At 40.8% G+C, this 57,671-nt stretch carries 57 protein-coding genes, 1 tRNA gene and 1 pseudogene (1 of these 59 running past the window's edge); 22 read left to right on the top strand and 37 right to left on the bottom strand.

What is annotated here, in order from left to right:
• Nucleotides 1-277 carry the 5' portion of an MATE family efflux transporter gene (locus B5D46_RS00995; RefSeq protein ID WP_078927826.1) on the bottom strand. It extends 1,061 nt beyond the left edge of the window, so 277 of the gene's 1,338 nt are visible here — the first part of the coding sequence; its start codon is at nt 275-277; its stop codon lies beyond the left edge, outside the window.
• A gap of 629 nt (nt 278-906) precedes the next feature.
• Between B5D46_RS00995 and B5D46_RS00990 the strand changes: the two genes are divergently transcribed.
• The 8 genes from B5D46_RS00990 to B5D46_RS00955 all read left to right on the top strand — a co-directional run bounded on the left by B5D46_RS00990 (nt 907) and on the right by B5D46_RS00955 (nt 9,049).
• The gene (locus B5D46_RS00990) at nt 907-1,515 is read left to right on the top strand and encodes a DUF3334 family protein (protein WP_078927825.1); all 609 of its coding nucleotides are present in this window, start codon (nt 907-909) and stop codon (nt 1,513-1,515) included.
• A gap of 33 nt (nt 1,516-1,548) precedes the next feature.
• Nucleotides 1,549-2,172 (top strand): ribosome biogenesis GTP-binding protein YihA/YsxC, encoded by a 624-nt coding sequence (gene yihA / locus B5D46_RS00985; protein ID WP_412556284.1) that lies wholly within the window; start codon nt 1,549-1,551, stop codon nt 2,170-2,172.
• Between the two features lie 8 nt (nt 2,173-2,180).
• Nucleotides 2,181-2,807, top strand: a complete 627-nt coding sequence (gmk, locus tag B5D46_RS00980; protein WP_231475259.1) for a guanylate kinase — start codon at nt 2,181-2,183, stop codon at nt 2,805-2,807.
• A gap of 401 nt (nt 2,808-3,208) precedes the next feature.
• Nucleotides 3,209-3,493 carry a DNA-directed RNA polymerase subunit omega gene (gene rpoZ, locus B5D46_RS00975; RefSeq protein ID WP_031491528.1) on the top strand — a complete coding sequence of 95 codons (285 nt, stop codon included), beginning with the start codon at nt 3,209-3,211 and terminating at the stop codon, nt 3,491-3,493.
• A 12-nt stretch (nt 3,494-3,505) separates the two neighbouring features.
• A complete protein-coding gene (spoT, locus tag B5D46_RS00970) occupies nt 3,506-5,674 on the top strand; it encodes a bifunctional GTP diphosphokinase/guanosine-3',5'-bis pyrophosphate 3'-pyrophosphohydrolase (protein WP_078927824.1) in 2,169 nt (722 codons plus the stop codon).
• A gap of 78 nt (nt 5,675-5,752) precedes the next feature.
• A complete protein-coding gene (locus tag B5D46_RS00965; RefSeq protein WP_078927823.1) occupies nt 5,753-6,718 on the top strand; it encodes an alpha/beta fold hydrolase in 966 nt (321 codons plus the stop codon).
• A gap of 10 nt (nt 6,719-6,728) precedes the next feature.
• Complete coding sequence (locus B5D46_RS00960) at nt 6,729-7,877, top strand: CobW family GTP-binding protein (protein ID WP_078927822.1); 1,149 nt, start codon at nt 6,729-6,731, stop codon at nt 7,875-7,877.
• A gap of 173 nt (nt 7,878-8,050) precedes the next feature.
• The gene (locus B5D46_RS00955; protein ID WP_078927821.1) at nt 8,051-9,049 is read left to right on the top strand and encodes a galactose ABC transporter substrate-binding protein; all 999 of its coding nucleotides are present in this window, start codon (nt 8,051-8,053) and stop codon (nt 9,047-9,049) included.
• A gap of 64 nt (nt 9,050-9,113) precedes the next feature.
• Here B5D46_RS00955 and B5D46_RS00950 read toward each other — a convergent pair whose 3' ends face one another.
• The 3 genes from B5D46_RS00950 to rpmB all read right to left on the bottom strand — a co-directional run bounded on the left by B5D46_RS00950 (nt 9,114) and on the right by rpmB (nt 10,844).
• Nucleotides 9,114-10,109: an OmpA family protein gene (locus B5D46_RS00950; protein WP_078927820.1), complete on the bottom strand. Its 996-nt coding sequence runs from the start codon at nt 10,107-10,109 to the stop codon at nt 9,114-9,116.
• A 316-nt stretch (nt 10,110-10,425) separates the two neighbouring features.
• Nucleotides 10,426-10,596, bottom strand: a complete 171-nt coding sequence (gene rpmG, locus B5D46_RS00945) for a 50S ribosomal protein L33 (RefSeq protein ID WP_021889297.1) — start codon at nt 10,594-10,596, stop codon at nt 10,426-10,428.
• An 11-nt stretch (nt 10,597-10,607) separates the two neighbouring features.
• Nucleotides 10,608-10,844 carry a 50S ribosomal protein L28 gene (rpmB, locus tag B5D46_RS00940; RefSeq protein ID WP_031491911.1) on the bottom strand — a complete coding sequence of 79 codons (237 nt, stop codon included), beginning with the start codon at nt 10,842-10,844 and terminating at the stop codon, nt 10,608-10,610.
• Between the two features lie 327 nt (nt 10,845-11,171).
• Between rpmB and coaBC the strand changes: the two genes are divergently transcribed.
• Both coaBC and dut read left to right on the top strand, forming a co-directional pair.
• Nucleotides 11,172-12,491: a bifunctional phosphopantothenoylcysteine decarboxylase/phosphopantothenate--cysteine ligase CoaBC gene (gene coaBC / locus B5D46_RS00935; RefSeq protein WP_078927819.1), complete on the top strand. Its 1,320-nt coding sequence runs from the start codon at nt 11,172-11,174 to the stop codon at nt 12,489-12,491.
• A complete protein-coding gene (gene dut, locus B5D46_RS00930; RefSeq protein ID WP_031491913.1) occupies nt 12,491-12,949 on the top strand; it encodes a dUTP diphosphatase in 459 nt (152 codons plus the stop codon). Before coaBC ends, dut begins: the two co-directional genes overlap by 1 nt.
• A 79-nt stretch (nt 12,950-13,028) precedes the next feature.
• On the opposite strand, the gene argH is transcribed toward dut, so the two are convergent.
• From argH to nudE, 4 genes are all read right to left on the bottom strand, one after another.
• The gene (gene argH, locus B5D46_RS00925) at nt 13,029-14,408 is read right to left on the bottom strand and encodes an argininosuccinate lyase (RefSeq protein WP_078927818.1); all 1,380 of its coding nucleotides are present in this window, start codon (nt 14,406-14,408) and stop codon (nt 13,029-13,031) included.
• A gap of 93 nt (nt 14,409-14,501) precedes the next feature.
• On the bottom strand, nt 14,502-15,731 hold the full coding sequence (locus B5D46_RS00920; RefSeq protein WP_078927817.1) for an argininosuccinate synthase: 1,230 nt from the start codon (nt 15,729-15,731) through the stop codon (nt 14,502-14,504).
• Between the two features lie 17 nt (nt 15,732-15,748).
• Entirely contained in the window at nt 15,749-16,657 is a 909-nt protein-coding gene (locus tag B5D46_RS00915; RefSeq protein ID WP_078927816.1) for an ornithine carbamoyltransferase, read from the bottom strand.
• Nucleotides 16,658-16,880: 223 nt separating this feature from the next.
• Nucleotides 16,881-17,447 carry an ADP compounds hydrolase NudE gene (gene nudE, locus B5D46_RS00910; protein ID WP_078927889.1) on the bottom strand — a complete coding sequence of 189 codons (567 nt, stop codon included), beginning with the start codon at nt 17,445-17,447 and terminating at the stop codon, nt 16,881-16,883.
• 124 nt (nt 17,448-17,571) lie between these two features.
• On the opposite strand from nudE, the gene hslR reads away from it, so the two are divergent.
• Nucleotides 17,572-17,970, top strand: coding sequence for a ribosome-associated heat shock protein Hsp15 (gene hslR / locus B5D46_RS00905; RefSeq protein WP_031491918.1), 399 nt, complete (start codon nt 17,572-17,574; stop codon nt 17,968-17,970).
• Between the two features lie 4 nt (nt 17,971-17,974).
• Entirely contained in the window at nt 17,975-18,847 is an 873-nt protein-coding gene (gene hslO, locus B5D46_RS00900; protein ID WP_159442981.1) for an Hsp33 family molecular chaperone HslO, read from the top strand.
• 86 nt (nt 18,848-18,933) lie between these two features.
• On the opposite strand, the gene B5D46_RS00895 is transcribed toward hslO, so the two are convergent.
• The 13 genes from B5D46_RS00895 to B5D46_RS00835 form a co-directional block, all read right to left on the bottom strand.
• The gene (locus tag B5D46_RS00895) at nt 18,934-20,427 is read right to left on the bottom strand and encodes an FGGY-family carbohydrate kinase (RefSeq protein ID WP_078927814.1); all 1,494 of its coding nucleotides are present in this window, start codon (nt 20,425-20,427) and stop codon (nt 18,934-18,936) included.
• Complete coding sequence (locus B5D46_RS00890) at nt 20,420-21,355, bottom strand: transketolase family protein (RefSeq protein WP_031491921.1); 936 nt, start codon at nt 21,353-21,355, stop codon at nt 20,420-20,422. Before B5D46_RS00890 ends, B5D46_RS00895 begins: the two co-directional genes overlap by 8 nt.
• A gap of 2 nt (nt 21,356-21,357) precedes the next feature.
• Nucleotides 21,358-22,182 (bottom strand): transketolase, encoded by an 825-nt coding sequence (locus tag B5D46_RS00885; RefSeq protein WP_078927888.1) that lies wholly within the window; start codon nt 22,180-22,182, stop codon nt 21,358-21,360.
• 4 nt (nt 22,183-22,186) lie between these two features.
• A complete protein-coding gene (locus B5D46_RS00880) occupies nt 22,187-23,590 on the bottom strand; it encodes an L-fucose/L-arabinose isomerase family protein (protein ID WP_031491923.1) in 1,404 nt (467 codons plus the stop codon).
• A gap of 28 nt (nt 23,591-23,618) precedes the next feature.
• Complete coding sequence (locus B5D46_RS00875; protein ID WP_078927813.1) at nt 23,619-24,104, bottom strand: PTS sugar transporter subunit IIA; 486 nt, start codon at nt 24,102-24,104, stop codon at nt 23,619-23,621.
• A gap of 17 nt (nt 24,105-24,121) precedes the next feature.
• A complete protein-coding gene (locus B5D46_RS00870; RefSeq protein ID WP_031491925.1) occupies nt 24,122-25,144 on the bottom strand; it encodes an ABC transporter permease in 1,023 nt (340 codons plus the stop codon).
• A 20-nt stretch (nt 25,145-25,164) separates the two neighbouring features.
• On the bottom strand, nt 25,165-26,700 hold the full coding sequence (locus tag B5D46_RS00865) for a sugar ABC transporter ATP-binding protein (protein WP_078927812.1): 1,536 nt from the start codon (nt 26,698-26,700) through the stop codon (nt 25,165-25,167).
• Between the two features lie 11 nt (nt 26,701-26,711).
• On the bottom strand, nt 26,712-27,353 hold the full coding sequence (locus B5D46_RS00860; RefSeq protein WP_031491928.1) for a DUF2291 family protein: 642 nt from the start codon (nt 27,351-27,353) through the stop codon (nt 26,712-26,714).
• 112 nt (nt 27,354-27,465) lie between these two features.
• Nucleotides 27,466-28,431: a D-ribose ABC transporter substrate-binding protein gene (locus B5D46_RS00855; RefSeq protein WP_078927811.1), complete on the bottom strand. Its 966-nt coding sequence runs from the start codon at nt 28,429-28,431 to the stop codon at nt 27,466-27,468.
• Nucleotides 28,432-28,686: 255 nt separating this feature from the next.
• Nucleotides 28,687-29,367: a 2'-5' RNA ligase family protein gene (locus tag B5D46_RS00850; RefSeq protein WP_078927810.1), complete on the bottom strand. Its 681-nt coding sequence runs from the start codon at nt 29,365-29,367 to the stop codon at nt 28,687-28,689.
• Between the two features lie 9 nt (nt 29,368-29,376).
• Nucleotides 29,377-30,621: a helix-turn-helix domain-containing protein gene (locus B5D46_RS00845; RefSeq protein ID WP_078927809.1), complete on the bottom strand. Its 1,245-nt coding sequence runs from the start codon at nt 30,619-30,621 to the stop codon at nt 29,377-29,379.
• Between the two features lie 8 nt (nt 30,622-30,629).
• Entirely contained in the window at nt 30,630-31,031 is a 402-nt protein-coding gene (gene rbsD, locus B5D46_RS00840) for a D-ribose pyranase (RefSeq protein ID WP_078927808.1), read from the bottom strand.
• A 9-nt stretch (nt 31,032-31,040) separates the two neighbouring features.
• On the bottom strand, nt 31,041-31,976 hold the full coding sequence (locus B5D46_RS00835; RefSeq protein WP_078927807.1) for a ribokinase: 936 nt from the start codon (nt 31,974-31,976) through the stop codon (nt 31,041-31,043).
• 375 nt (nt 31,977-32,351) lie between these two features.
• On the opposite strand from B5D46_RS00835, the gene ribB reads away from it, so the two are divergent.
• The 3 genes from ribB to B5D46_RS00820 all read left to right on the top strand — a co-directional run bounded on the left by ribB (nt 32,352) and on the right by B5D46_RS00820 (nt 34,493).
• Nucleotides 32,352-33,002, top strand: a complete 651-nt coding sequence (ribB, locus tag B5D46_RS00830) for a 3,4-dihydroxy-2-butanone-4-phosphate synthase (protein ID WP_078927806.1) — start codon at nt 32,352-32,354, stop codon at nt 33,000-33,002.
• 57 nt (nt 33,003-33,059) lie between these two features.
• Entirely contained in the window at nt 33,060-33,854 is a 795-nt protein-coding gene (locus tag B5D46_RS00825; protein ID WP_078927805.1) for an alpha/beta fold hydrolase, read from the top strand.
• Between the two features lie 96 nt (nt 33,855-33,950).
• Nucleotides 33,951-34,493 carry a hypothetical protein gene (locus B5D46_RS00820; RefSeq protein WP_078927804.1) on the top strand — a complete coding sequence of 181 codons (543 nt, stop codon included), beginning with the start codon at nt 33,951-33,953 and terminating at the stop codon, nt 34,491-34,493.
• 199 nt (nt 34,494-34,692) lie between these two features.
• Here the strand turns inward: B5D46_RS00820 and greB are convergent.
• A pseudogene (gene greB / locus B5D46_RS00815) lies at nt 34,693-35,166 on the bottom strand (transcription elongation factor GreB); the annotation flags it as partial.
• Between the two features lie 68 nt (nt 35,167-35,234).
• Complete coding sequence (pckA, locus tag B5D46_RS00810) at nt 35,235-36,842, bottom strand: phosphoenolpyruvate carboxykinase (ATP) (protein WP_078927802.1); 1,608 nt, start codon at nt 36,840-36,842, stop codon at nt 35,235-35,237.
• 391 nt (nt 36,843-37,233) lie between these two features.
• Here pckA and B5D46_RS00805 point away from each other — a divergent pair, with 391 nt between their 5' ends.
• Nucleotides 37,234-37,827, top strand: a complete 594-nt coding sequence (locus B5D46_RS00805; RefSeq protein ID WP_078927801.1) for a NifU family protein — start codon at nt 37,234-37,236, stop codon at nt 37,825-37,827.
• A 357-nt stretch (nt 37,828-38,184) separates the two neighbouring features.
• A complete protein-coding gene (locus tag B5D46_RS00800) occupies nt 38,185-38,382 on the top strand; it encodes a hypothetical protein (RefSeq protein WP_078927800.1) in 198 nt (65 codons plus the stop codon).
• Nucleotides 38,383-38,552: 170 nt separating this feature from the next.
• Here the strand turns inward: B5D46_RS00800 and gpsA are convergent, their stop codons facing one another.
• From gpsA to B5D46_RS00785, 3 genes are read right to left on the bottom strand one after another with little or no spacing between them, the layout of a single operon-like run.
• Nucleotides 38,553-39,557 (bottom strand): NAD(P)H-dependent glycerol-3-phosphate dehydrogenase, encoded by a 1,005-nt coding sequence (gene gpsA, locus B5D46_RS00795; RefSeq protein ID WP_078927799.1) that lies wholly within the window; start codon nt 39,555-39,557, stop codon nt 38,553-38,555.
• Between the two features lie 2 nt (nt 39,558-39,559).
• Nucleotides 39,560-40,057: a protein-export chaperone SecB gene (gene secB / locus B5D46_RS00790; RefSeq protein WP_031491945.1), complete on the bottom strand. Its 498-nt coding sequence runs from the start codon at nt 40,055-40,057 to the stop codon at nt 39,560-39,562.
• Between the two features lie 24 nt (nt 40,058-40,081).
• Nucleotides 40,082-40,546, bottom strand: a complete 465-nt coding sequence (locus tag B5D46_RS00785) for a rhodanese-like domain-containing protein (RefSeq protein WP_031491946.1) — start codon at nt 40,544-40,546, stop codon at nt 40,082-40,084.
• Nucleotides 40,547-40,909: 363 nt separating this feature from the next.
• Here B5D46_RS00785 and gpmM point away from each other — a divergent pair, with 363 nt between their 5' ends.
• Nucleotides 40,910-42,448, top strand: coding sequence for a 2,3-bisphosphoglycerate-independent phosphoglycerate mutase (gene gpmM, locus B5D46_RS00780; protein ID WP_031491947.1), 1,539 nt, complete (start codon nt 40,910-40,912; stop codon nt 42,446-42,448).
• 99 nt (nt 42,449-42,547) lie between these two features.
• Here the strand turns inward: gpmM and B5D46_RS00775 are convergent, their stop codons facing one another.
• The 3 genes from B5D46_RS00775 to rfaD form a co-directional block, all read right to left on the bottom strand.
• Nucleotides 42,548-43,654, bottom strand: coding sequence for a porin (locus B5D46_RS00775; RefSeq protein ID WP_078927798.1), 1,107 nt, complete (start codon nt 43,652-43,654; stop codon nt 42,548-42,550).
• 139 nt (nt 43,655-43,793) lie between these two features.
• Complete coding sequence (locus tag B5D46_RS00770) at nt 43,794-44,660, bottom strand: rhomboid family intramembrane serine protease (RefSeq protein ID WP_078927797.1); 867 nt, start codon at nt 44,658-44,660, stop codon at nt 43,794-43,796.
• Nucleotides 44,642-45,604 carry an ADP-glyceromanno-heptose 6-epimerase gene (gene rfaD / locus B5D46_RS00765; RefSeq protein ID WP_078927796.1) on the bottom strand — a complete coding sequence of 321 codons (963 nt, stop codon included), beginning with the start codon at nt 45,602-45,604 and terminating at the stop codon, nt 44,642-44,644. Before rfaD ends, B5D46_RS00770 begins: the two co-directional genes overlap by 19 nt.
• 288 nt (nt 45,605-45,892) lie before the next feature.
• On the opposite strand from rfaD, the gene waaF reads away from it, so the two are divergent.
• Together waaF and B5D46_RS00755 are read left to right on the top strand one after the other, a co-directional pair.
• Entirely contained in the window at nt 45,893-46,939 is a 1,047-nt protein-coding gene (waaF, locus tag B5D46_RS00760; RefSeq protein WP_078927795.1) for a lipopolysaccharide heptosyltransferase II, read from the top strand.
• A 46-nt stretch (nt 46,940-46,985) separates the two neighbouring features.
• A complete protein-coding gene (locus tag B5D46_RS00755) occupies nt 46,986-48,269 on the top strand; it encodes a 3-deoxy-D-manno-octulosonic acid transferase (RefSeq protein ID WP_078927794.1) in 1,284 nt (427 codons plus the stop codon).
• Here the strand turns inward: B5D46_RS00755 and B5D46_RS00750 are convergent.
• Nucleotides 48,266-48,808, bottom strand: coding sequence for an NAD(P)H-dependent oxidoreductase (locus B5D46_RS00750; RefSeq protein ID WP_051639100.1), 543 nt, complete (start codon nt 48,806-48,808; stop codon nt 48,266-48,268). The two genes, B5D46_RS00755 and B5D46_RS00750, sit on opposite strands and share 4 nt — an antisense overlap.
• A gap of 54 nt (nt 48,809-48,862) precedes the next feature.
• Nucleotides 48,863-49,597, bottom strand: a complete 735-nt coding sequence (locus tag B5D46_RS00745; RefSeq protein WP_078927792.1) for a 3-deoxy-D-manno-octulosonic acid kinase — start codon at nt 49,595-49,597, stop codon at nt 48,863-48,865.
• A 137-nt stretch (nt 49,598-49,734) separates the two neighbouring features.
• Between B5D46_RS00745 and B5D46_RS00740 the strand changes: the two genes are divergently transcribed.
• Both B5D46_RS00740 and coaD read left to right on the top strand, forming a co-directional pair.
• Entirely contained in the window at nt 49,735-50,790 is a 1,056-nt protein-coding gene (locus B5D46_RS00740; RefSeq protein WP_078927791.1) for a glycosyltransferase family 9 protein, read from the top strand.
• A 65-nt stretch (nt 50,791-50,855) separates the two neighbouring features.
• A complete protein-coding gene (gene coaD, locus B5D46_RS00735) occupies nt 50,856-51,335 on the top strand; it encodes a pantetheine-phosphate adenylyltransferase (protein WP_078927790.1) in 480 nt (159 codons plus the stop codon).
• A 3-nt stretch (nt 51,336-51,338) separates the two neighbouring features.
• Here the strand turns inward: coaD and mutM are convergent, their stop codons facing one another.
• The 6 genes from mutM to B5D46_RS00705 all read right to left on the bottom strand — a co-directional run bounded on the left by mutM (nt 51,339) and on the right by B5D46_RS00705 (nt 57,183).
• On the bottom strand, nt 51,339-52,157 hold the full coding sequence (mutM, locus tag B5D46_RS00730; RefSeq protein WP_078927789.1) for a bifunctional DNA-formamidopyrimidine glycosylase/DNA-(apurinic or apyrimidinic site) lyase: 819 nt from the start codon (nt 52,155-52,157) through the stop codon (nt 51,339-51,341).
• Nucleotides 52,158-52,361: 204 nt separating this feature from the next.
• A tRNA-Thr gene (locus B5D46_RS00725) sits at nt 52,362-52,437 on the bottom strand.
• A 111-nt stretch (nt 52,438-52,548) separates the two neighbouring features.
• Nucleotides 52,549-54,045, bottom strand: coding sequence for a tripartite tricarboxylate transporter permease (locus B5D46_RS00720; protein ID WP_078927788.1), 1,497 nt, complete (start codon nt 54,043-54,045; stop codon nt 52,549-52,551).
• A 6-nt stretch (nt 54,046-54,051) separates the two neighbouring features.
• Complete coding sequence (locus B5D46_RS00715; RefSeq protein WP_159442980.1) at nt 54,052-54,498, bottom strand: tripartite tricarboxylate transporter TctB family protein; 447 nt, start codon at nt 54,496-54,498, stop codon at nt 54,052-54,054.
• Nucleotides 54,499-54,555: 57 nt separating this feature from the next.
• Nucleotides 54,556-55,509: a Bug family tripartite tricarboxylate transporter substrate binding protein gene (locus B5D46_RS00710; RefSeq protein WP_078927786.1), complete on the bottom strand. Its 954-nt coding sequence runs from the start codon at nt 55,507-55,509 to the stop codon at nt 54,556-54,558.
• Nucleotides 55,510-55,551: 42 nt separating this feature from the next.
• Complete coding sequence (locus tag B5D46_RS00705; protein WP_078927785.1) at nt 55,552-57,183, bottom strand: Na/Pi cotransporter family protein; 1,632 nt, start codon at nt 57,181-57,183, stop codon at nt 55,552-55,554.
• Nucleotides 57,184-57,671: the final 488 nt, after the last annotated feature.

Here is a 57,671-nt window from a genome sequence, read left to right as displayed (position 1 = left end):
AAAAATAGGAGTTGGCCTTTTCTCTGTCACCTTTTCCAAGACAGATGCCAACAAGTGCATTGCCACCTGAACCAATCATAAGTCCTATAGCAGCAGCAATAGGAAACAGAGGATAAATAAGATTTACCGCTGCAAAAGGGACCTTGCCCACAAAATTCGAGACAAAGAAACCGTCCACCATTGTATAGATGGATGTAAATACCATCATGGCGACAGCGGGGAAAGTAAAGACAATAAGTTTATGAAAATCAAAGTTATCAGACAAATGTATTCGCATAGAAAGCTCACCTGAGCTCTCAAAAAGAACTTATTGCAGCCCGATTTTAACTGTGACGAAGAGACAGTTCCCCTGAGGAATCACGGGATTTCTCTTAAGGTTTAATGGTCAGGATATTTTATATGAGAAATATTTTGAGTTTATAGAGTGTTTTTTTCCACTTTATAATCAGGCTAAATGAGTTCTTTTTGAAAACTTCTTGTTTTAAAAAATATTTCTAACCTATTTATAAGGCTAGATTCCAAATTGGCTTTTATCAAAATTAATGCTTATGGAAGATGATCCTTTTCTCACCGGCAGAATTTTGAGCATGTGAAAGATCACAGAGCCAATTTTTTTGTTTGGAAAAAAAACACAACATCTCCTTGTATGTTTCCATTAATGACAAACGCGTTTTTTACGTCATGCCTTTCATATCAAGCGAGAGCAGAAGTATTAAAAGAACAGAAAGTTTGAACTATTTCTCATTATAAATTAATTTTTTTCTTAAAATATCACTTTGATTTTAAAGATAATTGCTTATTTAAAGATTAGATTAATCCTTTTTAATAGAAAATTAGTGATCCCTATACTATCTTTATTTGAAACGTCACCTAAACTTAAAAGCAGACACTTGTTATGGAGGGTGTATGGCTAAAAAACCAAAGATTATTGGCAGCAATGATATTATGTTATCTCTATGCCAGAGTGTTTCTTCTGTTTTAACTTCAGCAACTGGTAAAAAAACCGACTTTGTTCCGCTGATTCAGAAAATCTCTAAAACTGTTCTGACTCCAGATATCGGTACCTTCGTTATGTTTACCGGTTCCTTCTCAGGTATGGTGGTTATCAATTTCCCTAAAGAAACCGCAATGGAGCTATACAAAGCCTATCTGAGCAACATGGGTCTGCCTGAGTCTGAAATGGCTAAGAACTACACACAGGACGAGGTAAGTAATTCACTTGGTGAGTTAATGAACCAGATTATTGGTGATTTTACTCGTTGTGTTAGCGAAAGTTTGCACATTAGGATCGACCAATCACAACCAAAAATGTTAGTATTACCACGTGAAGTTCAGATTAATATTTCTGTTGATCTGGATAATCCTATTTACGGCAAGGTAACATTCAATACTGAAGCAGGAAATGTATTCTATGTTGAACTTGCTATGGATGATACTACATTTACTGCTATTCGTGATTTTGAGACCAAGAGTGTAGAGTCTCCTGATGACATTTTGGAGCAGTATAAAGTTTAACGATATTTAGATAATTATTTCATGACAGATACTATCAAAAAAGCTGTCTTAGATTTTAGAAAAACCAAATTTGTAACCAGCGCACCAGATATTTCGAAACTGCCGGAGGATCTGGGCGCTGAAATTGCTATTATTGGTAGATCTAATTCAGGCAAATCTTCATCAATTAACGCTATTTGCGATCAGAAAAATCTAGCCAAAACCAGTAGAACCCCAGGTCGTACCCGACTGATTAATCTTTTTACGGTTACAGACAAGAAGTATCTTGTAGATCTTCCTGGATACGGTTATGCTCAGGTTCCGGAAAACATGAAAAGACAGTGGCAGAAATCCATGACAGACTATCTTCAGCAGAGAAAGAGTCTTTGCGGCATTGTGGTTACCATGGATATTAGAACACCACTTCGAGATCATGACCGCATGATCATCGACTGGTCTATTGCATCTAATCTGCCAGCCCTTATACTGCTGACCAAGGCAGATAAGTTTGGTGTCAATAAACGCAAGGAAATGGTAGGTGAAGTCAGAACCGCTCTTTCAGAGTTTGGTGGCAACTTCAAGATTATCGCTTTCTCTGCACTTAAAAAGATTGGCATTGACGAAACCAGAGAAGTATTAAAGAACTGGTTCGATCTTGCACACACAGACAACGAATAAATAAAGACATTATGAAAAAAGGAACTCTCTACATCGTGTCAGCTCCATCAGGAGCAGGCAAATCATCATTAATTGACTCCATTTTAAAGAGATTCAATCTTGATGATTCATTAAGACTTTCTGTATCTCATACCACACGTCAGCCAAGACCTGGCGAGGTTGATCATGTAAGCTATCACTTCGTTTCAAATGAAGAGTTTGAGGCTCTGATTGCTCGAGGCGCCTTCTATGAGTATGCTCATGTGTTTGATCACTATTACGGAACCTCAAAGGAAATTGTTGAACAGTGGCTTAATGAAGGCAAGGATGTGCTTTTGGACATCGACTGGCAGGGAGCAAGACAGATTAGAGAACAGACTCCAGATGCCAAGGGAATCTTTATTATTCCGCCTTCACTTGAAGAACTGCATCGCAGACTTGTAAGCCGAGCAACCGATGCGCCTGAAGTTATCGAGAAGAGAATGAACAAGGCTATAGGCGAGATTTCTCATTACGATGAATACGACTATGTCATCATCAATGATGATTTTGAGGAAAGTGTTCTGAATATGAGGTCAATAATTCTGGCTAACAGAGCCAAACTCGATAAAAAGAAGGAAGAAATATCAAAACTTTTTGATTTGAACAAAAACTAATTTGCTTGAATTGGGATTTTTTAGTGTATAATTGAGCCTGCTTTGTCGCTGGTAAAAGCAGGTCTTGTCTTCTAAGCTCCAAAAATACTAAAGAAAAGAGCTCAATGTCACATTGGGATTGAGTATTTTTTGACTTAAAAAAGATATAGTTATACTGTTTTTTCTTCAGTTTAATTTTTTTGTCTTTACCAGAAACAAAATTATCACCCGCATAGTGCAATTGTGATAATAAAGGTCAATACACCGCATAAGGATGTCTAATATATTGTATTAGACTATTTATCGGTATAGAATTTTCATATGAAGTAAGTAAAAGGCTTTGTAAAGATAAGGACCTCGGTTTATCTTCATATAAAAATGAAAAGTAAAGACAGACTTTAATCGTTTTAAAGGTACAGATTATGGCAAGAGTTACCGTTGAAGATGCTGTAAAGAAAGTTGGTAATCGTTTTGATTTAATTCTTCTTGCAGCCCGCCGTGCACGTCAGATTGCTTCAGGAAGCAATCCACTTGTAGAGGAAGATAAGGATAAGCCAACCGTAATTGCTCTTCGTGAAATCGAAGAAGGCTTAATTACTAAAGAATTCTTAGACAAGCAGGATAGAAAAGACCACTTACGTGATTCTTCTGTTCACCCTGCTGATAACGAATTTGCTCCTATTGATGGCGTAGAGATGTTTAGCTAATAGGAGCTCTCTATGGGGGAAGATAAGTGCTTTATTCCTAAATGTGAAGGTACAACTCCATTAGACCAAGCTTTATCTTCTCCTAACTTTCCTTATTATGAGCATCTAAGAGCACAGCTCTGCTCATACCTTCCACAAAACCTCATAGATCAGATTGACCGATGTTTCTTCGTGGCTGATTTTGCCCATAAGGATCAGAAACGAGCATCAGGTGAACCTTATATTATTCATCCTATCGCTGTAGCGACAGTTATAGCCCAGCTGCATCTTGATGTAGAATCCATTGAGGCTGCCCTTCTGCATGACGTGGTTGAAGATACCATGGTTACAGAGCAGATGATTGAGGATGAATTCGGAGCAAATGTCAGAGCTTTAGTACAGGGCGTAACCAAACTGGATAAACTACGCTTTCAGGACTACAAAGAAGCTCAGATGGAAAACTTTAGAAAAATGATTCTGGCTATGACCAAAGATATCAGAGTTATTCTTCTAAAGCTTGCAGACAGAACCCATAATATGAGAACTCTTGGTGCGCTAAGACCAGACAAGCGCATCAGAATTGCAAAGGAAACTCTGGATGTCTTTGTTCCTATTGCAAACAGACTGGGTATATCCGAGATCCGCCAGGAACTCGAAGAGCTCTGCATGGCATCTATCTATCCTACAAGATACAGAGTATTAAAGGCTGCTGTTACCAGAGCAAGAAACAACCGTAAAGAGGTTGTTACCAGTATGCTTACTGCCATTAAAAACCGCCTTAAAGAATCAAATATCGAGGCAAGAGTTTTAGGCAGAGAAAAGAGACTGTACTCCATATACCGCAAAATGGTTCAGAAAGAACTTCAGTTCAGCGAAATTATGGATGTATACGGCTTTAGAATCATTCTGAAGGATGTTGATACCTGTTATCGTGTTCTAGGACAGATGCATAATCTGTTTAAACCACGTCCAAACGGCTTTAAGGATTATATTGCAATTCCTAAGCTCAACGGCTACCAGTCTCTTCACACCTCTCTAATCGGACCTCACGGTGTTCCTATTGAGGTTCAGATCCGTACAGAGTTTATGGATCAGATGGCTGCAAGAGGTGTTGCCGCACACTGGGCTTACAAAGAGAGTGGTTCAAAGGCTGTATCAACAGCATCTCAGAAGAATGCACAGGACTGGATTAAGAATCTGATTGATCTGCAGCAGAGTGCAGGTTCCTCACTGGAATTTGTGGAAGATGTAAAAACCGATTTATTCCCGGATTCAATCTTCGTTTTTACTCCGGACGGTACTATCTACAATCTGCCTAAGGGCGCTACCCCTGTAGACTTTGCCTATGCGCTGCACACCGATATCGGTCACCACTGTATCGGTGCAAGAGTAAATCACCACGTCTTCCCTCTATCAAGAAGCCTGCAGTCAGGTCAGTCAGTTGAGATTATTACCTCATCATCAGCCTGCCCTAATGCTATCTGGTTATCTACAGTTGTAACCTCAAGAGCTCGTTCATCCATCAGACAGTATCTGAAGGGACTGCGTTCTCAGGAATGTCAGCTCATCGGTCGCCGTCTGCTACAGAACGCTCTAAGACCTACAAGAATCGAGTCTCTATCCGAGGAACAGATCAAGAGTATTGTCGAGAACTTCAACGAGCCTAATATCGAAACACTGTTTACCGATATTGCCATGGGTAATATTCTTACCGTTGCTGTGGTTAAGTTCCTTGATCCAGACTCACACAAGCACCACGAGCTTCCGGTCAAGGGAACAGGCGGTATGCCATTTACCTATGCTCAGTGCTGTATGCCTATTCCAGGCGACAAGATTATCGCCCATATTGCTCAGGGTAGAGGTATTGTTATCCACAATATCAACTGTAAGAATTTAAGAGAGAACGAAAGAGGTCCAGGCAAGTCACTGAATGTAAGCTGGAATCTTCCGGTTACCGCCAATATGGACTTTAAGACCAGTCTCTTCATTGAACTTGAGAACAGACAGGGTATTCTCTCAGAGATTTCCAATGCTATTGATATTGCCGGCTCAAGAATCGAGAGTATCAATTCAGATCTCAAGGATGAAAAGACCTTCCTGATAAATCTTATTATTACTGTTAGAGACAGACTCCACCTGGCAGCTGTACTCAGAAGAGTAAAAGCAGTACCAAATGTGATCACTATCTATCGCAGACGATAGAATCATTTGATATCACTTGGAATTTCGCTATATTCTATTAATAAGCGGGAAATTATTTAGCGAAATCCGAGTCCTACCATGAAAAGAATCAAAGACGCCTTCATCAATACAGAAACTCTGAAAAAAGACAGAGAAATGCTGGAAAAGTTTTATCTGTCAAATGTCGAGAATCTTTCCTTTACAAATCCTGAAGGGTACGAATTAACTGCATCCAGACTTCTTGTAGACAATCCAGTTGAAAGTCTTGTGATTATTCCCGGACGAGGCGAAATTGCACACAAGTTCTGTGAACTTTTCTATTCATTATCAAAGCTTAAGGTCGCTGCTGTAGTTATCTTCGCAAGAGGACAGGGAAGCTCCACACGAGTTCTTCCTGACCGACAGAAGTATCATATCGAACACTTTGAAGATTATGCAAAGGATGTTACCTTTGTTCTGGATAAGCTAAATATCAGAGACTATAATCTTCTGGCATTCTCTCTTGGTGGTCTGATTTCCCTTGATATTCTGAAGAACCAGGAGAACAAGCCAAAAAGAGTATCTCTGATAGCTCCATACCTATGGCCTTATTTCAACCTTAAAAAGCCAAGTCTGTATTTCTTTATCTCACTGATGGATTTACTTCCATTTACCAGAACCATGTACACACCTCATGGTTCAGAGTACAAGAAGCTTGAGTTTGAAGGTAATCATCATTCACATGATCCCGAGAGATTCAATTACTACCACAACTATTTTGAAAAGCATCCGGTTTACACTATCGGAGGACCAACCTTCCATTTTGTAAAGGAAGCCATGAAGAAGCAGCTGGAGCTTTTCAAGGACAAATTTGAATTTACCATTCCGGTTTTCTGTCAGAGTGCTGGTGATGACAAGGTTGTTTCAACAAAGGAAACCCAGAGATTCTTTGAAAAACATGCAAATGACCCTGTTCCACCTAAATTTGAAGTAATTGAGAATGCTTATCACGATATTATTAACGAAAGTGACGAATTTAGGATAAAATCTCTAACCAAAGCATTAGATTTTTTATTCAAAAATTAGGAACTATTAAATGTCAGAAAATGCAGAGAATCCTGCAATCAATGACGAGAATAAAATTCCCGTTAATATCATTACAGGTTTTTTAGGAAGTGGTAAGACAACTTTATTAAATCACTGGGTAAATTCAGAAGAATTTAAGGACACCTTGGTCCTGATTAATGAATTCGGAGATGTTGGTCTTGATCATGAACTTGTAGAATCAGTTGATTCTTCAGTTGTTCTTCTGCAGTCAGGCTGTATCTGCTGCTCTCTTCAGGGCGCTCTGGTTGACTCTCTAGCAACTAACTTCATCAAAGCTCAGCGTGGTGAGATTCCTAACTTCAAGCGAGTAATCATCGAAACTACCGGACTTGCTGATCCATCCGGCGTTATCGGCACCTTAAACGGAGACGATTTCCTGTTAGATCACTACTATCATGACGGTACCATTACTGTACTTGACGGCATGTTTGTCCGTGATCAGCTAAAGAAGCAGTATGAGGCTGTAAAGCAGATTGCTCTTGCAGATATTGTTATCGTAAGTAAGACTGATCTGATTGAATCAGATGAGCTTGATGCAATTTACGAAATTACCGCCAAGATTAATCCTGCTGCAAAGGTGTTCCCTGCTGTTAAGGGTAATATCTCACCTAAGATCCTGTTTGACATCGGACCTTACAAGAATGCTGATCAGGCCTTTGATAAGAAAGTAACCTCATGGCTAAACTTCAAGTCACCAAACCTGGCCTCATCAATCAGACCAGCTACCGTTAATTCAACCATTGGTGTATCCAAGCCTAAGATTATCGCCCACTCAGATATTGATTCATTCTGCATGGAGTTTGATCAGCCAATCGAAGCTCTGGCTCTGCTTTCAGGAATCAGCACAGTACAGGAACAGTACGGTGACTCTATTCTTAGAATCAAGGGAATCATTGATCTTAAGGATCAGGAAAAACCAATTGTTATTCATGGTGTTCAGGGTAATCTATACCCTCTATCTGAGCTCCACAGCTGGCCTAATGGACAGAGACACTCTCAGCTGGTATTTATCTGCAGAGCAAGCGTTATGGAACAGATTAAGCATATGTTTAAGCAGATTATGGAGAATCCGGATTCAGCTGCAATTTCATACTATCAGCAGATGATCGATGGTATCGAAAGAGCAGATGATTATTAATCTGCATGCTCATTAATAGCAAAACTTATTTATTAGGCCTGATTTTTTCAGGCCTTTTCAATTAATTACCAACTCCTAGACCGATCCTTCAACCTAATCTGCCTTAACAAACTATACTTTTAAGGTACACACTCTCTTTTGTTGTTTCTCTGAATTAAACATAGGACAGTTCTATGAAGTTTAGATTATCTCATTTAGGTATGCTTGCCTTTCTGCTTGCAGGTTCTCCAGTAACGGTTAATGCTGATGAACAGAAAAGTCTGGATGTTTTTTACTATGCCCTTACTGACCAGTACATTGCTTCATTCAAAAACGATATAGATTCATTAGCCAGGAAAATGAATATTTCTCTGGAATCCTTTGATGCCAACAATGATTCAGGAACTCAGGAACTTCAGATTGCAAATACTCTGTCTAACAATAAAGCCAAGATTGTTAATCTGGTTCGTCCGGAAATAACAGAGTCAGTTATTGAAAACTGCAAAAAGAATAACCTAAGAGTTATTTTCTTTAACCGTCAGCCTGATATAAAGCTTCTGGATGGTTATTCAAAAGCCTGGTATGTTGAAGGAGATTCCATGCTTGCAGGACAGATGCAGGCTGAGATGATTATCAGTTATATAAAGGCTAATCCACAGATAGACAGAAATAAGGATGGCAGAATCTCAACGATTATACTGAACGGACCTGAGGATCATCAGGCTACATATCTTCGAACCTCAGCTGTTACAGTAAAACTGTTCTCAGAGTATAACAATATTGATATAACAAAGTTATGCGGAAACTTTGACAGTTTAAAAGCAAGAGGAGAACTGGAGAACTATGTCATAAATAATGGCATAGATAAAGTTGAACTTATCATCAGTAACAATGATGCTATGGCATTAGGAGCACTCTCTGTACTAAACAATGAAGGCTTCAATACCGGTAATAAGAAAAAGAACTATATACCTGTGTTCGGTATCGACGGAGTTGAACCTGCAATTCAGGCAATTAAAGAGGGTAAGCTTGAAGGAACGTTAGTAAATGATACAAAGGAACAGGCCAGAGCTATTCTTGAGCTTGCTGTAGCAGAAGAACAAGATAACCATGAATTAGGAAAGAAGCTTAATCTTAAGGTATGGGAAAACGGAACGGTGTACATACCTTATACAAAGGTTATCAATAAATAACAGACTCGAAAATAAAAAAAACCTCCCGCATGGGAGGTTCTTTCATCCTGAAGAGTAATTAGAATTACTGCTTCTGGATCTTGGTGGTGTCGCCAGTTACAACAACTTCAACACGACGATCAGCTGCTAAGCAGTCGATCAGAGCCTTACGACCCTGTACTGAGTTGCACTTGTCACCAGTTACAGGATTTGCCTTACCACGACCCTGTGAAGCCTTCAGGTTGGTAACGCCGTTGTTCTGTAACTCAGCTGCAACTGCGTCAGCACGCTTCTGAGATAGCTTGTTGTTGTATGCGTCTGAACCGATACGGTCGGTGTAACCGTAAACTTCGAACTCAGTGTTCTGTAGGTTGCTTGAAGAATTTACAACCTCAGCAACAGCCTGCTTGCCTTCTGCTGATAGGTTTGAACCATCGAATGGGAATAGGATACCAGCGTCTAGGGTGTGGTTCTCAGTTACACGAACGGTCTTCTGAGCTGGAGCTGCTACAGGAGCTGGAGCAGGCTTCTTTGCACCGAAGGTGTACTGAACGCCAACGTAAAACATACCGTTGTCGATACGGGTGCCATCACGCTTCATGTTCTTGTAGAAGTAATCATAACCAGCACGAACTGCTAGGTTGTCGTTGAATGCATACTGACCGCCGATACCAGCAACTGCACCATACTTGTGGTGAGTCTCACCATATGCTGATGCCCAGGTAACAGTAGGACCAACCTTGAAGAAAATATCTGAACCGTTGTTATCTAATGCATAAGCGAATCTGCCATAAGCCTCAGCGATGTTGCTGTGTAGGCTTGATCTGTTGTCGCCTTCACCGATGTGCTGCTTAGCAGTGTAGTCGTAGCCAGCACCTAAACCGAACCAGTTGGTGAAGTTATATTCGCCGTTTAGCTTTAAGCCGTAGCCTTCCTTCTCAAAAGGAATGTCATCGTGGTGATCGAAACCGTAAACATAACCAGCAGCAGCACCAGCGCTCCAGGTATCGCTAACAGCAGCGTTAGCAGCGAAAGAAGCGGTTGCACAAGCAACTGCTAAAGCTAATAACTTAGTCTTCATAATATATTTCCTTTTTTAAAAAGTAATTCTTTGGCAGGTAATTTGACATACTAAACTTAGAAGAACGTTAGATGACCTGCCTCACAATTAATTCGGAAAAATTTTAACACTTTTAATTATTAATAGAAGACAATAATGTTATTTTTTTTCAGAAATATACAGATGATTAATATTAGTATGTGAAAAATTAAGAGGTTAGATAAAAAATGTGATTAATGAGAGGTGCTCTAAAAAAGTGTGAATTGCAGATAATAAAAAACTCAGCCGAAGCTGAGTTTTTAAAATAAACTTTTGCAAAAGTCCATCAGAAACAAGATTATTTAATCTTGCCTTCCTTGTATAAAACATGCTGACGAACAACTGGATCATACTTCATCATTTCCATCTTACCTGGGGTGGTACGACGGTTCTTGTCAGTAGTATAAAAGTGACCAGTACCTGCAGTTGAATTTAAACGGATCTTCTCACGACCGCCTTTCTTAGCCATTTTTGACTCCTTTAAACTCTAACGCCGTTTGCACGCATATCAGCAAGAACAGTCTCGATACCGCACTTGTCAATAATACGCATAGCCTTAGTGGTGACACGCAGTCTTACGAAGCGGCCTTCACTCTCAACCCAGAAACGGTGATACTTTAAGTTAGGTAGAAAACGACGCTTAGCCGCATTCTTTGCGTGGGAACGGTGGTTACCCACTGCTGGGCGCTTGCCCGTAACTTGGCAAACTCTGGACATGTTAGTTCACACTCCAAAAAATAAAAAAATCAATCAAACAATCAGCTAAAAAGCTGAATTAGATTAATAGGTCAAAACAAAAGTTCACGTATTCTAACACAAAAGAAGACTATATCTCAAAAATATTTTAATTTTTAAGACAACTTTAATTCTGAATACGCACTTTAATCGAGGAGATTAATCCTCTAAGGTTTCGTGGTAATTGCGTATTATATAACATTAATACGATTCAGATCAATCTTGAAAATTAATAGCAATAATATTCAATTAATCTGTTTTATAATCTGTAGGTTAGTAGAAAAATTAATATATAAGGAGATGCTTAAAATGGGAACTCAGTTAAAAGATCGTAAGATTATTTTAGGTGTTACCGGTGGAATCGCAGCATATAAAGCATGTATCCTTTGTCGTCTTCTGGTAAAAAGCGGCGCTCAGGTATTCGTTGTGATGACTCCATCTGCAGCCAAGCTTGTTGGTAAGGAGACCTTTGAGGCTCTATCCGGTCACCCTGTCTCAATTGAAATTTTCGACAGAACAGAAGATATCTCTCACATTGCTCTGGCAACCAATGCTGATATGGTGATTATCGCACCTGCAACGGCAAATACCATTGCCAAGATTGCAGCAGGTATGGCAGACAATATGCTTACCGCCGTCACCCTTGCAGCGGCTTGTCCTGTCGCAGTTGCTCCTGCGATGAACACCAATATGTACAACAATCCTGCTACACAGGAAAACATTCAGACCCTGATTAGACGTGGAATTTATGTAATCTCTCCTGCTGAGGGAGAACTTGCCTGCGGTGTCAGTGGAACAGGAAGAATGAAAGAGCCAGAGGATCTGTTTGAGGATATCTGTGCAATTCTTTCCAACAGACTCGAGAACAAGACCGTTCAGGGACAGCTTGAGAATCATCAGGGCAGACTGCCTTCCCCTGTTAAACCATTAGAGCTTACACAGACCAGACTTCTGCCAAAAGCATTTGGCGCAGGCTACAAGGTTGTAATTACTGCCGGACCTACCGTTGAAGATCTTGATCCGGTACGTTTCATCTCCAACAACTCATCAGGAAAGATGGGATATTCACTGGCTCAGGTTGCAGCAGCTCTAGGTGCAGAAGTAACCCTGATTTCTGGTCCTGTTAATCTTGAGGCTCCAAAGGGAGTACGTAAGATTGATGTTAAGAGTGCTGCACAGATGTTAAGTGCTGTTGAGGATTACATTAAATCAGCAGATATATTCATCGGCTGTGCTGCTGTGGCTGATTTCAGAGCCGAGACTATCTCTCCTGTTAAAATCAAGAAATCAGAGGATGCGGATACTCTGACTATCAAACTGGTTAAGAATCCTGATATTATTGCAACTGTCGGTAAACTTGAATCCAACAGACCATTTACTGTAGGATTTGCAGCCGAAACCAATAATCTTCATGATTTTGCCCGTGCAAAACTTGAAAAGAAGCATCTTGATCTGATTGTTCTCAATGATGTTTCCAATAAGGCTATTGGATTTAACAGCGATGACAATGAAGTTACTGTATTTGATAAGGACGGACAGGTTGCTCACTTTGAGAAACAGCCTAAACCTGTTATCGCACAGTATCTGATGGAATTAATCTTTAAATCAGCTAAAAAGAAAAACGGTTAATGCTAAATATAAAAGTTAAGATTCTAGATAAAAGGTTAGGAAAGGATTTTCCTCTTCCAGGTTACGAAACTCCAATGTCTGCCGGCATGGATTTAAGAGCTATGGAAAAGGAGGATTTCATCCTGAATCCAGGAGAGGTAAGACTTGTCAGCAGCGGAATTGCCATGCATATTGCTGACAAGAACGTTACTGCGCTTATTGTTCCACGTTCAGGTCTTGGCTACAAACACGGAATCGTGCTTTCAAATCTTACCGGGGTAATTGATGCAGACTATCAGGGACCACTGATGATGCCGCTGTGGAATCACTCTGACAAGCCATTTAAGATTTGTGTAGGCGACAGAGTTGCTCAGATGCTTTTTGTGCCTGTACTGCACGCCAGCTTCGAAGTTACAGAGGAGTTTGAAGAAACATCCGAACGTGGCGAAGAAGGCTTTGGCTCAACCGGTAAAAACTAGAATCACAAGAAAAACAAAAGCCTGGAAGTAAAAAAACTTTCAGGCTTTTTCTTATCCTACGAAATCCTACGAAATAAGGTTATCTGTTCTCCAGATATTCCTTCATTCTCTTGATTTCCTGAGCACTCTGAGCAGGAGCAACACCACCGATGATATCTCTCTTAGCAAGAATGTTCTCAAGCTGTAGACATGGATATACATCATCTGAGATTACCTCTGAGTATTCCTTAAACTCAGCAACACTCAAGTCCTCTAAAGCCTTATCCTTAGAAATAGCATAAAGAACGATTCTGCCAACAATTGAATGCGCCTCACGGAAAGGAACATTCTTTGATACAAGATAATCAGCAAGCTCAGTTGCGTTTGAATAGCCGCCCTTAGCAGCATCGATGGCATTCTGCTTATTAAGCTTAATACCCTCAAATACGAGGGCAGCCATATCAAGACTGTCAATCCAGGTATCAATAGCATCGAACAGACGCTCCTTATCCTCCTGAAGATCCTTGTCATAAGCTAAAGGAAGAGCCTTGGTGGTAACCAGCATACCGGTCAGTGCACCTACAACTCTGCCGCACTTGCCGCGGATAAGCTCAAGTGCATCTGGATTCTTTTTCTGTGGCATTAATGATGAGCCTGAGGTTACCTTGTCAGATAACTCAACAAACTTGGCCTCACCAGAATTGTAGATAATCAGATCTTCTGCAAGTCTTGATAGATGAACCATGGAAATGCTTGCACATGATAAAAGCTCCATTACATGGTCTCTGTCTGAAACACCATCAAGACTGTTTCTGGTAGCGCACTTAAAGCCTAAAGCCTGAGCCAGGGCATCTCTATCAATGTTATATGCAGTACCAGCTAAAGCTGCTGATCCTAGAGGACAGGTTGATAAAAGCTCCTTGGCATTTATAAGTCTCAGATAGTCTCTTTCAAACATCTGAATATAGGCTAAAATCCAGTGAGTGAAAGTAACCGGCTGAGCACGCTGCAGATGGGTATATCCTGGGAATATACTTCCCTGATTCTCATCGGCAACCTTTAAAAGCTGTTTCTGAAGCTTATCAATTGAAGAAAGCACATGATCACAAGCCTTCATGCACCATAGCTTTAAATCTACGGCAACCTGATCATTACGGCTTCTGCCAGTGTGCAGTTTCTTGCCTAGATTACCAACCTTCTCAATCAGACGACGCTCAACGTATGAATGGATATCCTCATCATCACACTTGGCAATCTCATCAAGGTTCTCGCTAACCTCTTCATAAAGCTCTTCAAGAGCCTTCTTCAGATCCTTATTTTCCTGCTCTGTAAGAACACCTGCACTGTAAATTGCATCAGCCCATGCAATTGAGCCCTCGATATCCTCAAGAGCCAGTCTGTAGTCAAATTTCAGAGAATCGTTGTAATCCTTGAATCTCTGATCAGGACCCTGGGTAAATCTTCCGCCCCATAAAGCCATATATACCTCGACCTTATTATTGAATACGTTAAAACTATACAAAATACGGCTCAGAGATCACTCCCTGAACCGCATTCTATTTATTCAGATAAATTATTTCTTCTTAGCAGCTGCGTTAATAGCACGGATTCTGCTTGGTAAGGTATATAGACGGATGAAGCCGTCACCGTCAGCCTGGCTGTAAACCTGATCTGCACCGAAGGTTACGAAGTCAAAGTTAAACAGGCTGTTTGGAGAATCCTTCTGGATAATATCAATGTTACCCTTGTAAAGCTTCAGAACAACCTTACCGTTTACTTCCTTAGCGCACTCATCAGCAGCAGCCTGAAGAATGTCTCTTAGACGGGTGAACCATCTGCCATCATAAACAAGCTGAGCAAACTCAACTGCTAAATGCTCACGGAATACTCTGGTTGACTTATCAAGAACTAACTGCTCGATAGCTCTTAATGCCTTATAAATAATGGTTCCGCCTGGGGTTTCATAGCAGCCACGAGACTTCATGCCAACAAGTCTGTTCTCGGTTAAATCGATACGACCAACACCATTTCTTGCGCCTCTCTCATTTAACTCAGAGATAATCTCAAATGGAGACATGGTCTTACCATTAATCTGGGTTACAACACCCTTTTCGATGGTTAATTCAAAGGTCTCTGGAGTATCAGGAGCCTTCTCTGGAGAGGTTGTCCATACCCATACATTCTCGGTAGGAGCATTCCAGGTATTCTCCAGCTCACCACCCTCAGTTGAGATGTGCAGGCAGTTTGCATCACGGCTGTAAATCTTCTTTAAAGTTGTCTTACATGGAATGTTACGCTCATTTAAGTAAGCAAGTAACTCTTCACGAGACTGAAGATCCCAGATTCTCCATGGAGCAATAACGTCTAGCTGAGGAGCTAAAGCTGCAACTGCAGCCTCGAAACGAACCTGATCGTTACCTTTACCGGTAGCACCGTGGGCAACTGCATCAGCACCTTCTGCTAAAGCGCATTCAACCATTGCCTTGGCAATGATAGGACGGGCAATAGCTGTACCTAAAAGATACTCACCCTCATATAAAGCACCAGTCTTCATCATTTCAAAGACATAGTCTTTAACGAACTCTTCTCTTAAATCCTTAATAATGCACTTTGATGCACCTGACTGCTTAGCTTTCTGCTCGATACCCTCAAGGTCCTCACGCTCCTGACCGACATCAGCAACAAAGCAAACAACTTCACAACCATAGTTCTCCTTTAACCAAGGTACGATGGTTGAAGTATCAAGACCGCCAGAATAAGCAAGAATAACTTTTTTGTACTGTTTGTTTTCATGTTTTAACATTTTTATAAATCCTCAAATTAAGCGTTAATCAGTTTAGAAAGTACAGACATATGGATGTGCAGACGGTTTTCTGCTTCATCAAATACTACAGATTTATCACCGTCCATAACTTCATCAGTAATCTCATATCCACGGTGAGCTGGCAGACAGTGCATAACAATCTGAGCACCAGACTGCTCAACTAAAGAAGAATTAACCTGATAAGGCATGTACTTCTTCTTTACAGTATCAAGAGGAGTGTTATCACCCATTGATACCCATGTATCGGTATAAACAACATCGAAGTTACGTAGCTTGCTGATATCATTCTCTACAGCAAGCTTGCATCCGTTCTTAGCTGCAATTTCCTGAGCCTTTATAAACACTGCTGCATCAGGGCTGCAGTTTTCAGGGCAGAAACAGGTAACATTTGCACCTAGTATTGAACCTGCAACCAAAAGTGAATTGGTTACATTGTTACCATCACCCACATAAGCAACATTAACACCCTTTACCTTACCTAAATGCTCATAGACAGTCATGTAGTCTGCCATTGCCTGAGCAGGATGATATAAATCAGAAAGAGCATTGATTACAGGTACTGAACCATACTTTGCAAGTTCAGTAAGAGTATTCTGGGAGAATACTCTGCCAACAAGGCAGTCTACCCAGCGACACAGATTACGAGAATAATCTGCAATGGTTTCTCTCTTTCCAAGCTCGCCGTTCTGAAGGTCAAGATAAACACCGTGACCGCCAAGTCTGTAGAAAGCAAGCTCAAATGTTGTTCTTGTTCTTAGTGATGGCTTTTCGAACATTATTGCGCCGCTCCGACCAGCTAAAACCCGGTCGTATTTCTTTGGATCCTTTTTCATATCTATAGCGGTATTAATAATGTCCCAATAATCTTCTTGGCTAAATTCAAAGCCAGTTAAAAGATGACGCATCACCAAACTCCCAAAATGAGGCAGGAATAATCCTGCATGGATAAAAAATACAATCACGAAATGATTGTCTAGTTACTAGAATAAGCAAAATTAGAAGGGAGATAAATGTATTATTAAATTTGCATCATATTTGTGCATAGCTTATTAGCACAGGTTTTCTATGATGCAAAGCAAATGAGTTAGGAAACGGCATAGAAATGGCTTCCTGTTTCATTATTTATCGTTATAGATAATTGAGTTTTCTCATGGCAAGAGTAAGGCAGGCAATTGCTCTTGATTCAGTTAATGGAGAATCCACATCGAAAATAAGCTCCTTTGCCTCTGAAGGAGATACTTTTATTATAGAAATAGGTTCAGGCTCATCTCCATCAAGAACTCTTGGATAGAGATCAGTACAAAGATATGTGAACATTCTAAGCTGAAGCATACCTGGAGCAACTGTCATTTCCCGTCGCAGAAGAGTAATATTTCTTGCGCCAAAGCCGATTTCCTCTTCAAGTTCACGGTTGCAGGCTGTTACAGCATCCTCTCCGGCATCTATTTTTCCTTTTACAAAACCAAGTTCATAACGTTCAAAACCGCAGGCATATTCGGATGTAAGGTAAAAATCCTTACCGTCAAAAGGAACTGCTAAAATTGCCCCGTTACCACCGCTTAATCTTTCATAGGTTCTTCTGGTACTGTTGGAGAATTCAAGATCAAGCTCATCAACTGTAAAGAATCGCGAAACCTTGTTTCTGCGTTTATCAAGAATTTTTGGAACAGGTTTATCTAATGCAGAAAGATCCATAATTAACACCATTTTTCTTAAATCGTTGGTATACTTTAGCACTGAAAAACGCTTTTTTCTTAATTTTTCACGCTTAAATTTGGCCTTTGCCTTAAGATAGGACGAAGACATATTGGCATTATTTATGGCACAGAATAACGAAGATACAGAAGTCAGACTGGATAAGTGGCTCTGGGCTGCAAGATTCTACAAAACACGCTCACTTGCCAGAAGTATGATTGAGGGTGGCAAGGTTGACTACAACGGAGTTAAAGCCAAGCCATCAAGAACCGTGGAAATCGGAGCTCTGGTCAAGGTACTTCAGGGAAATATCCGCAGGGAGGTTGAAATCGTAAAGATTTCAGATCAGAGAGGTCCTGCAGTGGTTGCTCAGACACTATATAAGGAAACAGAAAAAAGTATCGCAGAGAGAGAAAAGCAGATTGAACAGATTAAACTCAATTCACTGCTTGCCCCTCATCCAGATGAGAAGCCTAACAAAAAAGACAGAAGAGCTCTCATCAGTATGAAATATGGAAACTAAATACATGCAGACATTTAATCATAACAGTATTGAAAGATTTCTTTTTGATAATCATGGTGTTAGAGGTGAAATCACCCGTTTAAAAACTCCTTTTGAGGATCTAATCCATGATAACTATCCTGACTGTCTGAAAAAGATCATGATGGAGCTTGCTGTTTCATCAGTTCTGGTAGCTTCAACTCTTAAAGACGGTTCTGAAATCATGGTGCAGATCAGAGGAGGAAAGGACGCTCCTCTAAAGTATGCGCTTATCAATATCCGACAGGATTTAAGCTTCTACGGCTCATGCGCCCTAAAGGACAACAGTGCAGTGGAAAACAATGCATCTATTCATGAGCTGTGCGGTGCAGACGGTATTCTTGCCCTGTCCGTATTTCCTAAGAACGGTGTTAAGTGGCAGGGAATTGTTGCTCTGAACAATGAATCAATCGGCGCAACCCTGGAGGACTACTTCAAGAACTCCCAGCAGCTTCCAACCAGATTCTTCATCAGCACTGACCTTGATGAAAGACAGTCTGGCGGTATCATGCTGCAGATTATTCCTGAAATTGAAGGTAATCTTGATTCTCTTGAGCATTTAAGTGTTCTTGCTGCAACCTTAAGCGCAAACGAACTGTTCACACTGCCTTTAGATGAATCATTGGGCAGACTGTTTGCCCACGAGGAAACCAAGGTATTCGGAGAGAAAGAGGTTCAGTTCAAATGCATCTGCTCAAAGAGCCGCTGTGAGAATGCCCTGATGCAGCTTGATCCATCCGAACTTAAGAATATGGCAGAGGATCCTAAGGGTACCTCAATGACCTGTCAGCACTGCGGAAAGACCTACAGCTTTACTCAGGAAGAGCTTACATCTATGTACCGTAAGCTGTCTCAGTAGTCCTAACCTGCAGATAAAAAAATGGGGATCATGAAAGATCCCCTGAACATCATGCTACATAGCACAATAAACAACGAATAAAACCATTAAATCCCATATCCTATAGTTGAATTTATGGCTTTATGCCATCCTTCAACCTTTGCATCTATTTCATTCTTATCAGCTTTTGGAATATAGGAATTCTCAAATCTATCCTCACTTAGTATATTTTCAGAGTAGATTCCTTGAGCAATTGCAGCCATGAAGGCTGCTCCCATTCCTGAAAGTTCTGCAACAGCAGGAACCTTTAAAGGAAGTCTTAAAAGATCAGCCTGAAACTGCATCAGATATTTATTTGATGTAGCACCGCCGTCCACGCAAAGCTGAGTTACCTCAACATCAGAAGATCTTCTTATCAGGGTAATAATATCGTTTACCTGATAGGCAATAGAATCAAGAGCAGCTCTTACGATTTCATTTTTACCGGTAAGTCTGCTGATTCCAAGAATAGAACCTCTTACATTACCGTTAAAATATGGAGCACCTAACCCTGATAGCGCTGGAACAAAATAGCATCTGTCATTTGGATTGGCAGCTCTTGCAAGTTCTTCTGTTTCTTTAGGGTCACTGATAAGCTGCATATCATCCTTAAGATAGCTTATGATACCCGCTGAGTAATTGATATTACCCTCAAGCACATAAGTTGTACTGCCTCGCCGTCTCCAGCCAACAGAATTTACAATTCCTTTTTCGCATGAAGAAACCTCAGAACCGCTGTTCATCATAATTGATGAGCCGGTACCATAGGTTGTCTTAACCTGTCCAGGTTTGCTGCATCCATGTCCGAACAGTGCGCCCTGAGAATCACCGATTGCGGCATGAATTGGGATCTGATGTTTTAAAAGACCATTAAAGTCAGTTAAACCGAACTCAGAATCTGAATCCTTAATCTCTGGAAGTGCTTCTAAAGGAACTTTAAACAGAGAACATAACTCCTCAGACCAGCATATTTTCTTAAGATCCATCAGCTGAGTTCTTGATGCGTTTGAAGGCTCTGTAGCAAAGTTTTTTCCATGAGTTAAAAAGGAAATCAGGAAAGAATCCATGTTGCCAATACATAAATCCTTCCTGTCAGCACACTCCTTAAGAGCAGGCACATTGTCTACAAGCCAGGTTATTTTTGCCGCTGAGAAATACTCTGACAACTCAAGACCTGTAATCTGGCGGATTCTGTCAGCCTTAGACTTAACTTCAGGACGTGATACAAACTCAGCACCGCGAGCACACTGCCAGACAATCGCATTATAGAGAGGCTCTAAAGTGGATTTTCTCCAGGCTCCAACGGTTTCACGCTGTACAGACAGACCAACAGTTGCAATTTTCTCGGAACGTTTAGGATCCCTATCAATAAGAGCCTTTACGACACCGATTACATTAGCTGCAATCTCATTAAGATCGTGCTCAACATAGCCTAGTTCATTGATAATCTGTCTGTGAGGAAGAGTTGCCTTATCAACAAGTTTTCCCTGAGCATCAAAGAGCAGGGCTTTGGTACCCTGCGTACTCTGATCGATGCCCAGTACATAGACATCTTTAGTCATTTAGCAGTTCCTCTGCCTTAGCTGCAATACCTTCACCGGTTAGTTTGTAGTAGGCAAAGACTTCCTTTGAATTACCTGTAATAACAGGTTCATCAGGTAAAGACATAGTTACACATTTCTTAGGGCAGTTCTCTGAAACTGTCTGAGCTACCATTGAACCTAAACCGCCAAAAGGAGAATGCTCTTCAACTGAAATTACTGCTTTAGCATTCTTTGCAGCTTCAATTACAGCAGCCTTATCAAAAGGTTTTACGCAGTACATATCAAGAACAGTTGCGCTGATGCCTTTCTTCTTCAGGATTTCTGCAGCCTGTTTTGCATACAGAACCATCTCACCGCAGGCAACAATTGCAACATCTTCACCCTTGCATACCCAGGTAGCCTTATCCATCTCAAAAGGAACATTATCTTCGCTGTATACAGGCTCAACTGCATTTCTTCCTACACGAATGTAGGCAGGCTCATTATCCTTAACCAGAACTTCCATCAGCTTTCTTGTCTGATTGCAGTCTGATGGCAGATATACTCTCATGCCAGGAATTGATGACATGCATGCAATATCCTGTGCTGAGTGATGAGACATACCTAAAGCGCCATAACTTACACCGCCGGAAATGCCAACAAGCTTTACATTGGTATGAGAGTAGGCAACATCAACCTTGCACTGTTCATATGAACGGGCAGTGATAAAACAGGCAGGAGACATAGGGAAGGTTCTTTTGCCAACCCTGGCCATACCGGCTGCAATACCTACAAGATCCTGCTCGGCAATACCTACTTCAACAAACTGCTCAGGAAAGGCATTGGCAAATGGAGTTGCTGAGGCACTACCTCTTGAATCAGAGCAAAGTACAACAATATCCTTATCCTTCTGGGCTGCTTCCATTAAGACATCACAGATCATCTGTTTATTTGCAATATTAGCCATAGTTAGTCCTCCTCTGCTCTAGCTTTCAAATCACTCATGATCTGTCTGTATTCTTCTTCATTTGGAACATGGTGATGCCATGAAGCCTTGTTTTCCATTACAGGAGAACCTTTACCCTTGACTGTATTGGCGATCAGAACTGTTGGTTTGCCTTTAACAATACGGGCTTCTTCAAAAGCAGCGGAAAGCTTTTCAATATCATTGCCATCTGAGACATCAATTACATGCCAGCCAAAGCTGTCCCACTTGCGATGAAGATCATCCAGTGCCATAACATCTTCAGTTGAACCTGAAATCTGCAGACGGTTTCTATCAAGAACAGCGCACAGATTATCAAGTCTGTAATTGGCACCGGCCATTGCGCCTTCCCATACTGAACCTTCAGCAAGCTCGCCATCGCCCATGACAACATAAACACGGTTACTGCTCTTATTCATTCTCTCTGCGATTGCCATGCCTACTGCTACAGGAAGACCGTGACCTAAGGCACCTGAATTCATTTCAATGCCTGGCAGTTTATTGTTTGGATGACCGATAAACTTTGAACCGAACTGACTGAATTCCTTTAATAAAGTCTCTCTTGAGAAGAATCCCTTCTCAGCTAGAACTGCATATAATGACTCTACAGAATGACCTTTACTCATAATGAAATGGTCATGATTCTTTGTATTAAAGTTTTCTTTTGTAATGTTCATCTCTTTGAAATAAAGAGTAACCAGAACATCCATGACAGACATATCACCACCGATATGTCCGCCTTTACCGTTGACGATCATGTCAACGACATCCTGGCGAAGTCTATATGCCAGTTTTCTTAATTCTTTCATTTCATTATTCTCCACGTAGATATGCCTTCACCTGTTCTTCAATCGGATCGTACAGATCTGCCTTGATACCGATGTACTTACATGCCTCATAGAGAATAGGAACAACATTCTTGTAGACACCTACACAGTGGTGAATATATGGTCCGGTTACAACCTTTTCCTCAAGGCGTTTGATATTCTCAACCTCAACCCACATATAGGTTCCCAGAATCTTAGGGCCTTCTACACTCTTGGCATTACCAAGCAGCAGAGAATACTCTCCGTTGTCGCCATCGAATCTTGTAAGTGTCAGCTCTTTACCTGCTTTAGCCTCTGCAGATAGAGAACCTTCATCATCAAAAGCGATTGGACAGGTTAATTCAGGCTTTTCCTTGGCAATTGAAATTGGCCAAGGACCACAGTGCTGCAGCAGTTCACCGTTTGGATTATCTGGGTGGCGTACTGTCCAGTCAGCAAAGAAGCTTCGAGATTCATTCATAACGGCAGCTTCTGCCATCAGGGCTGTAATTGCGCCATGAATATCAGTCTCACAGACAACTGGAATGCCTAAATCGTTAAGGATTGAGTTTGCTGCACAAGGCATGATTCCAAGCTCGCCCTGAAGTGCAGTCCAGCACTGGATGGCACCAGCCTGACAGCCATACTTTTCAATCAGATTGCGCATTGCTCTTGCAAGTGCAGCCACAGTCTCAACCTTTGGTTCGGAAATCTTGATAACTGTCTTGTCATGAAGGATCTCAAGCTCTTCCTTGGCTCCGTTACCGTCACGAATTCTGCGGACTTCAGCTAAAAGCTCTGGCAGAGGTATAGGAGACAGCTGAATGTTGAACTTCTCCAGTAACTCACCTTCATTGCACATGGTAGTCCAGAAATCGAAAGGACGAGGTCCCATCTGAAGGATACGGATATGTCTGAATGTCTTTACAACGTTACATACAGCCATAAAGTCACGCAGGCCGCGCTCAAAGACAGGATCTGACAGACGACAGTTGGTCAGATAGGTAAACTTTACCTGGAATCTGCGCAGTACCTTACCAGTTGCGAACAGACCGCACTGTGTATCACGCAGTCTGCGACCGTCAGGAAGAGGGCGCTCATCCAAAGGTCCCCATAGCAGCACAGGAAGATTAAGCTCCTTAGCTAGTCTTGCACAGACATATTCTGTACCGAAGTTGCAGTGTGCCAGAATGATTCCGTCAACGCCTTCCTTTCTGAATTTGGCTGCAATCTTTGCTACATCCTCATCAGCAAACAGCAGACCTTCAGGATTGATATCCTTGATGTCTACAAAATCGATACCAAGTTCCTTCATACGAGCTGCTGTCAGATCTCTGTATTTAAGAGCATCTGGAGCACTGAACACACTTCTTCTTGTTGGTACAAAACCAAGCTTAATCTTAGCTGTCATGATTGATCCTTTTATTTGTTTGAAAAATTTATTTTTTTACAGGTACATATCGCATGCAGGCTGTCTTACCTGCCTGTGCAAGTCCCTGAAGTACAGTCAGTCTTTTTATCTTTTCCATTGAACCTGAAGTAATAACAACAGGTGAGGTAATATCAAGATTTCTCTCCTTTACCAGATTCCAGTTCACATTGCAGATTGGATCACCAGCATTTACTCTATCTCCCTTCTGGACATAAGGAGTAAAACCTTCACCCTTAAGCTCAACTGTACCGATGCCAAGATGAATCAGAACCTCTGTTCCGTCAAAGCCTGTAATACCGTAGGTATGCTTCTGTTCTCCGACAAAAGATACGACTCCTGAAATAGGTGCCACAGCAAGTCCGTCATATGGAACAATCGCAACACCGTCGCCTACTACCTTTCCTGCGAAAATAGGACTTTCAACATCAGTGATTGAAATTACATTTCCGCTTAAGGCGGCGAGGATTTCCTCGCCTTTTTCATTAAAAAACATATCTCGCCACCTTGTGTTTACTTGTTCTCGTTTCTTGCCTGTAGAGCCATGCGAGCCTGTAGAGAACGCTGGTACTGATCGATGATAACTGCAAGAACAATTACAAGGCCCTTGATGATCATCTGCCAGAACTCTGAAACACCGCACATAACCATACCGTCTGAGATAACGCCGATAATGAAGGCACCGATTACTGTACCAACGATGGTTCCAACACCGCCCATTAGAGATGTACCGCCTAAAACAGCAGCAGCAATAGCGTTCATTTCCCATGTGTTACCGGTCATTGGGTGGGAAGCAACCAGCTGAGAGGTAGCGATAATACCTACAATTGCAGCACATGCACCAGAGAACATGTAAACCAGGATCTTGTCGTTATCTACATGAACACCTGAAAGCTTTGCAGCGCGCTCGTTACCACCGATTGCAAGGATATGCCAGCCGAAAGGAGTCTTACGAAGAATAACTGCAGCAATGATTGCAATGATAATTAGAATCATTACAGCTACAGGGAAACCTGCAATATCACGGCCGAAGATTTCAAAACCTGTATTGCCTAAAGCTTCTTTACCTACAAGGTTAGGGAAGGTTGCACCGTTAGAGGTTAGGTTTGCGGCACCACGAGCAACATACATCATACCTAGGGTTGCAATAAATGGAGCAACAGCAAACTTGGTGATGATGATACCGTTGATAAGACCTACTATCACACCGATAAAGATAGCAATCAGTACGATTACTGGAATTGAGAAGTAGAAGGTGTAACCAAACATGGTGAAACCATGATTAATCAGTAAACCTGCAATCATACCGGATAAACCAACTACAGAACCTACTGAAAGGTCGATACCGCCGGTTACCAGCACATAGGTCATACCAATACCTAAGATACCGTACAGAGCAACGTGCTTTGCAATCAGAAGCAGTGACTGTGAAGTAAAGAAGGATTCACTTGCACAGGAAAAGAATATGACTAACAGGGTCAGCACAATCAGGGTACGGCCCTTGAGTATGGTCATAATTACATCATTTTTATTCATTTTTTATTCTCCGAATTCCTTTAATGAGCTTTGTGGCCCATATATGAAGCTTTTACAAGATTGTCCTGAGTAATATCGCTGCCTGTAAGTTCTGCAGTCTTAATGCCGTTTGACAGAACAATAATGCGGTCGGCGATAGCGATGATTTCCTCAAGCTCTGAAGATACAACCAGAAGTGAAACCCCCTTCTTTGCATACTGATAAATCAGGTTGAAGATTTCGGTCTTCGCACCGATATCAATACCACGGGAAGGTTCATCCAGCAGCATGATCTTTGGTTTGGTCAGAGCACCCTTGGCGAATACCACCTTCTGCTGGTTACCGCCTGATAAGGAAAGAATTGGAAGTTCCTTATCTGCAACCTTAATGTGAACATCCTTAATCATGTCCTCAGTTGCAGCACTTTCTCTTCTCTTATCAATCAGTCCCAGTGCATTGGTGTACTCGGAGATATTTGACAGAGCGATATTCTTGTCAATGCTCATGGTCTGAACCAGACCGTCACGCTGACGATCTTCTGGAAGCCAGGCAAATCCTTTCTTAATCTGCTCTGGAACAGAACCAATCTCGATCTTTTCTCCATTCAGATAAACTTCACCGGTATGTGTTGGACGCATACCCATAATGCATTCGAAGATTTCGGTTCTACCTGCACCTAATAGTCCGTAGATACCTAATACCTCACCTTCGTGCAGATCAAATGAAACCTTGTTTAGAAGATAACCGCCACCATTCTTTGGCAGGGTAAGATCCTTGACCTGTAAAACCTTGCTGGTCTTGGACCAGTCAACAGCTACATCACGCTTTGGATAGCTCTTGCCTTCACCGACCATCTGCTTAACAATCCAAGGTACATCAATGTCCTTTACAGCAGCATCAGCAACCAGCTTGCCGTCACGGAAGATGGTTACATAGTCACCGATTCTCATCAGCTCTTCTAATCGGTGAGAAATATAAACAATTGAGATACCTGTTGCGGTCAGCTCACGCATGATGTTGAACAGAACATCAACTTCCTGCTCTGATAGAGATGAGGTAGGCTCATCCATGATCAGAATCTTAAGATTAGGGATCAGAAGATTTCTTGCAATTTCAATCATCTGCTGCTGACCTACTCTTAAATCACCAACCATGGTGTCAGGGTCGATAGGGTAATTCAGTCTTGCCAGAACCTGCTTTGCAAGCTTTCTGTGTTCTGCATCATCTAGAATTCCGTTCTTGGTACGCTCTGATGACATGAAAAGGTTCTGGAACACAGTCATGTTAGGGAACAGACATAATTCCTGGTGAATAATGGCAATACCATGCTCACGAGCATCAACAGTTGAATTGAACTCAACCTCTTTACCCTGAAGGTACAGCTTACCTGATGACTGTTTCTCAATACCTGCGATGATACGCATCAGAGTTGATTTACCGGCACCGTTCTCACCAATCAGAACGTTTACCTTGCCACGCTTGATATCAAAAGAAACCTGATCCAGTGCTTTGGTACCAGGATAGATTTTGTCTATCTTCTCAGCGTGTAAATAGATCTCTTCGTTTTCGTTGCTCATTTACCGCGCTCCTACTTTACAGTCAGCTCAACAGGAGTAATCTGAAGAGGACCTGGTTTTACTGTAAAGCATCCTAGGAAATCAAATTCTTTTCCGTTAAGTTCATCCATATTGATTTTTGAAAGAACATCTCTGGTGATAAGTTCGTGGAATGCTACTGAAACCTGAGCCCACTCGATCTGATTGGTGTAATCATCGTAGCTGATAAGGCTGATTGAATCTCTTACAGCTGAGCCTTTGAAAACAGGACCAATCTGAATTCTTGTCTTAACGTCCTCTGAAGGATTGCCGTTTAAATCAAAAGAGAAATAACCTGAACGAAGTTTGTTCTTAACTTCGGTTACCTTTCCTGAACCTTTGACGATAAAGGACAGTTCACCTTTATCACCCATTGAGTAATATCCGTATTTAGAGGCAACAGAATTAAAGTCACCGTCTGCTTCCTTGATCAGAGTTGTTAAATCAACAGCATTCTTCTCAAAATAATCCTTTGATTTTTCTGCCCAGAAATTCTTTGCCACGGTTGTTGGGTCGAATGCTACCTCACCGGTTAATGTTGCTTCCTGACCTTCCTTAACAACAGTAGCAGAAAGGCCTGCATATGCTAGAAAAGCGACTGCCAGACCTGCAATTATTACGCGAGCTTTTGACATGATGTTCTCCTGTTTGAGGCGAAAAAACCCCTATGAGTGCAAAAAGCACCCTGCTCTTAACTAGTTATTCTTATTTAAATGCGCCACAGAAGTGTGGCGCAAACATTGAGGTTTACTTAGCTAATGTAAAGTCGTTTAACTTCTTAGCATTGTCTTTGGTTATGATGATGCAGTCGATTAACTGCTTCTCTGGCTGGCCAGTTGTACCAGTCTTCAGGTACTGGTCTGCCTGCTTAACAGCCATCTCAGCAATTAAAGCAGCAGGCTGCATTGCAGTAGCAGTCATGTTGCCAGCTAAGATCTCGTCACGAGCATCGTTAGAACCGTCAACACCGATGATCTTCAGGGTCTTGCCTGCAGCCTTGATAGCAGCAGCTGCACCAACAGCCATGTTGTCGTTGCCAGAAATAACACCCTTTAGATTTGGATATGACTGAAGAATGGTCTCCATCTTTGAGTAAGCTAGGTTCTGATCCCAGTTTGCAGTCTGAACTGCTACCATCTTCATATCTGGATACTGGTCAATAACCTCGTGGAATGCAGTTGAACGTGTCTTTGCATTGGTATCTGAGTCAATACCGAATAGCTCTGCATACTCACCTTCTTCTTCCATTGCCTCTACGAATACTTCAGCAGCACCCTTTGCACCCTGATAGTTGTTAGCAACGATCTGAGTGATAGCAATGCCCTGCTCGTTGATTTCACGGTCAAACAGGAAGGTTGGAATATTGTTGTCGTAAGCACGCTTTACAGCTGCTACAGTAGCATCAGCACCTGCATTATCACAGATAATAGCTGCAGCCTTATCAGAAATTGCAGTCTCAAATAGCTCTGACTGTTTTACAGGGCTATCATCGTGTGAAACCATCTTTACGGTGTAACCTAATTCTTTTGCAGTCTTAGAAGCAACCTCAGCCTCAGTCTTGAAGAAAGGATTTGAGTGAGATGGGGTGATGATATACATGATGTTTGAACCACCACCAGTTAGGCGCTTTGCCTCTGCAGCCTGAACTGATGCTGCCATTGATGATGCAGCTAACACCATTGCAACTGATGCACAGAATTTTGTTATTTTCATTTAATGACTCCTACTATGTATGTTCTTTGATTAGCTGTTGCTTTTGTTAGGGATAGCAACAGAAGTTTCTTATTACCCCTAAATTATATTTAAACGCTTAAGCATCACTTATCACAAAAATCTCTTTTTTGTCATAATTCTATTTTCATTCTCCCTAAAATTGAGCAAGGGATCAAAAAATGCTCGATTTCAATCCAAAATTGTGACATTTATTCATTATTGAGAAAAATATTGATTAAATTCAATCAGAAGTGTTTACAGAGGAAGTTCACAAAGGACTTTTTTCTTTGAGTCGCACCAGCTGTGAAAGCTGATTTCAAGCGATTTGACACGCATTTTTCCGAAGGATACTGGAGTATTTACAAAAGAAAGAATTTTTGCAGGCTCAGAATATTTATCGCACAGGCGAGCAATTGTTACATGGGAGGAGAATGTTTCGTATCTTTCATCCAGAATAAGGTTACGAGCTCGTAGTTCATGTCGCAGTTTTTCCCTTAGTATCTGAAGCTGCGGCTCATAAAAACCGCGAACCATAACTGCATTATCACTTGCAGTAAGACCATCAAACTCAATCTCAAAAGGGGTAATGCTCTTTGCACATTCTCTTACAGCGTCAATATACTGCGATATATTCTCTGGAATCTGTCTGCCTGCCTCTCCCTTTAAGACATCAAGAACAGTTACATGAAAATCCTGCTGAGGATAAAAGTACATATCTGGCTCAATTCTCTTAAGACTTTCAATGCAGGCAGAAATTCTCTGTCCTACATCTTTTGTAAGTCTTATTAGAACAACAAGAGATCTGACGTTATTTTCAACAAAGTCAGTGAAATCTATTCTGCCGTTACCACCAGCAAGCAGAGTCTTATAGTTTTTCTGCAGTATCGAGTCATAGTGTTCTCTTAGAAAGTTTCTATCGTATTTAAATCCAGTCATAACAGACTCCTACAGTAACGAATCCCTGATAGCCTTTGAGTTCTTGTAGGCTGCGGGAGTCATTCCGGTTTCCTTTAGGAAAACACGTCCAAAATGACTTTGAGAGTTAAAGGATAGAATCATGGCAATTTCACTGATATTCCTGTCCGTTGTACGTAACAGCATCTTGGCAATTTCTATTTTGCGCTTTCTGAGGTAATCACCGATGCTCATGTTCTTTTCCTGCTTAAAAAGCTTGGACAGATAACTTGAACTTATCTTGAGCTTACTGCACATTTCCTGAAGATCAAACTTATCGTTAACATGATGATCGATATACTGACAGGCTCTATCTACATAAAGAGATGTACTTTTGGTCTTTTGGTCTGATAGAAATTTTGCAACCTTCTGAGTGCATCTTAATGCACAGGCATGAGCAAGTGCTGCGGCATCAGACTCGTATTTACAGTCCTCAACCTCCATGATAAAGCCATCTGAGATGGTATACATCTCCTCAACCGACAGCCCCACATCAATTGCAGCTCTGGTAGCTATGGTTATATCCACAATAGCAAGATTCTTGGCGGATCTAAGAGAATTTCTTGAAAGAGTTCCTCTCATACTTGAATAAATTGAGTTCAGAGCTCGTTTTAAACCTGCAACATCGCCAGTGCAGATTGCGTTTTTAATAGATTCTTCAAACAATCCTGGGTTATGGGTTCTGACATTCAGACTCTGACTCTGTTCTGAAAAAATTCGTGCAAACTGCTTGTTTGTATTCTCAATTATGTCATCACTTAAAACAGTTTCTTTCAGAAAATCACTAAGATAAATGTATTCACCTGTAATAGAACTGTGTATAAGCAGAAGAATGGATGCCAGTTTCTGAACTGAACACATGAAGGGAACAACATTTTCCGCATTGTGCTTTAATGCATAAAGCTTACAGAAATTCTGGTCAATCTCAGTAATGGAGATAGGTCCGATAATCAGAATCAGATCATCGGCACAGGCGACACCACCGTATACGACAGGTTTTTCGTCAGCAATAATAGTAAGTCTTGACTGCTTTACCTTCTGAACAACCCGGACACGAAATTCATAATCCGTCTTAAAGACATTCCATGAATCATGCTCTCCCTTATCGAACTTTTCATAGTAATGACTGTCACTTTTGAAGATATGAGTTGGAACAGGGAGAAGCTGTTTTAAAAGACTCAGTCCATAAGAAAGAGGCAGAATATTTGCCTCTCCCTTATTGTTAACGGAAGCCATAGGTCAGACTAGAAAGAAACGTTAGATTCCAGAATAACATTGCTGTATGGCTTGCACTCACCTGTTCTTACCACTGCAACACTCTTCTTGGTGCCTGCCTTGAACTCCTCATGAGGAACCATGACAACCTCGACACCGTTCTTCTGTGCCCATGAAGTGATTTTTTCATAAAATTCAGGATTCTGAGTCTTAGACTCTGAAGCAATGGTAACCTTCTGGAACTTGGCTTCTGCATCAATTACATTGAATACATCAAAAAAGCCAGGTACACCGTAGGTTACAGCAAGATCAATTCTCTGAACTCCAGGGGGAACTGGTAAACCGCAGTCTCCAACAGTCAGAGTGTCAAAATGACCAAGCTTTGAAATAACGTAAGATAATTCAGAATTTAAACAGCCAATCTTTTTCACTTTATATCCTTATAGTCTGTCTGTCAGGACTTCCTGATTTGATTTCTTAATAAACTCCATTACATCCTTTGCTCTTGGAATAGAAGGAGTTGCACCCTTAACCTGAACAGCAAGAGCAGATGCGGCAGTAGCGGCCTTGAGTGCCAGAGCACGATTCATATCTGTTGCAATATTGCAGATTAGGTAGCCTAGGAAGGTATCACCTGCTGCAGTTGTATCCACAGCGTTTACCTTGAATGCTCTGCATGAAATAGGCTCTGCACCTACTTCCTTTAGAATAGAACCTCTTGATCCTAAAGTCAGAACAAATGAGGTCTTAGGGAACTTGGAACACAGCTTATCTAAAAGCTCATATGGGTCGGAGTCCTCAGAAACTCCTGCCATAGCAGCGCCTTCAATTTCATTTACAATCAGATAGGCACACTTCTCTAAAGGCAGCTTTAACAGTTCATCTGTAAAAGGAGATACGTTGAAGCAGACCTTCAGTCCCTTTGCAGAGGCCTTCTCAATCATGTATCTGATATTGCTGGTTTCGTTCTGAAGAACCATGAAATCTCCAGCGTCAAATTTTGCCAGAGTTGCATCAATATCGGCTTCCGTGATTGTCTGATTAGCACCGCCATAAAGAATGATACAGTTCTGTCCTTTTGAATCAACCTGAATAATGGTATGTCCTGAAGGGCAGTCTCTCAGAGCAATGTTTGAGAAATCGATTTTATCTTCGGATAAAACCTGAGTAAGGATCTTAGAATCATCCTTACCTACTGCACCGGCATGATAAACATCGCCACCAGCACGTGATAAAGCAACTGACTGATTTAATCCCTTTCCACCGGCAAAGATGTTTCTGCTTGTTGATGATAGGGTTTCACCTGCTTTAACAAAGTGAGGCACATCATAAACATAATCGATATTTAATGAGCCGTAATTTAAAATTTTAGCCATTTCCGTCACCTTAATTATTTTTCTGGAGGTTTATCCGTTGCTTATTATTCTAACGGCTGATGCTCATTCTATCCGTTATCATACTCTCATCTCTGAACAAATTGATTGAATCCGGTCATCTGTTGTGAGCGATAACACAAGAAAAGTCTGCTATTTTTTTCAAAAATCCGATTATCCTTCTCAATAATCGAAAATTAACTTGAATATCAAGTATAATACTCAAACTTAAATAATTATAAAAATATCATAATCACAGTAAAGCTATATGTTTCATGCTTAGTGCATTAGTTACTGTTTTTTTTACGTTATCCGGTTTTAACAGGACAGTATATTTCTGATTACTGTCGTTACCACTCATAAAAAATGAGGTTTAGAATGAGCTTTAAAAACCTTTTGGAAAACTTCGGTGAAACACCAATTGATCGTGTTGAGGCAGCAATCAGCGCTCTAAAGCGTGGCCGCGGTGTTTTGGTTGTAGATAACGAGGACAGAGAAAACGAAGGCGATCTTATCTACGCAGCAGAAACCGTAACCGATGCTCAGATGGCATTCATGATTCGTGAATGTTCAGGTATCGTATGTGTCTGCATCGAGGAAGAGCAGGCAAAGAGAATGAATCTGCCAATGATGGTAAAGAACAACACCTCTGTATACGGTACAGCTTTCACCATTTCAGTTGATGCTGCTCATGGTGTTACTACAGGTGTTAGTGCTCCTGACCGTGTAAAAGCAATCAAGGCAGTTATCAATCCAGAAGGAAAGCCAGAGGATCTTGCAAGCCCAGGTCACATGTTCCCTCTAGTTGCAAAGAAGGGCGGTGTACTTGAGCGTGATGGTCACACTGAAGCTTCAGTAGATTTAGCAAGACTTGCAGGCTTAGCTCCAGCGGGTATCCTTTGTGAGCTATGCGCTCCTGATGGACTGATGGCTAAGCTTCCTAGAGTAACCCAGTTTGCTTTAGAGCATGATCTGACCTGTCTATCAATTGAAGATCTGATTGCCTACCGTAAAGCAAAGAACATTTAATATAAAGAGGCGTCGACATTCAGTCTGACGCCCTTTTTGTATGTGGGAGTGGCAGATATGAGAGCTACAGATAATCTCAAACTTGGTTGCACCTGCTATGGAAATCCAGACGCACAGCCTATTGCTGTCACTCCCGGATGGGCTACTGATTCAAATTTTCTCTTACCTTTCAAAGAATTATTCAAAGATTACTATCTAATTCTTATAGATATGCCTGGCTATGGCAAATCAAAGTCTCTGGCTAAATTCGCAACAGATCTCAGACACGGAGCAAATCTTCTTTTAAATACTGTTCCGGATAATACCATCATGATTTCATGGTCACTTAGTACTCTTGCAGCAGCCAGAGCATGTGCCACTGATGACTCCGGAAAGATTAAGAAGCTAATAACTGTATGCGGAACGCCAAGATTCCCCGCTGATCCATACTGGCCGGGATTTGACTACAAATATGTTCTCAAGTGTCTTAATCTGTTTGATGAAGGAAAGAATGTCAGAAATATCAAACTGTTCTTTAAGCTTCAGACTCAGAGTCATCTTCTGAGCAAAGAACAGAGTCAGTTCCTTATGGACTGCTATGAGCAGATGGGAGATATAGACACGGAAGTGCTCAAGAGCGGTCTTATGAACATGGCTCATACAGATTACAGGGAAGCAATGCTGACACTGAAAATACCTTGCCTTCACATCTTTGGAGGAAAAGATAGACTTGTCAAACCAGAACTGTCCAAAAAACTTAATATTCCTCCTTATCACAGATGCTGTGTCCTTGAGAATTCTGCCCATACACCGTTTCTTACAGAACCGGATCTGTTAGGCAGAACAATTCGCAATTTCATAGAAAAAAACTAATTAACTGAATATCTTATTTTTTTTCTTCTAAATTTCTGGTTAAAAAAATCCGATAACATATGTAAGCGGGTAATTTAATTAATTTTTGGAAGAAAAATGGACGTAGCAACCAGTACCATCTCAAATCTTGGAATAGCAAATATTCCACATGCGGCTCAGGAAGCCCGCAGAGATAGTATTGCCCGTGAATCCATTCCTCAGATTAATCACATCGCAAAAAGTTTGAATACCCAGGCTAATACTCAGGGAAATGCCCAGCTTGCTCCTGCCAATGCAAATCTGTATGTTCAGGCTGAAACCATAATCAAAACCGGTCAGGAAAAGAAAGGTATCAGCAAAAAACAGAGTAAAGGTAAAGTTCAGAAGGAAGCACAGAGCGGTAATACTGCGACAACAGAAAAAGCTGCATCATCAACATCAACCTTATCAGGAAATACTCTAAATCAGAATGTATCTGAAGCATCAGGTATTAAGGCTGCATTAGGCGGTTCATTCGGAAGTACCGGTGCGTCCTACTCCAAGGAAGCAGATACAAAGAGAGAAAAGGGCGAAGGATTCTCATCCAAGGTGATTGCTGATACCTATAACAGTATCATTCCAGATAATTCAAAAGGTCAGCAGCTGGATATAGAAGGTTAATACTAGAAGATTTCATAAGAGTTGTGGTTCGAATTGGTCGAACCACTTTTTTTTGAGATTCTTAGTGAACCAGAGTCTTAAGATATTCCTGCTCGATTTTCTTCTGATCTTCTTCAGAGATTTCTTCAATCTGAACATCTTCATTGTCATCTGATGCCAGAGAATTCTCAACGATCGGCATATCTTCAAACCAGTCTGGCTTGGTATAGGAAATCTTATTTACAAACCAGGTCTTCTTACCAAGAGGAGTCTGAACTACTGCCTCATCATCTACGCTTTTGCCAAGAAGAGCCTTAGCCATAGGAGCATCAACAGAGATACAGTTGGAGCGACCAAAGATTTCGTCTGAGCCTACAATATGTATCTGCATAAGGGTATCGCCCTCTTCAGATTCAATTTCCACATAGGCACCAAAGAAAACTCTGCCTTCCTGCTGCTTATTGTACTCAATAACCTGCAGATCATTCAGACAGTGACGCAGATAGCGGATTCTTCTGTCAATCTGACCTAAAAGTCTCTTGTTGTAATGATAGTCAGCATTTTCAGAACGATCACCTAAGCTTGCAGCCCAGCTAACCTTCTGAGTAATTTCAGGACGCTTTACTTCCCAAAGATAATCTAATTCCTTGTGAAGCTGTTCAAAACCTTCTCTAGTAATAAATGGCTTGCCCATATTGAACCTCAAAAAAAAGACCCGGCGCATTTACCGGGTCGTCTTTCAGTTTAAAACCAAAAGTTAAATTATAGCTGTGGACCAGCCTTTACTAACTCTGGGTTTAACTTAGCAAACTTGCCGAAGTTCTTGATGAAACGCTCAGCTAAGTCCTTAGCCTTAACATCCCAATCAGCAGCATTTGCATAGGTATCACGTGGATCTAAGATCTTAGGATCAACACCTGGTAAAGCTGTTGGAACCTTGAATGAGAACATTGGGATGGTCTTGGTCTCAGCCTTATCGATTGAACCGTCTAGGATTGCATCGATAATACCACGGGTATCCTTAATTGAGATACGCTTGCCGGTACCGTTCCAGCCAGTATTTACTAAGTAAGCCTTAGCGCCTGACTTCTTCATACGCTCAACAAGAACTTCTGCGTACTTGGTTGGAGGTAATGATAGGAATGCAGCACCGAAGCATGATGAGAAGGTTGGGGTTGGCTCAGTAATACCACGCTCGGTACCTGCTAACTTAGCAGTGAAGCCTGATAGGAAGTAGTACTGGGTCTGGCCTTCGTCTAGGATTGATACTGGAGGTAATACACCGAATGCGTCAGCTGATAAGAAGATTACGCGCTTAGCAGCAGGGCCCTTTGAAATTGGCTTAACGATGTTGGTGATGTGGTTGATTGGGTAAGAAACACGAGTGTTCTCGGTTACTGACTTGTCAGCGAAGTCAATCTTACCGTTAGCATCAACAGTTACGTTCTCTAATAGAGCGTTACGCTTGATTGCGTTCCAGATGTCTGGCTCGTTTTCCTTAGATAAGTTGATAACCTTAGCATAGCAACCACCTTCGAAGTTGAATACGCCATCATCATCCCAACCGTGCTCGTCGTCACCGATTAGTAGACGCTTTGGATCGGTTGATAGAGTGGTCTTACCAGTGCCTGATAGACCGAAGAAAATAGCGGTATTTTCGTGGTTCATGTCAGTGTTTGCTGAGCAGTGCATTGCAGCAATACCCTTTAGAGGTAGGTAGTAGTTCATCATTGAGAACATACCCTTCTTCATCTCACCACCGTACCAGGTGTTAAGAATTAACTGCATACGCTCTGTTAGGTTGAATACAACAGCAGTCTCTGAATTTAGACCTAGCTCCTTGTAGTTCTCAACCTTAGCCTTTGAAGCGTTTAGAACAACGAAGTCTGGCTTGAAGTTCTTTAACTCTTCTGCGGTTGGACGGATGAACATGTTGGTTACGAAGTGAGCCTGCCATGCAACCTCAACAACGAAACGGATTGCCATACGGGTGTTAGCATTAGCACCGCAGAAACCGTCAACAACGTATAGTTTCTTGTTTGATAGCTCTTTACCAGCTAGAGCCTTTAAAGCATTCCATGACTCAGTTGATAGTGGCTTGTTGTCGTTCTTGAACTCATCAGTGGTCCACCAGAAGTTAGCCTCTGATGAAGCATCCTTAACGATGAACTTGTCTTTTGGTGAACGACCAGTGTAAACGCCAGTCATAACGTTAACAGCGTTTAACTCTGTATCCTGACCCTTATCAAAACCAGTTAAACCAGCTTTGGTTTCTTCAGCATATAGGGTTTCGTATGAAGGGTTGTGTACGATTTCGGTAGCAGAACTGATACCGTATTTAGCTAAATTAAGCTCGTCGAATAAGCTCATTTTTTTCTCCAAGTGTTATCTGAGAATAACTCAGGTTTTTGATAGGTTACAAATACGATTTTAGCAGTAAAAAGAAAACTTGTGCATATTTTTTATTAATTATTCGATCATTAATTATCATTTTTGAAAAAAATTTTATTTTTCAATACTGAAAAACATTGTCATAACCTCTATCTATGTTAAATGATATAATGCACAGGTTCGCTGATTCTATGTGGCATAAATGCCCTTAAGGCATTGGCTGAACCTACCACGCCACAAGGTGGTTGCGCTTCTTTATAAAGGTTAATAAAGAAGGTAAAAGACTTTGTATTAATACAAAATACAGCATTGCGCCAATTGATCACTTTTGGCCATTTTTTTAGCTTATTTTTTTTATTTATAGGTTTTTATGAGCAAAATCAGCGTTAGTGAGAAAGCACAGGAATACTTTCTGAACATTATCAGCAAGCAGAAAATGGAAGGCCTTGCAATTCGTCTTACTGCAACTAATGTAGGAACCCCTGGTGTTCAGTGCGGTATTCTGTACTGCCCAAAAGAGTACATCACCTCTAATGATGAACACTTCCAGATGAAAGGTTTTGAAATTGTTATTGACAGTTCTGTTTCAGAATACCTGGACGGTTCTGTTATCGATTTAACCAAAAACGAGGAAGATGGTGAAGATCTTCTGACCTTCCATGCTCCTAACCTAAACAAGCAGGATCTACCTCCTGATGCAACTCTGTTTGATAGACTGAAGAGATTTATCGATGTTACCGTAAGTCCATCACTGGCATCTCACGGAGGCGCAGTATCTCTTGTTGATGTTACCGAAGACGGTATTGTTAAGGTAAAGTTTACCGGTGGCTGTCTAGGATGCTCAATGGTAGGCATTACCCTGAAGGAAGGCATTCAGACCCAGCTGAATCAGGCTTTCCCAGGTCAGATTAAGGATGTTGTTGACGTAACCGAACACGAGGTTACCGACGAGACTTTCGGTTAAATACAGGTTCTATCTTCAAATAACGATTTGAAGTTTTTAACTTTTTTATCAAAGCGGCTAGATGCCGCTTTTTTGTTTATATTAAATGCTAAGTTAAATCTAATCTCGATCACGTATTCTTTGAACGACTTTTAAAAGCCATTTATAAGAGAGTTATTTAAGATTAAAGATAGGAGATTTTTTTGTGAGCTCAATCATATCTTTACCTTTGGTTTATTTTGTATTAGGATCTGCGTCCAACGCACTGTTCCTGTTTGGTCTAACAAACGAGAACTCACGCAACAATATTTTTAAAATGATTTTTGCAGTGATAGGAATTGCCTTCTATATATGGGCAGTTAAAAACTAGGGAAGTTAATGACAAAATATAACGTCGTAAAAATTCTGAAGGGTGAAATAATGTACCTTGGAAATGGTGATGACTGGATGAGCTCACCTGCAGGTGCAAAGGAATTCTGTGAGGAGACTGCACAGAAAATCGCGTTTAACTACAACCGTCATTTCTGTGATTTAGGCGGTGAACATTATAACTACATTCGAGTTAAGGCATCTTAACTCATTCTCTTAATGAAGCTATCTGACGATAGCTTTATTCAATACTATTCCACTATTTATTAAGACAATTCAGACAGTTGCTTACCAGGAAAAATAATCTGGATTTAATAGTTTCAGAGAAAAGAAAATAAGGTGTGCAGACATAAATAATGCCTCTGATGAGGCATTAATTATTCTGATTTTAGAGAACGTCCAAGTAAAGACATGGCTGCATCCAGTCCTGATTTGCCATTGTATATGATTTCATATACCTCATGACAGATTGGCATCTGAACACCAGTCTTATCACACAGATTGCGAACAACCTTACTCATTGTATAGCCTTCGACAACCTGACCAATCTTATCTAGTGCAGCCTGACAGCTTAACCCCTGACCTAAGAAGAAGCCGAATCTTCTGTTTCTGGACTGGTTATCAGTACAGGTTAGAATAAGATCACCCAAACCAGACAATCCCATAAAAGATTTCTCGGTTGCCCCATAGGCAAGACCAAGTCTTGTCATCTCGGCAAGACCTCTTGATATCAGAGCTGTTCTGGCATTGGCACCAAAACCAAGTCCATCTGAAAGACCAGCGCCAATAGCAATAACGTTCTTGATAGCACCGCCAAGCTGCATTCCCAGAAGATCAGAATTCTCATAGATTCTGAATGTCTTGGTATGCATAAGCTCAATAAAATCTTTTATAAAATCACTGTTGGTACCGGCAACTGCAATTGCGGTTGGTAAACCTTTTGCAAGTTCAACAGCAAAGGTTGGACCTGAAAGAGCAGCCATAGGAACATCTGATCCCAGAACATCAGTAGCAACCTCGCTTAAAAGCTTACCAGTGTTCAGATCCATTCCCTTTGTAGCCCAGGCAATTCTGTGATTTGGAGTAATATACTGTTTTATCTTGGTTAACACATCAGCAAATGTATGAGATGGAACAACCACAAGTATATCTCTGCAGTTTGACATAACCTCTTCTAATGATGAGGTAACGGTCAGCGTTTCTTCAAATCTGATGCCAGGAAGATATTTAGAATTTTCTCTTGAGGTCTGAAGAAGTTTTGCGGTCTCAGGGTTTCTGCACCACAGCATCACAGGCAGTCCCTTTGATGCTGTAGACTGTGCAAGTGCGGTTCCATAGGAACCTGCACCTATAACACCTAAAACGCTTTTAAAACTACCCATAGTTAAGCTTGAGGAGCCTGTTCTGAATCAGCACCATTAGCTACGTCTGACTTTGCAGCAGCTTCCTGCTGACGTGAACGGTACATAGCCTCAAAGTTAATTGGACGTAGAGTTAGTGGAGGGAAGGTTGCCTTGTTTACCAGTGTAGAAATATGCTCACGAGCATATGGGAACAGGATATTTGGAGCAACACCGCTTAGAAGATAATCTAAGGTAGCCTCGTCAACATTCTTGATCAGGAATAAACCTGCCTGATGAACTTCACAGATAAAAGCAACATCTTCACCAATCTTGCAGGTAGCTGTTACTCTTAAATCAACCTCGTAGGTTTCGTCATTCAGTTTAAGAGGCTTAGCTTCAAAATCAATCTTAATCTCTGGCTTCCACTCTTTTGAGAAGATCTGAGGAATATTAGGAGTCTCTAAAGAGCAGTCCTTTGAATATAGACGCAGAATATCAAAAGCTGGCTGATTCTGCTGTGAAGTAGCGTTATCTGACATTTTTATTTCCTTATGAATTAGTTATTAGTTTTTAGTTGATAATGGAAGGTTGTCCATTGCCCACTGAGCAATACCACCCTCTAATGAATAAACCTTGGTATATCCCTGCTTCTTTAATGAAACAGCTGCATTGAAACAGTCTGAATCCATCTTGTCTTTTCCAACAAGAATTACAGGCTTGTCCTTATAGCTTTCAATACGGTTTAATTTACCCTGTTTGATGTCAACAAGCACAATGTTAACTGCGCCTGCGATGTGACCTTTTGTAAACAGACTTGCAGGTCTTACATCAACATAAACACCGTTCTCATGATTAATCATCGCAGTTGCAACATTTGAATTTAACTTCTTGATGTTTGCAAGCATGATGCGAACCTGAGTATAGATTAATCCTGCCAAAACAGCGATAAATACAAAAACCATCAAGGTGTGACGCTCGGCGAAAGCTAAAAGTTCCTGAAAATCAACAGATGAGAAAAAATCTCCCACAACAACACCTCTTTTTTTGGTTAATAAAAAAATTTAATTCCCGATTTTACCATATTTAAACGGACGCAAAAAACACCTTAATCACATTTAGAACCGCTGACAATCAGGTCGTTTACTCTTTTAAACACATTTGTTTTTTTATTATGCGAAAAAACATCTATGCATCATATTAATTACATAATTTAACTTACTAATTATTAAGACTTTTCTTTAATTTTTGCGCTTAATTTTCAATTAATGAGAATATTTATATAAAAGACGTTAAAAATTCACTAAAACACGCTAAAATAGCATAAGTTTTATAACCTGTCGTGTTTGGCTGTTCCAGCAGAACATGATTATTTTTAAAAAGAGAAGTAAAGTATGGCAAACAAGAAACCACTTGCCCTGATTATCATGGATGGTTGGGGAGATAATCCAGTTAAAGAGTTTAACGCAGTTGAAGCAGGTAAGACTCCAGTTCTAGACAGCCTGGTTGCTAACTATGCAAATACTGACATTCAGGCTTCAGGTATCGATGTAGGTCTACCTGACGGTCAGATGGGTAACTCTGAAGTTGGTCATACCAACATCGGTGCAGGTCGTATCGTTTATCAGGAATTAACCAGAATCGGTAAGGCTATTGCTGATGGTGATTTTTTTGAGAACAAGACACTTTGCGAAGCAGTTGATGCAGCAGTTAAGGCTGACAAAGCTGTTCACATCATGGGTCTGATGTCACCAGGTGGTGTTCACTCTCATCAGGACCACATTGTTGCTATGATCAAGTTAGCAGCAAAGCGTGGCGCCAAGAAGATCTACTTCCACGCATTCACTGACGGACGTGACGTTGCTCCACGTTCAGCTTTAGAGTACGTAAAGGTTATCGAGAATACATTCAAGGAAGTTGGTGTAGGTAAGGTTGCAACAATCGTTGGCCGTTACTATGCAATGGATAGAGACAACCGCTGGGATCGTGTACAGCAGGCATATGATCTGCTAACCCAGGGCAAGAGCGAGTTCGGTGCTTTCGATTCAGCTGAAGCTGCAATTCAGGCTGCTTATGATCGTGACGAGAACGATGAGTTCATCAAAGCATCAGTAATCGGCGACAAGGCTCCTCTAACCGACGGCGATTCACTGATTTTCATGAACTTCCGTGCAGACCGCGCTCGTCAGATTACCCGTTCATTTGTTAACGCTGACTTCGACGGTTTCAAGCGTGAAGTTACTCCTAAACTGGCAAGCTTCGTAATGCTTACCCAGTACGCAGCAGACATCAAGACTGCATGTGCATTCCCACCAGCAGATTTAACCAACACCTTAGGCGAGTGGCTATCTAAGAAGGGTATGACTCAGCTACGTATTTCTGAGACTGAGAAGTATGCACACGTAACCTTCTTCTTCAATGGTGGTGTTGAGACTGTATTCCCAGGCGAAGACAGAATTCTGATCCAGAGCCCTAAGGTTGCTACTTATGACTTACAGCCAGAGATGAGCTCAAAGGAACTAACCGACAAGCTATGTGCAGCTATCGAGTCTGGCAAGTACGACATGATCATCTGTAACTACCCTAACGGTGATATGGTTGGTCACACTGGCGTATTCGAGGCTGCTGTTAAGGCAGTTGAGGCTGTTGACAGCTGCATCGGTCGTGTTATCGAGTCATTAAAGAAGGTTGGCGGTGAGTGCTTAATCACTGCAGACCACGGTAACTGTGAGAGAATGAAAGATCTTGAGAAGAACATTCCTTACACAGCTCATACCAATCTGCCAGTTCCATTCATTTACTACGGCAGAAAGGCAACCATGCGTAAGGACGGCAGACTATCTGACATCGCACCTACCATGCTATATCTGAAGGGAATGGAAATTCCAGCAGAGATGACCGGTAAGTCAATCGTTAAACTAGAAGAAGAATAATCCAAGGTTATTCTGAGAATTATGGGCTTGTGCCCTAACCCTAGTAAGCTGTACTTACTGGGGTTTTATTTATCCTGAATAAATTTCCTTACTATCAGGCTAGAAAGTGTATCTGGCACCAACAGAAAAAACACTCCTGTCGCTCCTCTTTGAGTAATTCGTTGCGCCAAAAGCAGACTCGTGATCAGAGCCAGCATTGAATCCGGCCTCAGACCAGATACTGAAATTTGGATTAAGCTTGTACTTTACAAGCAGAGGTATTCTCCTAATAGTATTGGTTTCTGCATTCTCATCTTCAAACCTTACACTTTCAAATCCAGTAAGGACAGATATACCGCTATTAAAGGCATAACCGCAGGATATCTCAAAGCCTTTAATCTTCAGATAGTCACCAGCTTTAAAGTTAATCCTGCTGTATTCGAATAAAGCAGCAGTGTAAAAGCCTGAGTTTAAATTACCCCAGGATAAGCCTAATGCCAAATGTTTAAAGTTTGTGAAAGCTCTTTTATGAATATCACTGCCGGTCTGCCCTTTAAGATAACTGTACCCTGAACGCACTGACAGAGGAACGGCCCCGACATCATCAAAGGTATAACCTAAAGCGGTACTGAAGCCAGAGTCTATATCCCAGCTGTCTTTATACCTGCCGCCCAGATTATGAAACTTGTTCTTTAGAACAGCTACATGTTCCTGCGCTGTCTGTATTCCTAACTGACCATGGAAACCATAGTTGTCATAGGTATACATAATCTGTCCTGGTCTGCGAGAATGATTGAAGTGCCCCTGTACAGTACCTGAAGCCTGTTCATAATTATCTGTTACGCTTTCAGCATAATATGAAGCATCTCTGAATTTTCCGGCAGACAGGACTCCGACCCCGTTAAAATCTGCCCCGACATACTGCTCACGCGCTTTTGGGCCAGAACTATTGTCTCTACTGTTCATATCCCACTGAGCAAAGGCAAAAGCAGATATCCATTTGTTAACTCGGACTTTTCCTCTTAAACCAAAGCGGGATGAATTATGTAAGGATGAGTCATGATCACCAGCCAAATTGTAGTTGTTGCTATAGAATACAGACTGAACACGGCCATTGATACCTAGAGAAGCTCCATGACTGTTATAGACAGTTGCAGCCTCTACAGATAAACAGACAGTGCCAGTAATCAAGGCCAATAGGGAGTGTTTTAGAACAGTCCTTCCCATAATAATCTGCTCCACCGAAATGTATAAGCTGATTATCACTTACAGTTACCCAAAATATAGTTGGCAGATCCTTGTCTGTAAAGGAAAGAGAAACAACAGATGGCTTTCCTTTTTACAGGAAAACCATAAGAATAAATAGCTAGAAAAGGTTCTTCTTTTTAAGGTCGTAAAAGCCCCAGAGAATACCAATCACAACACCGCAAAGGTGACACAGATTAGCAATTCCGCTGAAAAGGAAACCTAAAAGAATAAAGACGATACTTACGGTTAAGAGTCCTCTTGGGATCATGAAAGATTCAGGGAGATCCTCTCTTTTAGACAGTACGCCACAGTATCCTATAATTCCGTAAACAACTCCTGACAGTCCACCAAAATATCCATAATTATCAGTCATAAAACAGTACTGAAGGACATTTGAAAGCAGGGCAATACTGATTATCAGAGAGAAAAGTTTGCTCTTACCAAAAGTTTTCTCTATCGGACGTCCTAACGCCTCAAACATCACCAGATTAAAGGCAATGTGCATAAAGCCAAAATGAACGAAGGCTGGAGTCAAAAGACGGTAATAATCAGTAATAGAACTGAATACTTCCTGTCTGGACAGAGCAAAGGTCTGAATTACCCAGTCCTCGTTAAACAGAGAAACTGCGTACAGAGCAATACAGATAAGCTCAACTATGGTAGTCAGAGAGGTAATGTCAAAAGACATTGGAAGGTACAGAGAAGATTTAATCTCCTTTACATTTCTGACAGTTTTACCCTTCTCCCATGAGGCTTTGGTAAATGAACTGTCAAAAGGAGAGCCAGCGAATCTTAAAACCTCTCTCTTAGCCCTGGCCATATCAAGTTCGTTGGTTACAAACACACCATAATGACCAGAGTAGCTTTCCTTGAGTTTAGCTTTGATACCAATGGAATTTAAATGGTCTACAAAGCCTAAAGCCTTCTCCCTTGGAAGAAGGCAGACTTCATAGGTAAAATCGTCAACTATTTCGAATTCAGCCATTTCAGGTACTCAGCTACACCCTGGGCAACAGTCTTGAACTCAATATCACAGCCAGCATTACGCAACTTGGTTAAATCAGCCTGAGTAAAGCTCTGATAGTGTCCCTTCAGATGCTCTGGGAAAGGAATGAATTCAACTTCACCGTGACCATGGTGCTTGATAACAGCCTTGGCAATATTCAGGAAAGGCTCAGCTCTGCCGGTACCGCAGTTATAGATTCCTGATGGACCTTTGTGCTCAAAGAACCACAGATTAACTTCAGCTACGTCACCAACATAAACGAAATCACGTAACTGACCGCCATTCTCATAACCGTCAATACCTTCAAACAGCTTTGGATTCTCACCAGCAAGCATCTGATTGTTCAGATGGAAGGCTACAGATGCCATTGAACCCTTGTGGCTTTCACGTGGACCGTATACGTTGAAGTAACGAAGACCAACAACCTGTGAGTTAATCTTTGGAAGTCTTGCTCTTACATATTCATCAAACAGGAACTTAGAATAGCCGTATACATTCAGAGGACCTTCATTGCTTCTGTCCTCAACAAAGACATTTCCGTCACCGTATGTTGATGCAGATGATGCAAAGAAGAAAGGAATTCTATGAGCAGTTGCAAACTCAAACAGGTTTACAGTGTACTCATAGTTATTCTTCATTATGTACTTGCCGTTCCACTCAGTGGTAGCAGAACATGCACCTTCATGGAAGATAGCCTGAATGTTCTTGCATCCGTATTTGGAATCAAATGCCTTCTCATCTAAAACCAACTTCATGAAGTCTTCTTTATCCATGTAGTCAGCAATATCAAGATCGGTAAGATTCATGAACTTATGGCCGTTTGTTAAGTTATCAACAACCAGAATATCCTTGATACCACGATCATTTAAATGTTTTACGATATTTGAGCCAATAAAGCCGCATCCACCAGTTACGATAATCATAATAATTCCTTAAAACTTAATAGATACAGACATTATAAAGCAACAAAGATAGAAAACACATTGTTCAATTTAATTAATAAAAGACAAACATAGCATGTACACACTGAAAAATCCTGATTTAAATGACAAACATAGGCTACAATAGAAAGGGAAGAGCGGAAACAGACTTTCTCTCCTTATACAATTTTTTTATTTTTGCCTGGACTTGCCCCAGCGTGAAAAAGGCCACCAGTTATAGGATATATATTGCTTAAGAAACATATAGTTAAGCAGTAAATAAAGCGAATTATGACTTTAAATACCCACAAAAAATATCTAATTATTTCACCTTCATGGCTTGGAGATCTGATTATGTCTCAGAGCCTATATAAAGTTCTAAAACAGCAGGATCCTGAGTGTACCATTGATATCTATGCTCCGGCCTACACTATGCCTATACTGGACAGAATGCCAGAGCTGTCAGACAAGTTTATAAATCCATTTGAACATGGAGCATTCAATCTCAAACAGAGATATGCTGAAGGTAAAAAGTTCCGTGATACTCACTACGATTCAGTTTTTATCCTTCCAAACTCGCTTAAGTCTGCCTTCGTAGGTTTCTTTGCCAAGATTCCTGACAGACGAGGATTTAAGGGAGAATCAAGATATATTCTTATCAACAACATGCGTTGCAACAAGCATGATTTTCCACTGATGGTTCAGCGTTATGTTGCACTAGCCTTTGATAAAAATACAGTAAAGACAGCAAAAGATTTACCTGCATTTGACTATCCTAAGCTGGAAACACGTGCCCTTGATGAGAAAAGAGCGGCAGAGCTTGGCCTTGATTTTTCAAAGAAGAACCTGATTTTAGGCTGCGGTGCCAACTACGGACCATCAAAGCTATGGCCTGTTGAATATTTTGCTGAAATATCAATGTGGTGGATCAGAAAAGGTGGCAGAGTAATCGGTATTGGCTCTAAAAAAGACATCCCTACTGTAGCTAAGATCTATGAGAATCTGTCAGAAGAGACTAAGCCATTCTTTACAGATATAGCAGGAAAAACCAACCTTACAGAGGCACTTGATATCGTTGGAAGCTCAACTGCTGCAGTATGTAACGACTCAGGTCTGATGCACACTGTTGCGGCTGCAGATATTCCACAGGTATGTATTTTCGGTTCAACTTCAACAAATTACACCCCTCCACTGTCTGACAAGGCTATTTGTGTGGAGTCAGATGAACCATGCCATCCTTGCTTTAAGAGAACATGTAAGTTTGAAACTTACGCCTGCCTGAAGAAGCTTACCCCTCAGATGGTGATAGATAAGCTCGAACAGCTGGTTTCAATTTAAAAACAAATAGATAATGCTTTTATTAAAACACTAAGATACTGCTTGTATGAAATTAACATCTAGATTTGCCCTTTATCTGTATAAATTTGTTACTCTGCTGATAGCACCTCTGGGAGCAGCATTTCTGGCATATAAAAAGCGAAGAGATCCCCCTTATGGCAGAAGAATTTTCGAACTGCTCGGTTATTACAGGGAAACAGAGAAAAGCTGTATCTGGTTTCATGGTGCTTCTGTTGGAGAGATTAACGCACTCAAGCCATTCATTGTCGAGTTCAGAAGAAATCATCCAAACGACAGAATTGTAATTACAACCATGACAACAACTGGTGCAAAGGCAGCATCTTCACTTGAAAACGTACTGGTTAAGTTTTCTCCTTTGGACAGTCCTCTGGCAGTGTCACGATTCTTTAAGCATTTTAATCCTGAGGCTCTGATTATTATCGATACTGAGCTCTGGCCAAACATGCTGGATACGGCTGCAAAAAGGAAATGTCCGGTTATGATTATCAATGCCAGAATGCAGGAAAAGAACTGTCAGAAATATCTTAAATTCCCAAATATCATAAGAGATCTTATCGGTTCAAAGCTAAGCAAGGTAATGTGTATCTCCTATGCAGACAAGGGCAGATTTGAAAAAATCGGCGTTCCTTCAGCAAATACAGTTGTTACAGGAAACATCAAATATGACCTAAAACCAAGAGAGAAAATGTTTGATGATTCCAAGAAGATTAAGCGTCAGATCTTAAGTAACAATGTGTTCGGTGCTATCAGTATCCATGATGGCGAGGAAGAAGCCATTGTTAATGCTTACATTGAAGCTAAAAAGAAACTACCTGATCTTAAGATGGTTTTTGTACCAAGACACCAGACTGTTACCGACAGTGTCTGCTCCTATCTTCAGGAAAAAAATATTTCCTTCTCACTTAAGAGCGAGCTTAAGAGTATTACCCTGTTCAAAGCAGACGTAATGGTCGGTGATACCATGGGAGAGATTGAAACCTACTTTGGGCTTTGCGATCTTGTCTTCATGGGAGGAAGCTTTGTTGATATCGGCGGACATAATCCTTTAGAGCCAGCCTATTTCAGCCTGCCTCTTCTAACAGGACCGATTTACAGAAACTTTGAGGAACAGTTCGAAAAGCTTTTAGACACAGGTGGATGTTTTGTTGCTGAGGATGAAGAGAAACTTGCAGCTTACATAGTTAAACTATTGAGCGACAAAGTTCTTCTTCAGAATACAGGTGTAATGGCCCTGGATGTACAGCAGCAGGGCAAAGGAGCATTGAACAGAACTATTGAACAGCTTGATCTGATGCTGTTCAAGAATTAAGAAGCGATGGATTTAAGCCACTCGATATATTCTCTGGCTCTCTGACCAATCACGTCGGCGGTTACAATCTCGGTATCATTGATGCCATAAGTAATGAAACTGCCGATATAATCAACACGACACATCTCAAAAGCATGCAGGATATTGCAAAGATAATCCTCAACCTTTCGATGATGTCTTCCTGATGCTGTATAAGCAGCCTCTTCACTTCCGCAGGAAATGCACATTCCTATCTTCTTGTTCTCAAGATGATAAGCCTCTTTAAAGGCCCAGTTTGAGGTTAATACCTTATCAAACCATTCTTTCATCTTTGGAGGGCAGTTAAACCAGTATAAAGGGAACTGAAGAACTATAGTGCCGTTATTCTCAAGAACACAGTGTTCCTTTGAGGCATCAATAAAGCCTGTAGGATAAACACTCTGAATATTATGGATAAGAATATCATCCGGATACTTTCGCATTTCATCACAAAATCTTCGGTTAACATTCGACTGACTGTAGTTTGGATGATCTACGATAACGACGGTTTTCTTGTCCATATAGTGCCCCATATTCGGAAAAAAGAATATACAACACCATATTACTGTACAAGTTTAATTTTTTAGAGCTTCTCTTTTTAAAAGTTCAAAGTCGCTCTCATTAAAATTCACTTTTTTTTCTGAATTTCTTGCTAATTCTTTTCTAAAGGAACGCAGAAGACGATTTATCATTTCTTCCTTATCGGAAGATGTCAGCTCTACAAGGAAGCACTTATCAAAATCTATGACACAGACGCTTCCGTCCTGACCTAAAAGAATATTGCGTATATTCAGGTCAGTATGCTTAATATTATTGTCAAAAAATCTTCTTATGGTCTGTCCTATCGAAATGAACTCCTCAGAGCTTAAATGTCTCTGGGCTATTACATAGGATAAATCGGTATACCCGTTCAGTCTTTCAATTACTATATCCTGAATAATACCAAACCCGCTTTTTATCTCTCTTGCAATTACAGGTTTTGGAACAGGAAGACTCATCTCGAGCATACTGTTTAAAAGAGTAAATTCATCATAGGCACGATGAGAATGAGGCTCAAAGAAAAAGAAGCAATCAGAGACAAGCTTTCCGAACAGACCGCCTCTTTTGTAATGTCTTAATACCAGATCTCTGCCGTCTTTCTTAAATAAAAGAGTCTGACCGCGTCCGCCTCTTGAAGTTACCCCTTCAGAACGTTCTATTGAGTCACGATCAAAAAAGCTCTCATAAAAAGAGAAGTCCTGATCAAAAGGTAGACTTTCATTGATAAAGAACCTTGTCTTTCCAAAATTTATGACTCTTATATTTTCCATCGACTTTTGTTCCAGAAATCACTGTAGTATGAATCTCAAAATACTATTTTCTTTGCAAGAATACAACTTTCGTTGTGGTTTCTCGATATATGCCTTGGAGAAAATGATGATACAATGAGGCAAAAGCGAGGAACAGCGTGACACATTCAGATAACAATTCAGTATGTATTCTAAGACTTACAGCCTTAGGTGACTGCATTAATGCGTTTGGCATCGTCAATGCCATTCATGAAGACTATCCAGAAGTTAAACTTAAATGGATTATCGACTCAAGATTTTCATCTCTTTTCGTAAGTGACGGAGAACCTATCGTTCCACTGGCTCCTGTTGAAATCAAGAAACAGGGGCTCTTAAAGTCTGTCATGGCTCTAAGAAAAGAAATGAAGAACGAAAGGTACGATGCGCTGCTTAACATGCAGACTTCAATAAAGGCCTCACTGCTGTCTACAGCTGTTAAAGCCATCAACAGATTCGGATATGACTCAGAAAGAAGCCGAGAGGGACAGAGTATTTTCATCAACCGCAGAATAGATAAGCCAGAATCTCCTCATGTTCTTTCAGGCTTTATCTCATTTGCAAGATCTTCCGGTTTTGAAGGTATACAGCCTAAATGGAACTATCATCTGACAGAGGATGAAATCACTACCGCTAAAGCTCTTATTCCTCAGGATAAGAAAATTCTGGTCATAGCCCCAGCATCCGCCAAGGCTGAAAAGAACTGGACAGCTGATGGCTACACTAAGATAGGGCAGTATGCCTTAGAAAAAGGGTTCCATGTGGTGATAGTAGGAGGCAAGGGCAGTCTTGAAACAGAGCTTTGCAACAGTATTGCAGATAAGCTTAAGGACAACTGTACCAACCTATGTGGAAAAACCTCTCTGAGAATTCTTGCCGCAGTAATATCTTTGGCCTCAGTTGTAATATCACCAGACAGTGCAAGCATGCATCTAGCGTCATCGCTTAATATTCCAGTTATCGGTCTGTTTGCAATTCACAATCCAGACAGAGTTGGAGCATGGAACTTTAGGAAGTATGAAGTCAGTGTATATGAACAGATGGCTGCAGCTGAACTTGGAGATAAAGTAGCAGGCTGGAGATACAGGGTTAAAAACAAGGATGCAATGAAATCCATTGATATCCATAAGGTGATTGAGTCATTTGACAGAATCTGCAGTGACTATTCGCTGAACTAGAGAATAGAATTTAACATAATATTAATAGGGCAGAACGCCATTTAATCACAATGAGAGATTAAGCTATGAGTAATTTGGCTGTATTTCCTGGAACTTTTGATCCTTTAACCAAGGGACATCTTGATATCATAAAACGCGCATCTTCTTTATTTGATAAGGTAATTGTTGCCGTAGCCAAGAGTCCTTCAAAGCATACCTTCCTAACCCTTGAAGAAAGGATCTGTTCTGCCAAGGAGGCCTTATCAGATATGAAGAATGTTGAAGTTGAAGGATTTAAAGGTTTACTTATTGATTATCTGAAAGAAAAGCAGTGCAATGTTCTGGTACGCGGACTTAGAAATGCAACTGACTACGATTATGAAGCCCAGCTTACTGGCATGTACAGAGCCTATATACCAGAGCTTGAAATTGTATTCCTTCAGACAGCATCGGAATTCTCATTCATTTCATCAACTCTGGTAAGAGAAATCTTCATCCATGGCGGAGATATAAGCAAGCTTGTACCAGAGCCTGTCTTCACTCTGATTTCTTCTCAGAAGAAATAGATTCTATTTCTGGCAGTGCGGGCAGTAGAAAGTTGAACGCTGTCCCTGCACTGTACTTACAATCTTGGTACCGCAGATTCTGCATGGTTCACCCTCATGACCATAAACATACAGGTTCTGTACAAAATACCCAAGCTTACCGTCGGCTCCAGAGAAATCTCTGATAGTTGTACCGCCTTTCTTAATTGATTCTTTTAAAAGTAATGGAATCTGTTCAACCAGTGAATCACACTGCTTCTGGGTTATCTTGTTAGATGGAGTAAGAGGACTGATTTTAGTCAGAAACAGTACTTCAGATGCATAGATATTACCGACACCAACAACAATAGAATTGTCCATCAGCGCTTGCTTGATGCTCTTTTTAAGTCTGTGAAGACGTGAATACAGATATTCAGATGTAAATTCCTCTGAAAAAGGCTCAGGACCTAAAGACTTTAAAGGTTCACACTGATAAGGATCCTGTGTTTTGTCAAAGTACAGAACCAGACCGAAGCGCCTGATATCGTTGTAGCGTATTGATACACCAGACTGAAGACTTATTTCAAAATGGTCATGTGTATCCATTGGAGTTTTCTGGTCAAGGACTCTGAGATGACCTGTCATACCAAGATGCAGTAACAGATAGCCATTAGTGGTTGTAATTAAAATATATTTGGCTCTTCTTTCTATTTTTAGAACTCTTGCCTTTTCCAGCTTTTTTAAATCAGGAGAAAAAGGTTTTCTTAAAGATTTATCATCAAAATAAATACTGGAAATGATGGCGTTTAAAAGAGGCTTTTCAATACCGCGTTTTGTAACTTCAACTTCTGGCAGTTCAGGCATAGGGCAGTACCAACTCAGGGATATTCGACCAAACAGGTAGAATTAAATACTATTAATAAAATATTTTATTAATAGTAATAATCCAAATGTAACGTTAACTATCAACTTGTAGTTAAATGAATTTCTTGGATTATAACAAAAACAGTTAACCTAGATATGAAAATGATTATCTAAAAGGGAGATTGAAATAAGAGAGGATTTGAATGGTGCTGGCAGTAGGTCTCGAACCCACGACCCCCTGTTTACAAAACAGGTGCTCTACCAACTGAGCTATGCCAGCATCACTACGGGGAGAGATTATACAGATATTTGAATATATTGACAACACCTAAATTAAATTAATTTTAATATGTTTAGTCAATTAAACAAATATCTGTATTTAAACATTTTTTTACTGATTCTGAACTTTTTTCTCCAGCTTTGACATAACAATAGGAGACATTACACCAAGTACACATAAAATAATCAGTATCCAGCATAATGGAGTTGAGAACAGAATTGATGGATCACCATCATTAAGCATCAGTGATCTGCGAAGACCGCGTTCACCAATAGGGCCAAGAATCAGACCTAATACAATTGCAGCAGGGTTTAAGTCGAACTTTCTTGCAAGATATCCAAGAATACCGAACAGGAACATGATGCAAACCTCAACCAGATTGTTGTGGATGGCATAAGAACCAACTACGCACAGCACAAAGATTGAAGGGATCAGAATTGCATCTGACAGTTTTGCAATCTGTGCAAAGCCTTTACAGCCTAAAAGACCAATAGCCAGCATCATGAACTGAATAATTACGAATCCAGCAAAGAAGGTATAGGTCATGTTTGCATATGTTGTAAACAGCTCTGGGCCAGGCTGCAGTCCGTGAATAATCAGTCCGCCCATTAAAACAGCAGTCACAGACTCACCAGGAATACCTAAAGTCAGAGTAGGAATCAGAGAACCGCCGGTAACAGCATTATTGGCAGCCTCAGAACCAGCAACACCGTCTATAGAACCATTTCCAAACTCTTCCTTGTGCTTTGAGAAGTTTCTTGCTTCGTTATATCCCATGAAGCTTGCAATTGAAGCTCCGGCACCAGGAAGAATACCGATGATATTTCCAATCAGCCATGAACGGACAATGGTTGGACTCAGACGTTTAATCTCTGCAAATGAAAGACCTAATCTGTCATTGAGCTTTGCAGATTCTGCTCTTTCCTTAATTCTCTTCTCTGCAAGGATCAGAATCTGGGACATTGAGAACAGACCAATAAGAGCACAGGTAGTATCAATTCCGTTGTATAGGGTACTCATACCGAACATGAATCTTTCAACACCTTCCATTGGATCCATACCGATGGTAGAAATTAAAAGACCAATCACACCTGACATCAGACCTTTGATCATTGATTTTGAAGCAACACCGGCAATGATAGTCAGACCGAACAGAGACAGCCAGAAGTATTCAGGACTCTTGAACTGCAACGCAAGTGTAGCCAGCAGAGGTGAGAAGAAATAAAGAGAAATACAGCTTAGAAGTCCACCGCAGAATGAAGCAAAGCAGGCTACGGTCAAAGCTTTTGCAGCCTTACCTCTGATTGTCAGCTGATAACCTTCAATTGCGGTTGCAGCTGAAGCTGGGGTTCCTGGTGTATGAATCAGAATTGCCGAAATGGAACCGCCAAAAATAGCACCGCAGTATATACTTCCAAGAACAATCAGACCTGTAGATGGTGACATACCGAAGGTTACAGGTAACAGCAGGGCAACACCCATAGCTGCAGAAAGACCAGGCAGACATCCTATTGAAACACCGATGGCTGTTGCCAGAACCATCAGCAGTATGTTTAGAGGAGAAAGAGCTAGGATAAAGCCTTCTCCCATGAGAGCTAATGTATCCATATTCTTTTACTCAAAAACTATCCCCACAGGAAGAGGAACCTTCAGGAACATGGTGAAAACAAAGTAAATCACCAGACCCAATACAAAAACAGTCAGTACTGAATTTTTCAGAGGAACTTTCAGGAATGACATGATCAGAATCAGGTAAGCAATGCTTGTGATGTAAAAACCGATGTAGTAAACACCTAAAATATAAATCACACATGCAGCTAATACTGTAAAGAACTGACTTTTCAGAAATCCTTCAAATACAGAATGCAGGTCATTTTCCATTCCAGTCTTCTTAAGCTTGATAAGATTCAGAACTAAAAACAGAGTATTTAAAATAAACAGTCCACTTATCAGACATAGTGGATAAGTCTGAGCCTCAGGAGGTAGCTCCTGCAAGAATATATAAAAAAACAGGCAGATAGCGTAAACAAAAACTACAACGCCTACATCAGATTTTTTCACAATATATTTCCTAAGTTAAATGCCGGATAGAATCCGGCATTATTTGTTTGTATCTGTTTACTTGTAAAGGTTGGTTACGACATCTTTACAGAAGGTTTCCTGTTCAGAAATCAGATTTCCAAATGCCTTGTCATCCATGAAGTCAAGTTCAAGTCCTGCCTTCTTGTGAGCTTCAATCACAGCAGGGTCCTCTGCGGTCTTCTTGAATGCGTCAACATAGAAATCAACTACTTCCTTTGGAGTGCCCTTAGGTACAACGATTCCACGTGCAGAGCCGTACCACTTGTTATAGTAACCGCACTCACCAAGTGTAGGAACATTAGGAAGAGCCTCTAATCTGTTCTCAGAGAATACACCTAGAACACGTAATTCTGGGGTGTCACCCTTGATTAGCTGGGCTACGTCAGCAACCTTGGCACAGGTGAAATCAACTTCATTCTGTCTAAGAGCTAGTAACTGATCAGCAGTACCACCATAAGGAATTGCCTTGTACTTGAAGTCTGCGCTTGCAGCCAGAAGCTGAGCGGCAGTGTGGTTAGATGCCTTTACACCATTGGTTGATGCTCTGATGTTAGGATTCTTCTTAGCTGCGTCTACTAAATCCTTTAATGTCTTATAAGGGCTGTCTGCCTTAACAGCAACAACACCGGTTTCAGTCAGATGGTTACATACAGGGATAACATCTGAAGTCTTGAAAGGAGCATTAGGAAGAGTTGCCAGAGTTGTAAATGTTGGCAGGTTAATAAAGCCGATTGTCTGACCATCACCCTTTGCCTGTACAAGAGCGGTCCAGCCAATCTTACCGTCAGCACCTGGCATGTTGTTGATAATCAGTGTCTTACCGATATATTTCTCAGCCATTGAAGCTAATACACGAGCACCTGTATCAGTACCAGAACCTGCTTTATAGGCAACAATTACCTTTACATCACCGCTTGGTTCCCAAGCTGATGCGTTCAGAGCAGCTCCTATCAGAGTAGCCGCACACAGAAGCTTTGTTAGTTTTTTCATAAAATACCCCTTATGTTTGTTTAAAGTTGGATAATTCTTTGTCTAATCCTCAGTCAGATTCATCTCTATCTCTTGGGACTTTAACTCTCCTTTATGGAACAGCGGATCAAAGATGACACAGATATGTCTGTACTGCTCAAGTATTTCCAGCAGAATCATAAAGAAACGCATATCCTGTTCCGCATTAAGATGAGTATTACCGATATAGTTTGAATGGAAATTGGTTATCAGTTTTAAACACTGGTTCTTCTTTTCAATGTAATTCTGCTTCTCTTCTTTTCCGTTTCTGAAGAACGCGTTTACAGCAAGATTTACTGCACTTGAACATTCAGAGGAAATACGTCCAAGCTCATTTCTGATTTCTGGAATAAATGAAGCCGAATAGTTGCTGTTAGCCTTGTTAAGACGTTTAATCATACCGTTTATGATATGTGCACATTCACTAACATCAGCAGAAGCAATCAGACAGCGGTTCATACGTCTGCGCTGTTTTTTCGAATCAAAATTGACTCCGGCAAGATATTCACTTATCTTTCCAGCAATATCTCTGATTCTGTTCTTCATATCATTGCTGCTGACACCTTCCTGAGGCTTATATGCAATACTGTTTCCAAGATTAGAGAACATCTGCTGCAGAAAATCGCCCAGGCTCAGAACTTCTCTTACAGCGTTTCCCAGTGCCAGGTTAGGGTCAATATATGCGGCAACATCAAGATGCTCCGGTGTATTTGGATCGTATTCAACCTTACGTTCAGGTATTAGCGCATAGAGAAGCTTTGACATTAGTCCAACGCAAGGGAGCATGAAAATACATATTACGGCATTGAATACCACATGGAACCAGATTACAAATTCAGATAAAGGGAAAGATGTTTCCTTCTCGGCATTTTCTATTGGAGTCAGAAGACAAAGAGCAATAACACCGATAATAATCTTAAACAGAGTATTACCGTACATAACTCTTTTGGCACTTATACCCTGCTTTAAGGCACCAATGATTTCAAGAATGCAGGAGCCTATATTTGCTCCAATAACTACAGCCAGAGCTCCGCTTACCTCAATTGCTCCTGTTGTACATAAAAGAGAAGTCAGAAGCACAGCTGCAAGACTTGAAAAGCAGATTACAGCCAGAATCATGCCCAAGATAAGAGCAAAGGTAATCTCATCTGTCAGAGATTTAAGCAGAACAGCAGTCAGTTCAGCATGGGTTACAGTCTGTGTTGTCTGAACAATCAGCCTTAATGCAAGAAGGATTAATCCTAATCCGAGCATAATACCGCCACTCAGATGAAGTTTCACTCTGTCAGCAAAGCCAAGATATAGGAATATACCCAGAGTTAGCAGTATAGGGGAGACAATAGACAAATCACAGGTCAGAACACGAGCCATAATTGCGGTGCCCAGATCTGCGCCAAGCATAATGGCAAGAGCAATACCAAGTGACAATAGATTCTTTTTCAGAAATGATGATACCAGTAGTGAAGTAGCAGTACTGCTCTGAACAAGCATGGTTGTTCCTAAACCAATCAGAACAGCCTTGAATTTTGAATCAACCACGTTTCTTAAGACATTACCGATTGATGCACCACATGAACTTATCACTGTTTTCTTGGTCATGTAGACGCCAAATGCCAGAAGGGCGATCGCACTAAACAGATTCAACAGAAAATACATAAGCCAATCTTCACTCTTTCAATCCACCAAGTTCTATTCTAATTTGATTTATATGTAAATTTTCCCTTTTCTTGTCAAAAATAAAAGTTATCTCAAATTAATACTTAAACATTTGTATATCTTCACCAGACTGATTCATTAATTTACTCTAGTTTCCCACATGGAAATTTAAAACAAAACTAGATTCACTCTAGGTTTGATGCTCTTTAAAAACTTGTATTGATTTATTTTTGGGAAGAGGTGTAATTATAAGCAAAAAAAAGCTTATATATCTGATAGATACCGATGAAAAGGTGTGTTTAATATGTTATAATTTTATCTGCTAAAACAAAAAGTTAACATAAAAAAACACACCATGAATATGATACCTAAAAATACCTCTTCTAGCAATTTTACTGATACATTTTCTTCTCTTTTTTCTGTTCTTGGTCTCTGTAGTTTACTCAAAGTTGCAGGCTTTAGAAAAAGAGCTGGTTATGGTGCTTCTG

It is taken from the genome of Succinivibrio dextrinosolvens DSM 3072 (assembly GCF_900167015.1).
GTDB classification, from domain to species: domain Bacteria; phylum Pseudomonadota; class Gammaproteobacteria; order Enterobacterales; family Succinivibrionaceae; genus Succinivibrio; species Succinivibrio dextrinosolvens.
This window is presented reverse-complemented; position numbering and strand designations above follow the sequence as displayed.

What these genes read in the sequence shown, in the direction of transcription:
- B5D46_RS00990 (WP_078927825.1), top strand. Translation starts at nt 907, where the DNA reads ATGGCTAAAAAACCAAAGATTATTGGCAGCAATGATATTATGTTATCT.
- rpoZ (WP_031491528.1), top strand. Translation starts at nt 3,209, where the DNA reads ATGGCAAGAGTTACCGTTGAAGATGCTGTAAAGAAAGTTGGTAATCGT.
- spoT (WP_078927824.1), top strand. Translation starts at nt 3,506, where the DNA reads ATGGGGGAAGATAAGTGCTTTATTCCTAAATGTGAAGGTACAACTCCA.
- B5D46_RS00965 (WP_078927823.1), top strand. Translation starts at nt 5,753, where the DNA reads ATGAAAAGAATCAAAGACGCCTTCATCAATACAGAAACTCTGAAAAAA.
- B5D46_RS00960 (WP_078927822.1), top strand. Translation starts at nt 6,729, where the DNA reads ATGTCAGAAAATGCAGAGAATCCTGCAATCAATGACGAGAATAAAATT.
- B5D46_RS00955 (WP_078927821.1), top strand. Translation starts at nt 8,051, where the DNA reads ATGAAGTTTAGATTATCTCATTTAGGTATGCTTGCCTTTCTGCTTGCA.
- B5D46_RS00950 (WP_078927820.1), bottom strand. Translation starts at nt 10,109, where the DNA reads ATGAAGACTAAGTTATTAGCTTTAGCAGTTGCTTGTGCAACCGCTTCT.
- rpmG (WP_021889297.1), bottom strand. Translation starts at nt 10,596, where the DNA reads ATGGCTAAGAAAGGCGGTCGTGAGAAGATCCGTTTAAATTCAACTGCA.
- rpmB (WP_031491911.1), bottom strand. Translation starts at nt 10,844, where the DNA reads ATGTCCAGAGTTTGCCAAGTTACGGGCAAGCGCCCAGCAGTGGGTAAC.
- coaBC (WP_078927819.1), top strand. Translation starts at nt 11,172, where the DNA reads ATGGGAACTCAGTTAAAAGATCGTAAGATTATTTTAGGTGTTACCGGT.
- dut (WP_031491913.1), top strand. Translation starts at nt 12,491, where the DNA reads ATGCTAAATATAAAAGTTAAGATTCTAGATAAAAGGTTAGGAAAGGAT.
- argH (WP_078927818.1), bottom strand. Translation starts at nt 14,408, where the DNA reads ATGGCTTTATGGGGCGGAAGATTTACCCAGGGTCCTGATCAGAGATTC.
- B5D46_RS00920 (WP_078927817.1), bottom strand. Translation starts at nt 15,731, where the DNA reads ATGTTAAAACATGAAAACAAACAGTACAAAAAAGTTATTCTTGCTTAT.
- B5D46_RS00915 (WP_078927816.1), bottom strand. Translation starts at nt 16,657, where the DNA reads ATGCGTCATCTTTTAACTGGCTTTGAATTTAGCCAAGAAGATTATTGG.
- nudE (WP_078927889.1), bottom strand. Translation starts at nt 17,447, where the DNA reads ATGGATCTTTCTGCATTAGATAAACCTGTTCCAAAAATTCTTGATAAA.
- hslR (WP_031491918.1), top strand. Translation starts at nt 17,572, where the DNA reads ATGGCACAGAATAACGAAGATACAGAAGTCAGACTGGATAAGTGGCTC.
- hslO (WP_159442981.1), top strand. Translation starts at nt 17,975, where the DNA reads ATGCAGACATTTAATCATAACAGTATTGAAAGATTTCTTTTTGATAAT.
- B5D46_RS00895 (WP_078927814.1), bottom strand. Translation starts at nt 20,427, where the DNA reads ATGACTAAAGATGTCTATGTACTGGGCATCGATCAGAGTACGCAGGGT.
- B5D46_RS00890 (WP_031491921.1), bottom strand. Translation starts at nt 21,355, where the DNA reads ATGGCTAATATTGCAAATAAACAGATGATCTGTGATGTCTTAATGGAA.
- B5D46_RS00885 (WP_078927888.1), bottom strand. Translation starts at nt 22,182, where the DNA reads ATGAAAGAATTAAGAAAACTGGCATATAGACTTCGCCAGGATGTCGTT.
- B5D46_RS00880 (WP_031491923.1), bottom strand. Translation starts at nt 23,590, where the DNA reads ATGACAGCTAAGATTAAGCTTGGTTTTGTACCAACAAGAAGAAGTGTG.
- B5D46_RS00875 (WP_078927813.1), bottom strand. Translation starts at nt 24,104, where the DNA reads ATGTTTTTTAATGAAAAAGGCGAGGAAATCCTCGCCGCCTTAAGCGGA.
- B5D46_RS00870 (WP_031491925.1), bottom strand. Translation starts at nt 25,144, where the DNA reads ATGAATAAAAATGATGTAATTATGACCATACTCAAGGGCCGTACCCTG.
- B5D46_RS00865 (WP_078927812.1), bottom strand. Translation starts at nt 26,700, where the DNA reads ATGAGCAACGAAAACGAAGAGATCTATTTACACGCTGAGAAGATAGAC.
- B5D46_RS00860 (WP_031491928.1), bottom strand. Translation starts at nt 27,353, where the DNA reads ATGTCAAAAGCTCGCGTAATAATTGCAGGTCTGGCAGTCGCTTTTCTA.
- B5D46_RS00855 (WP_078927811.1), bottom strand. Translation starts at nt 28,431, where the DNA reads ATGAAAATAACAAAATTCTGTGCATCAGTTGCAATGGTGTTAGCTGCA.
- B5D46_RS00850 (WP_078927810.1), bottom strand. Translation starts at nt 29,367, where the DNA reads ATGACTGGATTTAAATACGATAGAAACTTTCTAAGAGAACACTATGAC.
- B5D46_RS00845 (WP_078927809.1), bottom strand. Translation starts at nt 30,621, where the DNA reads ATGGCTTCCGTTAACAATAAGGGAGAGGCAAATATTCTGCCTCTTTCT.
- B5D46_RS00835 (WP_078927807.1), bottom strand. Translation starts at nt 31,976, where the DNA reads ATGGCTAAAATTTTAAATTACGGCTCATTAAATATCGATTATGTTTAT.
- ribB (WP_078927806.1), top strand. Translation starts at nt 32,352, where the DNA reads ATGAGCTTTAAAAACCTTTTGGAAAACTTCGGTGAAACACCAATTGAT.
- B5D46_RS00825 (WP_078927805.1), top strand. Translation starts at nt 33,060, where the DNA reads ATGAGAGCTACAGATAATCTCAAACTTGGTTGCACCTGCTATGGAAAT.
- B5D46_RS00820 (WP_078927804.1), top strand. Translation starts at nt 33,951, where the DNA reads ATGGACGTAGCAACCAGTACCATCTCAAATCTTGGAATAGCAAATATT.
- pckA (WP_078927802.1), bottom strand. Translation starts at nt 36,842, where the DNA reads ATGAGCTTATTCGACGAGCTTAATTTAGCTAAATACGGTATCAGTTCT.
- B5D46_RS00805 (WP_078927801.1), top strand. Translation starts at nt 37,234, where the DNA reads ATGAGCAAAATCAGCGTTAGTGAGAAAGCACAGGAATACTTTCTGAAC.
- B5D46_RS00800 (WP_078927800.1), top strand. Translation starts at nt 38,185, where the DNA reads ATGACAAAATATAACGTCGTAAAAATTCTGAAGGGTGAAATAATGTAC.
- gpsA (WP_078927799.1), bottom strand. Translation starts at nt 39,557, where the DNA reads ATGGGTAGTTTTAAAAGCGTTTTAGGTGTTATAGGTGCAGGTTCCTAT.
- secB (WP_031491945.1), bottom strand. Translation starts at nt 40,057, where the DNA reads ATGTCAGATAACGCTACTTCACAGCAGAATCAGCCAGCTTTTGATATT.
- gpmM (WP_031491947.1), top strand. Translation starts at nt 40,910, where the DNA reads ATGGCAAACAAGAAACCACTTGCCCTGATTATCATGGATGGTTGGGGA.
- B5D46_RS00775 (WP_078927798.1), bottom strand. Translation starts at nt 43,654, where the DNA reads ATGGGAAGGACTGTTCTAAAACACTCCCTATTGGCCTTGATTACTGGC.
- B5D46_RS00770 (WP_078927797.1), bottom strand. Translation starts at nt 44,660, where the DNA reads ATGGCTGAATTCGAAATAGTTGACGATTTTACCTATGAAGTCTGCCTT.
- rfaD (WP_078927796.1), bottom strand. Translation starts at nt 45,604, where the DNA reads ATGATTATCGTAACTGGTGGATGCGGCTTTATTGGCTCAAATATCGTA.
- waaF (WP_078927795.1), top strand. Translation starts at nt 45,893, where the DNA reads ATGACTTTAAATACCCACAAAAAATATCTAATTATTTCACCTTCATGG.
- B5D46_RS00755 (WP_078927794.1), top strand. Translation starts at nt 46,986, where the DNA reads ATGAAATTAACATCTAGATTTGCCCTTTATCTGTATAAATTTGTTACT.
- B5D46_RS00750 (WP_051639100.1), bottom strand. Translation starts at nt 48,808, where the DNA reads ATGGACAAGAAAACCGTCGTTATCGTAGATCATCCAAACTACAGTCAG.
- B5D46_RS00745 (WP_078927792.1), bottom strand. Translation starts at nt 49,597, where the DNA reads ATGGAAAATATAAGAGTCATAAATTTTGGAAAGACAAGGTTCTTTATC.
- coaD (WP_078927790.1), top strand. Translation starts at nt 50,856, where the DNA reads ATGAGTAATTTGGCTGTATTTCCTGGAACTTTTGATCCTTTAACCAAG.
- mutM (WP_078927789.1), bottom strand. Translation starts at nt 52,157, where the DNA reads ATGCCTGAACTGCCAGAAGTTGAAGTTACAAAACGCGGTATTGAAAAG.
- B5D46_RS00720 (WP_078927788.1), bottom strand. Translation starts at nt 54,045, where the DNA reads ATGGATACATTAGCTCTCATGGGAGAAGGCTTTATCCTAGCTCTTTCT.
- B5D46_RS00710 (WP_078927786.1), bottom strand. Translation starts at nt 55,509, where the DNA reads ATGAAAAAACTAACAAAGCTTCTGTGTGCGGCTACTCTGATAGGAGCT.
- B5D46_RS00705 (WP_078927785.1), bottom strand. Translation starts at nt 57,183, where the DNA reads ATGTATTTTCTGTTGAATCTGTTTAGTGCGATCGCCCTTCTGGCATTT.